Below are 57,671 nucleotides of genomic sequence, written 5' to 3'. Positions count from 1 at the left end.
CATAATCGATGGCCGGGCTCGGAGCTGGTATGGCGCAGCCGCCTGTATCGGTATCGGCATGCTGTCGAAATATACCATTGCGCTTCTCGACCCTGCGGCGCTGGCCGTGATGATCGTCGATCCGGATGCCCGTCGATGGTTCACACGGCCGCATCCCTATCTCGCCGCCTGCCTTGCACTTCTGATCTTCTCACCCGTGATCTACTGGAACATCCAGAATGGACTTGCATCTTTCGCTTTCCAGAGCACGGATCGGCTTGCAGGCGAAATCACGTTCAATCTGCCTGTCCTCCTGATCAACGCATCAGGCCTTTTGACGCCGATCGGCCTGACGGCCGCGCTCGCAATCCTGGTGTATCGACTTCGGGAGATCGGTGACGCGGACGAAAGGCGTCGAAACGCCTGCTTTACGGTCGGCTTCCTGGCAGTGCCGTTCGGAATTTTCGTCATCGCCAGCTTTCTCGGCGATACAAAGCTCAACTGGACGGGGCCGGTCTGGCTGATGGCGATACCCTCCATGGCTGCAGCGATCGTGGCTCTGGCCGGGCAGCCGACCCGCTTCGCCCGTACAATACGCCATGTCACCATCGCAACCATCGCCATCTGCCTTCTGTTGTTCGGACTTGCGTTGAACCTGATGGCTTTCGGCCCGGTGCTTCAGGGAAACCTCAGCCTGCCGAAACAGCCCGTAGCCTGGAGTGAGTTCGGCCGTCAGGTCGCATCCATCCGCGATGCGGTCGAACGCGAGACGGGTAGAAAACCAATCCTCGTAGCAATGGACAAATACAATATGGCCAGCGAACTTGCTTTCTACGCCAGGGAGAATGAGCAAGCCGCCGGCTCGGTCGGACGCGGCGTCATCGGTCAACCCAGCCTCATGTACGGCCGTTGGTACAGGCCCGAGGATTTTCAAGGACGCGACGCGATCCTGCTGTCCTTCGATACCGACGCCCTGAATGCTCCCGCTGTTGCACGGCATTTTGATGCGTTGGGTGATCTGCAGCAGAGGGTCGTGCTGAAGGACGGGCAGTGGATGGGACTTTTTCGGTACCGTATCGGTTACGGCCTGAAGGAAATTTCAGCGGAATGATATGCGATTCACACCGAAAGACTTCGAATAGACCCGAGTGACCTTGCCCCCAAGTTTTATCCAGTTTTGAGTTCGCTCCAGCGGTTTTGGGTTTCTGTATTTGGGTCGGTCGCGGCGGGTTGCGGTTGATGTCGACGAGAAATGTGATCTGGAAGCGATCGAACGCATCATCGCTGATGAGCCGAAATCATAAGGTACGCGGCCCCGGCCGCATTGTTGTCGCGGATGTGCGGATCTTGCGTTTGAGCGGACGGACAGGCATCCAAGGACGGCATATATCTGCCTCCCGAGCTTTCACGGTAAAGCCGTCATCAGCCAGTCGGATAAAATCTGAACCTCTTCACGAGGATTAGATTTGCCGTGGCGCACTAAGAAATGGGCCAATCTGATTGGAAGCCGATACTCAAAGGGCGCGATTAGAATTCCCTGCTCGAGGTAATGGTCCGCGAAGCGCTTAAGCACCATCACGGAACCGGCCCGAGCGATCGCCGATTGCAGTGCAATAAACGAGGAGTCCACCTTGAACCAGTCACCTGTTGTTTGAAGGTTCAATCCGTGCTGTTCGGACAATTGAACCCAGTCGGATTCAGACCCCATTATGCTTATAATCCTTCCCGCAGCCAATGCTTGAATGGTCAGCGGCTGCGGGAAGGATGCAGCATAGTCCGGGTGGCAAACCGGTATTGCGTATTCATGTCCGAGATGCTGCACGGCGCCATCGTCCCAGTCACCTGTACCATAACGAATATCGATATCGGCCGGATCGTCGTCAAACTTGTCCGCCCATACAAAGGACGTCAACTGGACCGAAATGTCGGGATGCAACGCATAGAATTCAGCAATACGCGGCGCAATGACAAGCCCTGCAAACGAGATGGAAGCGCGGACGCGCACTGTTCGCATCTTTGAATTTCGAAACAAGCTGTTCGTGGCCGACATCATGTCTGCAAACGATCGCCGGATGGGCTGGGCATATGCTTTGCCAGTGTCCGTCAGGGTCACACCCCGCGGAAGCCTCACGAACAATTCTGTGCCGAGCTTGCGCTCCAAAAGTCGTATTTGCTGGCTAACTGCTGCGGGGGTCATCCCCAACTCTTCTGCTGCTGCCGAAAAGCTGGCATGTCTAGCCGCCGCTTCGAAGCTGTGGAGCCATGTGACATGGGGCAGCCTACTCATACTATACCTACAATCAAAATTATGCCTATGCTTAAGAAAGCATTGTTTGCGTTGTAAGTACAGGCCTGCGATAGACCTCCCCATAACCGCGAATGTCGATACGTCAGTTGGGAGGCTGATCCGGCGATGAATGAGGTTCGATTTGATTACATAATCATAGGCGCTGGATCCGCGGGCTGCGTCTTGGCGAACAAGCTGAGTGAAAACCCTCGTCACAAGGTGTTGCTGATCGAGGCTGGAGGCAGCGACGCACGATTCTGGATCAAGGTCCCGTTGGGATATGCGAAGACCTTTGCCGATCGAGCCGTGAACTGGGGTTATACAACCGAACCCGACCCCGGCCTCAATGGGCGGAAGGCATATTGGCCACGTGGACGGGTGATCGGGGGGTCAAGCTCAATCAATGCGATGGCATATTTGAGGGGCTTGCCTCATGACTTTGACGATTGGGAGCGCGCAGGTGCGACTGGATGGAACTGGGACGTCGTCCGCAAATCCTATGAAGCGCTAGAATGCCAGGTCGAGGGTGCCATCGAAAAGGGAAGCGGGCCTCTGGTGGTGAGCGACGTCAGTGCGGGTATGCACCCTTTTGTGCTGAACTTCCTGGATGCCGCACGTGAAATGGGGTGGCCGGTCGCCCGCAACTTGAACGGTGAGGATGCCGAAGGGCTCATGCGCATGCGCAGCACCGTTCGCAACGGTCGACGCTGGTCGGCCGCGGACGCATTCCTTCGGCCTGCAATGAAGCGATCAAATCTGCGCGTCATCTCGCGGGCATTCGTCGACAGGCTCATCGTTGAAAATGAGCGCGCGGCCGGCGTCCAGTTCCGATCAGGCGGCGCCCAACATCTCGTGAGGGCGAACAAGGAAGTAATCTTGTCCGCGGGCGCCATTAATTCTCCCCAAATACTGCAACTGTCAGGCATTGGCCCGGTGGCACTGCTGGAGGCGCATGGCATTGAGGTCTTGAATGAACTGCCTGAAGTCGGCAAGGGCTTGCAAGATCATTTGGCGGTTTCACAATACTATCGCGCGAATGAGCCTACATTGAACAACACCTTGGGCACCGGCCTTGGCAGGATATTGGCCGGGCTCCGCTACATCCTGACGCGCAACGGACCGCTGAGTATACCTGTCAATCAGATTAGCGGATACGTCCGTTCATCGCCGGTATCGGAAGTTCCCGATGTGCAGGTGTACTGCAATCCGATGTCTTACATCACACACACTTCAGGCGCGGTGGCCGTGGATCCTGCTCCGGGGTTTCTCCTGTGCGTCCAACCCAGCCGTCCAACGAGCCGGGGTCAGGTGACAATTGCGTCGGCCAATCCCGCAGACCCGCCGCTGATCCAGCCAAATTCGCTAGCTACTTCTGAGGATTGCGAAACGGTGATCAACGCCAGCCGCCTTCTTAAGAAATTGGCGCAGACAAAAGCTATCCGCGCAGTGACCGAGGCGCCACTTCAGCCAGACATCGCCACCATGGACGATGCTGCGCTACTGGAGAACTTTCGTAGCCGCGCGGGCACAGTTTTCCATCCAAGTTGCACTTGCCGGATGGGTCATGATGCGAGCGATTCCGTTTTAGACGCACGCTTGCGTGTTCATGGGATGAAGGGGCTTCGCGTTGTCGATGCGTCGGCCTTTCCCAATGTCACGTCCGGCAACACCAACGGTCCAACCATCATGCTGGCCGCGCGAGCTGCCGAGCTGATTTTACAAGATGCGTGATCGCAAAGGGCCCAGTTCATGAAGCTTGATCGGATAGAGACTTTCGTTGTCGCCAACCCGCCGCCGCGACACGGCGGCCGGTATTTTATATTCGTCCGCCTGACCACCGCTTGCGGTATCAGCGGCGTGGGCGAAGTTTACAACGCCACCTTCGGTCCGGACCTTTGCGCGGCGATGGCCGTCGACATGTTCACCCGCCAGTTCGAAGGCAACGATCCACATCATATCGAACGGATGTGGCGCAGATGCTATGGCGCCGGCTTCACGATGCGCCCTGACGTGACCGTGATGGGCGTCCTGAGTGGCCTCGAAATGGCTTGCTGGGATATCATAGGCAAGGCGGCCGACCAGCCTGTCTACCAATTGCTTGGCGGCAAGGTTCACGAGCGGCTGCGCAGCTACACCTATCTTTATCCTCCGCATGGTGACGTTTATCCTGATCCGAGCCTTCCCAACGTCTATAACGATCCGGATATAGCCGCCGAAGTCGCCGCTTCCGCCGTTGAAGAGGGCTTCACGGCCGTGAAGTTCGATCCGGCCGGCCCTTATACGATCTATGACGGTCATCAGCCGCGCATGGAAGATTTGTGGCGGTCTGAAGCGTTCTGCAAACGTATCCGGCAAGCCGTGGGAAACGGGGCCGACCTTCTGTTCGGCACCCATGGTCAGTTCACCGTTTCCGGCGCCAAACGCCTGGCGCGGCGACTGGAAGCTTACGACCCGCTCTGGTTCGAGGAGCCCATCCCGCCGGAAAATCCCGCCGACATGGCCGAGGTGGCACGCTTCACTTCGATCCCTGTCGCAGCAGGAGAGCGATTAACGACGAAGCACGAATTTGCCCGTCTGCTTGAGGCGGGTGCGGCCTCGATCCTGCAAATGAATCTCGGCCGTGTCGGCGGCATGCTGGAAGCCAAAAAGATCGCCGGGATGGCGGAGACGCGAGCGGCGCAGATCGCTCCGCACCTCTACTGCGGGCCGGTTGTGGCGGCCGCCAACATCCAGATCGCGACATGCAGCCCGAATTTTCTGATCCTTGAATCGATCGGCCGCTTCGATGGTCCTTTCATGCGGTTTCTAAACGAGCCGATCGTTTGGGAAAACGGCTTCGTTATACCGCCCACGGCTCCGGGTCTCGGCGTAACCCTGAACGACCAGGCGATCGCCCAAAGCCCCTATATGGGGCCTGAACTGCACCTCAACCTGGTCACCGAACCGGTCGTGCCCTGACCTGCATCCAAACGGAATGAGAGACTTATGAAGAAGCTGGACAAATTCTATATTGGTGGCGCCTGGGTCGCGCCCGTATCAGGCACACCGCTTGCCATCACAAACCCCGCCAACTGCGAAGTTGTTGGTGAGGTAATTCTAGGCGACAGCCGGGATGTCGACGCGGCAGTGGCGGCGGCAAAGCTTGCGTTCGACACGTTTTCGAAGACAAGCAAAGAAGAACGGATTGCTCTGCTGGAGCGGCTGAAAGCGGTACTTTCCTCTCGGCTGGAGGAAATGGCACAGGCGATAAGCACGGAAATGGGCGCACCGATTAGCATGGCGCGAGAACAGCAGGCTTTTTGCGGCGTCGAACATATCGAGGCGTTTATCGCCGCGCTCCAAGGCCAGTCCGAGCGCGAGATATTGGCCAATGGCGACACACTGCTTCTTGAACCAATCGGGGTTTGCGGGCTGATTACTCCATGGAACTGGCCGATCAGCCAAATAGCGCTGAAAGTCGTGCCCGCCTTTGCCACGGGAGCGACATGCGTGCTCAAGCCGTCAGAATATGCGCCCCTGTCAGCGGCGCTGTTTGCCGAGATCGTGCACGAGGCAGGCTATCCGGCGGGCGTGTTCAATCTCGTCTTCGGCGATGGGCAGGAGGTGGGCAGTGCAATGTCGCGCCATCGTGATATCGCGATGATGTCATTCACGGGATCCACACGCGCCGGCATCTCAGTTTCAAAGGATGCCGCGGATACGGTCAAGCGAGTAACGCTGGAACTGGGCGGCAAATCCCCGAACTTGGTCTTTGCCGACGCCGATTTGGAAACGCGTGTTGCTGCATCTGTCGCCCATTGTTTTTATAATACTGGACAGTCGTGCAACGCACCCACTCGGATGCTGGTTGAAAGAAGCGTCTACGATCGCGTTCTCGAAATCGCAAAGAAGGTTGCAGAGACGCAAATGGTCGACGATCCCGCCAAGCCCGGCGATCATATTGGTCCCTTGTTCAGCCAAATTCAGTTCGACCGTGTGCAGACCATGATCAAGATGGGTATCGATGAAGGTGCGCGCCTTTTGGCGGGGGGGACTGGCAAGCCCGAAGGGCTGGAGAAGGGATGCTTTGTCAAACCAACAGTCTTTGCCGACGTGACCAACGAGATGCGGATTGCGCGCGAAGAAATCTTCGGTCCGGTTCTAGTGATCATTCCCTTCGATACCGAAGCTGAGGCTATCGCCATTGCAAATGACAGCGATTTTGGCCTAGCCGCTTATCTGCAAACCGGGGACCTAGCTCGGGCTGAGCGCGTTGCTGACGCCCTTCGCGCGGGCACCGTGGCGATAAATGGGCAGGCCACGAACTACGGCTCTCCCTTTGGCGGCTACAAACAATCGGGCAATGGCCGCGAGGGTGGGATCTTCGGGCTCGAGGACTACCAGGAACTGAAGGTTCGTAGCTCCATCCGCGTTTAAGCCTACACCCGCTCTGGCGGGTGACCTGGTCTTTCACCCCACCTCACTAACCGCACGGTTTCACAGCTTCACACTCTCGGGAGGAGTTAAGGCGATGGCTAGATTCAGTCCGGCCACAGGCATCAGCAATGCGCAACCGCACCAGTCTGGCCTCCAGCGCTACTTTCAATTTTTCATCCTGCTGCTTGCGGCGGGCTCGATCTATCCGCTGATTTATCTTCGCCAGAACTTCGAAACCACAATTCTCGAAACCTTCCACATCTCCAGCTCTGAACTTGGTACCTATTATTCGATGCTCGGGACGATGTTTCTGCTCACCTATCTGCCGAGCGGTTGGCTGGCGGACAGCGTCTCGCCGCGCCTGCTCTTGACCTTCTCGATGATCTTCACCGGGATTCTAGGTCTTTGGTATGCCAGCATTCCGGATAGATCGGCCTTGTATTGGATATTTCTTGGCTGGGGCATCTCATCCGGTCTGACCTTCTGGGCGGCGCTCCTGAAGGGCGTCAAGATGCTGGCTCGGCCCCATGAGCAGGGACGATTCTTTGGCGGCCTGGAAGGGATGCGTGGCCTTGTGGAAGCTATCCTGGCTACCGCCGCGGTTGCGCTGTTTAGCTACTACGTTGATGGTAAAGGCCTCGCTGCAGCGGAGACCCTGCCATCGGTCATCATACTTTATGTCTACAACAGCTTTGCAGTTGGGGTCTTGTGTTTCCTATTCCTACGTTTGAGAGATGACACCCCCGTCAAGACCGCTGCAAGCGAGAACAATCTACTGGCTGATCTCAGGTTCCTCCTCGCAGTGCCCGAGCTTTGGCTCATCGCCATTATCATTCTTTGTGGTTATCAGTTGTTTTGGGCGACCTATTCCTTCTCCGCTTTCCTGCAGGAAAAATACACGATGACGGCAAGCGCCGCCGCGTTTATCACCGTAGCGAAGTTGTGGATGCGTCCAATCGGTGGTCTGGGGGCTGGTTTTCTGGGCGACAAGATAGGCCGGGAAAATGTACTGGCGATTACGATGACATTGAGCATTCTCGGGCTGCTGGCGCTCATGTTTCTGCCATCGGCGGCCGGCAGTTCCGTCTTGCTGTTTGTCGTATTGCTGATCGGGGTGATGACCTACGCCACTCGAGACTTGTATTGGTCGATCCTGGAAAGTCGCCATATCCCCACCCGAGTGACAGGCCTCGCCATCGGCGTGATTTCCCTGATCGCATATACACCTGACATTTATCTCCCTAAATTGAATGGGTACCTTGCTGATCACCATACGGGACTCGCAGTTTATCAGATGTACTTTGGCTTCATCGCCGCGTCCGGTACCCTTGGCCTGGTTGCCATAGGTCTTCTGAAGTCACGGACGAAAACGAGAGTGGCGGCGCAAATACCGACCACGGCGGCCGCGGAATAGCATGGCTGCGGGCTGAGAAAAATCAGGCTCTGCTGCGTGGTGGTTTCTCCTCCGCTTCCAAATTCACCCTTTGGTTTAACAAGGATCAAACGCTAATGATCTACGGCTATATCGGGCTAGGAAATCTCGGAGGGCACCTCGTTGCCAGCCTCCTCAAGGCCGGCTTCAAGGTAGTTGTGCATGATCGTCACAAACATCTTTCAGATCGCCTCGTTGCAGATGGGGCCACTTGGGCAGATTCTCCGGAAGACATGGCGCGGCAGTGCGATGCAGTGATCACCTGCCTGCCCTCACCATCTGTTTCCGAGCTGGTTCTTACCCAGTTGCTTTCCGGCCTGAGACCCGGATCGACCTGGATTGAGATGTCGACGATCAGCCGTGATGAAATTCTCCGTCTCGCTGCCGTGGCGGCGAAGCATGGCGTGCGGACGATGGAACTACCGGTTACGGGTGGCGTGCATCTTGCCGCGCATGGAACGATCACAATGCTTGCCGGCGGCGACAAGGAGCTCTTTGATATCCATTTGCCGGCGCTCGAAGCCATGGGCAACAAGATTTTTCACATGGGTACGCTTGGCAATGCTGCGATCATCAAGGTGATCACCAACATGCTGGCCTTCATCCACCTCAAGGCATGCAGCGAAGCGCTAATGCTTGCCCGGCGCGGCGGCCTCGATCTCGGTCAAGCCTGGCACGCCATAAAGGCTTCCTCCGGCAACTCCTTCGTCCACGAGACGGAGGGCGCGCTCATCCTGAACGGATCGTACGATGTCGCCTTCAACATTGACTTGGCACTGAAGGATCTCGGATTTGCCATGGCGTTCGGCCGTGAATTCGGCGTCCCGCTCGACCTTGCGGGGGTCACCCAGCAAACCTACGTTGCCGCAAAGGCGGCTTACGGCGGCAACGCTGAATCGCCGATGATCGCCAAGCTTCTGGAAGACCTGCTCAAGACCGACCTGCGCGCACCGGGCTTTCCGGCTCGGCTGGAGTGATGAGCGCAGCATTGCAACGGGATCCGAGGATATGCTGGAGACGTTCAATGCGGATTTGTCTGAGTTTAAACCAGATGAGTGCGATGCGTTGGTTGCGGGGGCCTGATTGCACTGAGACTTGTAGCTATTCGCACTGGAGCTTGGCGAATGTAGCGTAGTTCCATTATGGAACTTCAAAATGCAAAATCAGCTCGATGAGGTCGCCTGTTATGCTGCAGGGCCTGCATCGGTGATTGCGGTACAACCGACATTCATCAAACCGAGATCATTGCACCTGTGAGATAGATGAAGTGAACCGCACCGGGGCTGCCGGAGGCTCCAACTTGTGAAAGAGTTTAGCCGATATTTCAGTCATAAACCCGTCCATCGGTTTTGCTATGCGTTGACCCTGCGATCATCTGGTGTAGGCGAGTTGTTTTGTTCGCAGGGAGAATGTCCATTTCACGAGTTGGCTAAACGGCCAAGTTGGCCGCTATCTGCTCTGCGACACTGCGGGCCTGAACGCGGATATCCGGGACGGCGGTAATTTCCCAGAACTGTCCGGCGGTCAGTGCACCCAGGGCGAAAAGGCCCGGCTGGACAACGCCGTTGCGATCCACGATCTGTGCGCTCTGGTCGACACAAATTCCCAGACCGAGTTCATCCGCCCTGATCGAGCCATCTTGCAGCATCTGGCGAAGCAGCGGCGAATGGCGGATGCCCGCGCGCTCCATCCCCGTGCAATTGACCACCCAATCAGCCTCGAGCTGCGCGAGACCGCTTTCGCCGCGCGGCCGGAAGGAGGCGACCAGCTTGCACTTCGCCGCCTCAATATCCTTGATGTAGCCCTTGTACACGCGGAGCGCTCCGCTTTTTCCTAAGGCGTCGAGGCGCGATGCGACCAACGGTGCAAGACGGTGACGGTGGATGTTCCACCAAGGCAAGGCATGGCGAAGAAAGCGGCTTTTCTGCGCGGGCGACAATTCCTGCCAGAGCCTTTGCGTCAAAGGGCGCAAGCCATCCATGACGCCACGCCAGTCCGCTCCAGCACGCACCTGCTGTCGCAGAGAAGCAAGAAGAGCGCTCATATCCCGCGAGGCGGGCAGTGTCGGTGCGATAGGCTCGACTTTTGAATCGGCGTGGGCGTGCGACAAGAGTCCACGGCGAGACAGGACGCGGATCGGGCCGCGGTGACCGTGCGCCCGCAGCGCAAGGACCTGGTCGACCATGGTCAGGCCTGACCCGAGGATACAGACGGTCTGAGAGGGTTTCACATGCGACAACCAACCCAATCGCCATGGATTGGTGACGATACGCTCGCGCATCGGCCCTTCAATATGAGTCACGTCAACCGATACATCCGCGTTCCCGATGCCGAGGCACAGGACAACGTTGGTTGCTTCGAGGAGCGAACCATTATCGAGTCGGAAGGCATTTTTTGCCGCACTGCACTGCTCGCATGCAACGGCCTTCGCCTTGATGAAATGCAGCACAGGCCGGTCGCGCTCGCGCAGAAGAGCCGCAAGCCTGTCGCGAAGGTAGCGACCGAAATCATCGCGGCTCGCAAAGCCATCAGGCGGCACGCCTTTTCCGCGCGTGCGCAGCCAATCGGCAAAATCATCGGGACGGTCCGCGAAAATACTCATACGCTGGGCCGGCACGTTCAGACGATGGATATGAAGTTCGGTTCGATAGGCTGTTCCACGGCCAAACCCCGGGTCATCGCCGACGACGGCGATCGATGACGAGGCCGGGAGCAGCCGTAACAGGTTGGCCGTTTCGGCAATCGCCGAAAATCCCGATCCAACGACGGCGACGTCATAAACCATATGCCCTCTCTGCCTTGGTTGAACATCTTAGATAGGGCATACCGGACAAAGGACAGTTGTCGGCAGGAGATTTATGAGAGGCACTTGTTCCACCCGTCGATCCCGCGGGAAATTGCGGGGTCAGCCGTGGGCACCGGCACAGATACCGTGACCGCCATGACCAGGTCGCGTTTCATTCTCATCCCCCGCTCGCGGCCTTCGTTCGCTGCAACGAGCGATGAAGAAGTTGAAGCAGATTCTTTCGAACCGCACCGAAGGCTTCGCTATGCCGATCGGGACGTTCGGGAAGATCGACGTCGATCACGTCGAGAATACGCCCCGGCGAAGGCTGCATGACAACGATCCGCCGCGCCAGGAACAGCGCTTCGTCGATATCGTGGGTCACGATGATCATTGTCGGCCTCGACGTATCCCAGATATTGAGCAGATGCTCCTGCAGGTCGGCACGGGTAAAAGCATCCAGCGCCGAAAAAGGTTCGTCCAGCAGAAGCACTTCAGGATTGGTCGCCAGCGCACGCGCTATTGCCACCCGTTGCGCCTGCCCGCCCGAAAGCTCTTTTGGCCAGCGATGGCCATATCCTGAAAGCGCGACGCGCTCGAGCCCGTCTGAGACGATCGCATCCCGCTTTTGGCGGTCCAGATCGGCAAGGCCGAACCCGATATTGTCGGCAACCGTCAGCCACGGCAGAAGCCGAGGTTCCTGAAAGATCAGGTTGACCAGCGGATGCGGCTTGTCGATCGTTTCGTCATCGATGACGACCGACCCTTGGGTCGGCGTTTCCAGCCCGCTCACCAGCCGTAGCAAGGTGCTCTTGCCGCATCCCGAACCGCCGATGACGGCAGTGATCTCGCCGCGTGGCAATGACAGTGAAAAGCGGTCGAGGGCGTGCTGCCCGTTCGGGTAAATCTTGGTGAGGTTCCTGATGTCCAGCATCTCAGGCCTCGCGCCGGAAATTGTCCTGCCAGCGCAGGAACGGCGTGGTAACGGCGACGAGCAAGCTATCGGTCAACTTCCCGACGATGGCAAAAACGAGAATCGCCGCCATCACCTGATCCGGCTTGCCCAGTTGCTGGCCATCGACGAGCAGATAGCCCAATCCTTCCGACGCTCCCATGAACTCTGCAGCGACGACGAACATCCAGCCGAGACCGAGGCCGGCGCGCAGGGAGATGATGAATGTCGGCAGGACTGCTGGCAGAAGAATGCGGCGCACCAGATCGAAGCCTGAAAGCCGGAAGATGCGCCCGACTTCAACGATCTTCCGGTCGACGGACAGAAGGGCACCAACGACGCCGAGATAGACAGGGAAGAACACCCCGACGGCAATCAGCACCACTTTCGACGTTTCGAAGATCCCAAACCAGAGAATGAAAAGCGGAACCCAGGCAATGGACGGGATTGCGCGCAGCGCCTGCAATGTGGGGTCGACCAGTCGGCGTATCGTTGCTAAGTAGCCGACGATGGCGCCGATCACCGTGGCGGCAAGGGCGCCGAACACGAAGCCCAGGGCAACGCGCACCGTCGTCGCCCAGATGTGGAGGGCAAGCTCGCCCGAGGCGGCAAGCCCGGACAGCGTCGCAAGAACGCGCGATGGCGGAGGAAGCAGGCGACTGTTGAACAGCCCGGCGTAAGCGGCGGCTTCCCAGATCAGAAGAAGCCCCAACGGAAAAACCATCGAAAGCGCGATCCCGGCCATGGGCCAGGATCGCTTCGCCTTGACAGGATGGCTTGGCAGCAGCGCAAGCCTCTCTTCCACCACCTCGGTCATGGTTTTCCCTTATTGCGTAACCGCAAAGCGCGTGTCGATCAGCTCCGAAACGGTCTTTTCGACATCGGCGTCGGCCGGCAAGACGCCTGCCTGCTGCAGCGCGAGACCAGCTGCAAGGATCGTTTCCTTCTGCTTGTCGCCGATTGCCGGCTGGCTGAGGTCCGTGCGTTCCAACTGCTTTTCGATCACCGGCTCCGGAAGCTTCGCCGCCTCGACCAGTGCCGCCTTCAAGGCCGCCGGGTCCTTGATCGCTTCGGCCCGCGCGGCCTCGTAGGTCTTGATCACGCGGTTGACGATATCGGGATGTTCGTTGGCGAAGGTCTCGGTGGTGTTCAGCACACCCCAGGTGTTGTTTTCGGGCTTGCGGTGAAAGAGCTTTGCACCGCCTTCGAGTTCAGCAGAGGCCATCAGGGGATCGAGGCCCGCCCAGGCATCAACGTCGCCGCGCAGCAGCGCAAGCTTGCCGTCGGCATGCTGCAACAAGACGAGGCTCACATCCTTGTCGGTCAGCCCGGCATCCGCCAAAGCGCGGGTGAGGAAGATATGCGGATCGGTGCCGCGGGTGACGGCGATCTTCTTGCCCTTCAGGTCTTCGACCTTGGTGATCCCGGTATCCGCCCGCGTCACGAGTGCGGTCCATTCAGGGCGCGAATAGACATAGATGGATTTGACCGGGTTGCCGTTGACGCGCGCGATCAACGCAGCCGCCCCGGCAGTCGAACCAAAATCGATGGATTCAGCATTCAGGAATTCAAGCGCCTTGTTGGAGCCGGCCGACTGCACCCAGGTGACCTTGATGCCGTCCTTCTCGAATTCCTTTTCGAGCAGACCTTCCTTTTTCAGAAGCACGCTGACCGGGTTATAGGTTGCCCAGTCGATGCGGATTTCGGAAAGCTCGGCGGCCTGAACGTTCAGACCGAAACCGATCGATGCGGCAAGCGCCACGACCAAACTGCGAACGGCTCTCATCTTTGTCTCCCTCAATAGAAATTGTTGCAAACAACGTAGCGAGCGCCGGTCGAATTGCTGAGCAATAATCTACTATTTTTGTTGAAATAGTGGAAATTACGTTGCCGCTGTCCGGGCAAATCGCTTGAGTACGCCGCGGCCTGTAGCCTCCGTCGCTCTTTTGAAGATCAGGAAAAGAAACGGTTGTTCGGCCGCTGCAGCCCGAGATGATCCCGCAAGGTCGTGCCGTCATATTCCGTGCGGAACAGGCCGCGGCGCTGCAGCTCCGGCACCAGTTTCTCGACCACGTCATCGAGACCTTGGGGAAGATAGGGAAAGACGACGTTAAAGCCGTCCGAGCCTTCCTCGCTCAGCCATGCCGACATTTCCTCGGCGACCGTCTCTGCCGTGCCGACGAAGGCAAGCCCGGCATAACCGCCGTAGCGCTGCGCCAGCTGGCGCACCGTCAGACCCTCTTCTTCTGCAAGCTTCACAACCTGTGCGCGGCCGGATTTGCTGGCGTTGGTCTCCGGGATAGGCGGCAGCGGCGCATCGGGATCGAAGCCGGAAGCATCATGGCCAAGCGCGATGGAAAGCGATGCGATCGCGCTGTCGTAGTGTACGAGACTGTCGAGCTCCAGGCGCTTGCGTCGAGCATCCTCAACGGTATCGCCAATGACGATAAACGCAGCCGGCAGGATTTTGAGATCATCCCGCCCGCGGCCGGCAACTGCGAGCCGACCCTTTATATCGGCATAAAGCGCCTTGCCGGCGACGAGATCCCGCGGCGCGCAGAAGACGACTTCCGCGGTTTCCGCAGCAAGCTGGCGGCCCGGCTCGGATTGTCCGGCCTGCACGATCACCGGCCAGCCCTGCGGCGGTCGGGCGATATTAAGCGGCCCGCGGACTTTAAGCTCCGGCCCCTGATGGTCTAGCACATGCAACTTGTCCGGATCGAAGAAGATGCCGCTTTCGGCATCTCGGATGAAGGCGTCGTCGGCAAAGCTGTCCCAGAGGCCGGTGACGACATCGAAGAACTCCCGCGCCCGCACGTAACGCTCGCCATGCTCCACCATGTCGTCAAGGCCGAAATTCAGCGCGGCATCGGGATTGGCCGTCGTGACGATGTTCCAGCCCGCACGTCCGCCGCTGATGTGATCGAGCGAGGCGAACCGACGGGCGACATGATAGGGCTCGTCGAACGTCGTCGATGCCGTAGCGACAAGCCCGATGCGCTCCGTCACCGAAGCAAGTGCGGACAGCAGCGTGAACGGCTCGAAGGAGGTCACGGTATGGCTGCGGCGCAGGGCCTCGATCGGCATGTTGAGCACGGCCAGATGATCGGCCATGAAGAAAGCGTCGAACTTCGCCGCCTCAAGCTTCTGCGCGAAGGATTTGATGTGATGGAAATTGAAGTTGGCGTCAGGATAAGCGCCGGGATAGCGCCAGGCGCCGGTATGCAGGCTCACGGGCCGCATGAAGGCGCCGAGATGCAGTTTTCGGGTATCGCTCATATCATGTATTCCGGTTCGCTCAGCACCTGGTCCATCGTCACGCCGGGCAGCACCTTGTGCGGGCGTCCGACTGGACGTGCGGGTATGCCGACGACCGAAGTATAGGGCTCGACCGGCGTGACGACCACACTGCCGGCACCGACTTTCGCACCTATTCCGACCTCGATATTACCAAGGATCTTGGCACCGGCACCGATCAGCGCGCCACGCCTGATCTTTGGATGCCGGTCTCCCGTTTCCTTGCCCGTGCCGCCGAGGGTGACATTCTGCAGGATAGAGACATCATCCTCGACCACCGCCGTCTCGCCGATCACGAGGCCGCTGCCGTGATCGAGCATGATGCCCCGGCCCATCACCGCGGCCGGATGGATATCGATCGAAAACACTTCCGAGATGCGGCTCTGGATATGGCGGGCGAGATGCGGACGGCCGTGGTTCCAGAGCCAGTTTGCGACGCGATAGCCCTGCAGGGCGTAAAAACCTTTGAAATAGAGAAACGGTGTCAGAACTTCGGTGTTGCTGGGGTCGCGATCCTTCACGGCTTCAAGATCAGCCGCAGCAGCGCCCAGCAGGCCCGGCCTGTCGGTGTAGGCGCCGTAGATCAACGCCAGCAACTCGTCGCGGTCGATATCGTGATCGGAGAGTTTGATCGCCAGCCGGTGCGACAGGGCATGGCCGAAGCTGACATGCATTAGCACCGCGGAGTTCATCGAGCGGGCAACGGCGTGATCGCGATGCATGGCGGCATCCGCCTCGTCCCGCAACGTCTCCCAGAGAAGCGCTACCTCGCGACGGGCGGCATCTTCAACGGGAAGGAAGACGACATTATTTTCCTGTGCCGACATGGTGCGGTCTCCAGACCAGAAAAGGGGTTGCCGCCTCCCCGGCGGAGAGGCGGGCGATGGCCATCAGGCCTTCCCCGGTTTTTCCAAAAGATGCAGCAGATCCGGATGATGCTTGGCCGCAACATCCGGGTGGGAACGCAAACGGCTCTTCAGGTGGTTGATGCCGACTTCGCGGAAGATCGGGTTGAGCGGATCGACAGTCACGCCACGCTCGCCGCGCTTTAGTTCCTCGGGCAGCGGAATGACCGGGACCGTCGCGTCGTAGCGGGCACCGAGGAAGAAGGCGACGGAGAAGCGCTCCGTCCCACTCGGCGGCGTCACGACGTCGTGCACATCCGCCTTGACGAAGCCGTTGGTGGCCAGTTCCAGCAGCTCGCCGCTGTTGATGACGAAGGTACCGGGAACCGGCGGCGCCTCGATCCAGTCGCCCTCTTCCGTGCGGATGCGAAGGCCCGGCGTCGTATCCTGAAGGAGCACGGTAACAAAGCCGCCGTCCTTATGGGCGCCCACGCCCTGATCGCTGCCGGCGGCATCGCGGCCGGGATAGCGGATGATCTTCAGAAGCTGGGAGGGTGACGGCTCATAGATGTCGGCAAAGGCGTTTTCCGGCTGGCCGAGAGACAGGGCGATTGCCTTCAGCACGTCGATGCCGATGCGGGTGACTTCGGCCTGATAGCGCAGCAGCAGGGGCTTGAGTTCCGGTAAGGCCTCCGGCCACTGGTTCGGGCCATAAAGCCTGTTCCACGGTGTATCGGCTCCGGCCTCCACCCGCTCGCCCTCGGTGTTGATATCGAGCTGTTCGCGCCAGTCCTGCTCGCCGCGTGTGCGCTCGTATCCGGCGCGGTTGTAGCCGCGGAAATGCGGCGATCTCACCATTTCGATCGAGAGCTTGTCTTCCTCCGGCAGCGCAAAGAAGCGCTTGGAAATGGCGATCACGTCGTCGATCAGGCTCTGCGGCACGCCATGGCCGGTCAGGTAGAAGAAGCCGTGATCGTGCAAGACGCGCGTCAGTTCCCTGACGAAGGCCTCGCGCTCATCGGGATTGCCATAGAACCGCGAAAAATCGATCGTCGGCAGGTGCGTCGGCTTGGTGGGAATGGTCATGTTCATACTCCTCGTAAAGCAAAATCAGGTTCTGTCGCGGCTGCGCGCGACGCGATGATTGACGGTGCGCGCCGCCCAATCGCCGGCCATCTGGATCGACTGAACGATAACGACGAGAACGATGACGACGGCGACCATCACCTCCGGCATGAAGCGCTGATAACCGAAGCGGATCCCGAGATCGCCAAGCCCACCGCCGCCGACCGTTCCGGCCATGGCGGAATAACCGACGAGGCTGACGAGCGTGACCGTTTGCCCCGCCAGAATGCCGGGCAGCGCCTCGGGCAACAGCACCTTCCAGATGATCTGCAGCGGCGTGGCGCCCATGGCCTGCGCGGCCTCGATCAAGCTCTGATCGACCTCGCGCATGGCCGCCTCGGTCAGCCGGGCGTAGAGGGGCGTGATCGCGATCGTCAGCGGCACGATGGCTGCCGCCGTGCCGACCGTCGTGCCCGCCAGCAGTCGGGTCAACGGAATGATCGCCACCATCAGGATGATGAACGGTGTGGAACGGATCAGGTTGACGATGGTGCCGATGACGCGGTTGAGCGCCGGGCGTTCGAGGAACTGCCCCTTTCCGGTGACGACCAGCAGCACGCCAAGCGGCAGCCCAACGAGCGTGGACAAGAGGGCTGCGACACCGACCATCGTCGCCGTCTGCAGGATGGAATCAAGAAGCAGCGCGACGAGTGCCGGCGGCAGAAGATCGGACAGCATGGCCGATGACCTCTCCATGGAGACCGAGGGATGACAGATGGGCGAGAACGGCAGGCAGGCGGTCGCCGACCTCCGGCAGCAGCAACGTCAGAATGCCGAGCGGACGCTCGTCAATGTAATCGATGCGTCCGTGCAGGATCGAAGCCCGGATGCCGAACTTGACAGCGAGATCGGCAATGACAGGCTCTTCCGCGGCATCGCCCGTAAAGATGATGCGGATGACCGGCGCCGTTTCGCCGGAAGGCTCCGGCTGAAGCCGCGCGGCAACCTGCGGCGGCAGTTCGTGCGCCACGATGGAAGACAGGAAGGAACGGGCAACCGGCGATTTCGGGAAGGCGAATACATCGAAGGTAGGGCCGCTTTCGACCACCCGGCCATGCTCCAGTACCGTGACGTGGCTGGCGATAGCGCGCACCACGTCCATTTCATGCGTGATGAGGATGATGGTCAGGCCGAGGCGGCGGTTGATGTCCTTCAGAAGCGACAGGATTTGTTCGGTCGTTTCGGGATCGAGCGCAGACGTCGCCTCATCCGAGAGAAGCACCTTCGGATCAAGGGCCAGCGCGCGGGCAATGCCGACGCGCTGCTTTTGCCCGCCGGAAAGCTCGACCGGATAGGCATCGGCCTTGTTCGAGAGGCCGACGAGATCGAGCAGCACGGGAATGCGCTTGCGGATTTCTTCCTTCGGCACGCCGGCGATTTCCAGCGGCAGGGCGATATTGCCCGCCGCCGTGCGTGACGACATGAGGCTGAAATGCTGAAAGATCATGCCGATATCGCGCCGGGCGCTGCGCAATGTTGCTCCCGGCGACAGCGTGGTGATATCGTGGCCGGAGACTTCGATCCGGCCGGAGGTTGGTACAACAAGCCGGTTCAGGCAGCGGACCAGCGTGCTCTTTCCCGCACCGGAGCGACCGATGATGCCGTGAATGTCGCCCTCGCTAACGGAAAGCGACACTTTGTCGAGAACGGGTCCGGCCTTCTCGTCGTAAACCATGGTCAGGTCTTCGACACGAACCACCTGCCTCCTGGCGGCAACGGGTGCCGACGGTACAGATGGCTGCGTCTCATGATCCGCCCGAAGCGCGGGGGAAAGAGCAAGGCTCGTCATGTTTACCAGACCGGGATCACGTTGCCGCCAAATTTGGCCTCGATGAACGACTTCACCTCAGGCGACTGATAGGCTTCGACCAGCGTCTTGACCCAGGGGGCATCCTTGTTCTTTTCGGCGACGCCGATCAGGCAATGATAATCCGACAGCTGGTCTTCGATCAGGATGCTGTCACGGGTCGGCACAAGACCGGCGCTGAGCGCGAAGTGCGAGGTGATGACGGAGAAATCCACATCTTCCAGCGAACGGGGAAGCTGCGCGGTTTCAAGCGGCACGATTTTGATCTTCTTCGGGTTCTCGACGATATCGAGTTCCGTTGCATTGAAGGAAACGCCCGGCGTGAGCTTCAGAAGACCGCCCTTTTCAAGCAGTTTCAGTGCGCGGCCGAGATTGCTGGGGTCGTTCGGAATGGTGACCTGCGCGCCTTCGGGAAGCTCGGCCAACGTCTTGTATTTCTTGGAATAGCCAGCCATTGGCAGAAGCACGGTCTTGCCCACGGACACCACGTTCAGCCCGCGGTCACGGTTCTGCTGGTCCAGATAGGGCGTGTGCTGGAAGCCGTTGGCATCGAGGTGGCCGTCATTGGTAGCCGGGTCGATCAGCGCGCCATCGGAGAACTCGATGACTTCGATATCGAGGCCCTTAGCCTTGGCGATCGGCACGATGGCTTCGGCAATCTGTGCATGCGGGCCGGCGGTGACGCCGAAGCGGATCTTTTCAGCGGAAGCAGAAGCGGCTGTTCCCAAAAACAGGGCCAATGCCGGCAGGATAAGCAAGGAACGACGTTTCATCTGTTGGTTTCCCCTTTTATGACTTGGATGGAATGGAAAGAATTCGGGCTTACGAGGCGGCCTTCCAGCCGCGCTCGTCGCGCCAGACCACGAGCCGCAGGACGGCCTCAGTCAGCGTCTCGATGCGCTTGGCAAAGCAGAAGCGGATATGACTGGTGACATCCCGCTTGCCGTAGAAGGACGAGATCGGCACGGGCGTCACGCCCGCCTCCAGCGTCAACCGGCGCGAGAAGGCAAGGTCGTCTTCATCCGGCGCAAAATCGCTGCGATCGGCGACGGCGAAATAGGTGGCCTGGGCGGGATCAACAGCGAAGCCGGCCGCGCGCAGCCCGGACACCAGCAGGTCACGGCGCTCCGCAAGCCCCTTCTTCAATCCGTCGAAATAGCTGTCCGGTAGGGCCAGACCGACCGCGACGGCGGCCTGCAAGGCGGGTGGCGTGGTGAAGGTGATGAACTGATGCGCGCGGGCAATGGGCCGCAACAGATCGACCGCCGCCGTGACGTAACCGACCTTCCAGCCGGTGACGGAGAAGGTCTTGCCCGCCGAGCCGATGCGTACCACGCGATCTCGCAGTTCCGGCAAGAAGAAGGGCGAGCGATGTTGCGCACCATCGAATACCAGATGTTCGTAAACTTCGTCTGACACGATGATCAGGCCGTGCTTCAGCACCACGTCACGCAAGGCCGCCAGCTCTTCGTCGTCGAATACCTTGCCGATCGGGTTCATCGGCGTGTTGAGCACGATGATTTTCGTACGCGGCGTGATCGCTGCCTCAAGTCTGTCGGCCGTCAGGCGCCAATGGGGCGGCTCCAGCCGCACGGGAACCGGCACCGCGCCGGCTCGGCGGATCAGGAGGTTGTAGGCATCGTAGACAGGCTCCAGAACGATCGCTTCGTCGCCCGTATCGAGCAGGCCGAGAAAAGCGTCCGTCAGCGCCTCGGTCGCGCCGGAGGTGACTAGAACCTCCCGCTCCCAGTTGACCGTTTCGCCGAAAAACCGCTGTGTATTGTCCGCGACCGCCTTACGCAGCGCCGGAATCCCCATCATTGGCGGATATTGATGCGGGCCTTCGCGAAGGGCCACGACCGCGGCCTCGATCAGCTCTTCCGGCTCCAGCGCCTCGGGAAAGCCCTGTCCGAGATTGATCGATCCCGTCTCGGCTGAAAGCCGCGACATTTCCTCAAAGATGGAGGTGCCCGCCGCACCAAAGACAGAATTGACCATAACGTCTCAAAACCACTGAATGATTTTCTATGGCCTTGAAGGTATTATCGGGTATTTCTATAGGCAAAGAAATTTATTCCACGAGATGCCGCTCCGCGGAAAAAGGGCCGCTTCTTCCTGACTGTTGTGACAACCGTGGTTTTTCCCGCTGCACTCCGGTTCGCTGCCAATGATATGGGGATTTCGCTTGCGATTTGAATATTTCTTGTTTGTCGGCCGGGTTACGGCAGACACAACCTGCCTCGCCCCGACAAAGACAAATCCATCGACGGTTTTCGCGTCGGGAAAATTATACCAGTAGCAATCATTCAAAGTCGGGTTCTATTCGAAACGAGTGCCTTGGCCGAAAAGGCGATTGCGGAGGTTCGTTCGTTACGACTGTTGATGCCGGGGATGGCGAGGATCGTCGTGTGGTTTCAGCAGGAAGCGGCGGGCGATATCCCAGTAGCCGTTATAGACAAGTCCGCCATTGATCGCGACCAGCGCATCCCTGTGCCGGCGATAGAGGCCGGGGATGCGGTACCAGGGCAGCGCCGGCCGCTGATGATGCAGCACATGAAGGTTGTTGTAGAGGAACAGCAGGCTGAAGAGCGGGCTGTTTTCGACGATGGCCGTGCGTTCGTCGTGATGATCGGCATAGCGGTGCTCGGCGTAGGAGCGCAGCCGGCTAAGCGCCGCCCCGACATAGACGAAGCCGAAGAGGTAGAGCCAGAGCGGCATGTCACAGATCCAGAGTACCCAGACAAGTACGGCGGCGACGCCAAGCGTGTGCCGCGCCCATAGGGCCGCGCGCTGCCGATCGCCTTTGAAGACGAGCGCCGCTTCCTCGGCGAGGAAATTGACGATCATTACCAGCGGCCCGAGCGTCAGCCGACCGAAGAGCGTCGTGTTCCAGGCGGCGAGCAGGCGGCCGAAACGGCCCATCCGCTCCCAGGCGGCCTGGGTGAAGTAGGAGGATTCCGGGTCTTCGATCGGGTCCGTCAGGTGCTCGTCGCGGTGATGGGTGAGATGGCCTTCGCGGTAGATGGCATAGGGTAGCCATAGCGACAGCGGCGGCCATCCGATTGCGTCGTTGATGGCGCGGCTTCGGGTCGGGTGGCCGTGGATGACCTCATGCTGCAGCGAGCCGTGCCAGGCGATTAACCAGCCGCCGAGGGCAATCACCGCCAAAAGCGGCAGCGACTGCCAGAACCAGGTGACGGCGAAAAAGCCGCCATAGATGACGAGTGCGAGCGCCACCGTCTGCCATTCCACACGGGCGATGGTTGAAAGCGCAGAATGCGAAGGCAAGGTTGACATATGGCGGGTCCGGCCAAGAAAAGCGATTGATTTCAAGCCCAAATATAAAGGTGAGCCACTGCTAGGCGCGCCGCATGGCTTTGCAGAGAGCCGTTGAAAAAAGGAAAACTGATTGCGTGCAAACCTCCAAACTGAAAATATTTATTCTATGTAATTGATAGATAATTGGCTTTAATCGTCCCATCGAATTGAAGCCCCGCCATCGGCCGGGTGCTTAACCGGAGGGACAATCCATGACATTCAACCCAACGCGCCGGCAGGTTCTGCTCGGCGGCGCTTCCATCGCCACCGTCGTGGCGCTCGGCGGCATTCACCCGGCCTTCGCCGCTGAAGACCGCTCAAAGATTACGGTCCGCGTCGAAAAAGACCTTTCCAACCTCGATCCGGCGAACCGTTCCGGCCCGATCGATCTCAACGTCCTCTGGTCGGTGCAGCAGGGCCTGATCTCGTTCAAGCCGGGCTCGACCGAATGGGAGCTTGATGCGGCGGAAGAGCTGGAGCAGGTGAGCGACACGGAAATCCGCTTCAAGCTGCGCGCGGGCCTCGCCTTTACGGATGGTTATGGCGAGCTGACGGCGGAAGACGTGAAATTCTCCTTCGAGCGCTTCATCAAGCCGGACAGCGAAGGAAAGCCCGTTACCTATGCCAAGGACTGGTCGGCGCTCGATCATGTCGAGGTGACCGGTCCGCTCGAAGGCCGCATCATCCTCAAGAACCCGGCACCGGCGCTCTATACGATCGCACTCGCCGACGGTTCGGGCCGCATTCTCTCGAAGAAGGCCTTCGAGGCGCTGGGAGAAAAGGCAATCGCCACCAAGCTGATCGGCAGCGGTCCCTACACTCTCAAGGAATGGACCCCGCGCGAGCAGTTCGTTCTTGAGATCAACCCGGACTACAAGGGTCCGATCAAGCCGCATTTCCTTAAGATCGTCGGCAAGCCGATCGGCGAGCAGAAGACGTCCGAGATCGCCTTCCAGTCCGGCGAGATCGACTTCACCGCCATCGACCCGGAAAACGGCAAGGCACTCGCGGCGCTGCCGGATGCCAGCGTCACGGAAATTCCCGCCATCGATTATGTCTGGTTCGGCCCGAACATCGAGAAGGCGCCGTTCGACGATATCCGCGTGCGCCAGGCGCTGCGTTATGCCGTCGATATCGACGCGATCCTGCAGGGCGCGTATTCCGGCCTCTATCCGCGCGCCAACGCGCTGCTAGCCCCGAGCCTGCTTGGCTACTGGAAGGATGCGCCGGTCTATGCCCGCGATCTGGAGAAAGCGCAGGCCCTGCTTGCCGAAGCCGGCCATGCCGATGGCTTCAAGACCAAGCTGACGATCGAGGCCAATGCCCGCTACGAGGCGATCGCCCAGATCATCCAGGCGAACCTTGCAGAAGTCGGCATCGAGGTCGAGATCGAGGCGCTGGAATCGGCCGCCTATTGGGCGCTCGGCGAAAACGACGCCAGCAAGGATCTCGAACTGTCGTTGATCAAGTACAACGGCAAGTTCGATCCCGGCTTCCAGACGCAATGGTTCACCTCGGCGCAGGTCGGCCAGTGGAACTGGCAGCGCTGGAAAAACGCCGATTTCGACGCCCTGCACGAAAAGGGCGGCATCACCGTCGATCCGGCTGAGCGCGAGAAGATCTATATCGAGGCGCAGAAGCTGCTCGACGAGTCCGCCGCCTTCATCTGGATTACGCATAACTTCAACGCCTTCGCCTCGCGCAAGTGGCTGAAGCCCGGCGTGCTGCCGAACGGCAACAACTGGCTCTACACGGCGTTCACGGAAGCGACGGCCTGATCCCGTGATTGCCTTTGACACTCGGGATGCGCTGCGATGAGGAGCGCATCCTTCCAGATCCATCTAGCCTCCAAGCTGGCGACGGCGCTTCTCGCCGTTGCCGGTTCCGTCGTGCTTCTTCTGGCGCTGACACGGTTTATCCCCGGCGATCCCGCGACCGTCATCCTCGGCTCGCGTGCGACGCCCGAAGCTGTTGCAGCACTCAACGCCCGCATCGGCCTCGACAAGCCGCTGATCGAACAGGCCTTTGCCTTCTTCGGCCGGCTGTTTTCCGGCGATCTCGGCGAAGACGTGTTCAACGGCCGGCCCGTTCTCAGCCTTGTTCTCGGTGCACTGCCGAACACGGCGGCGCTTGCGATCTCCGCCATGCTCACAGCCATCGTGCTCGGCGTGCCGCTGGCGCTCGTCTCGGCCCGCTGGCCGGGCGGCAAAATCGACCGGCTGGTTGCCTTCCTGAGCGTCGGCTTCATTTCGACGCCGAGTTTCGTCGTTTCGGTTTTCCTGCTGATGGTGTTTTCTGTGACGCTGCGCTGGTTTCCGGTGCTGGGCGCAGGCGAAAGCGGCGACCTCGGAGATCAACTCTGGCATCTGGTGCTGCCGACGGCAGCACTTGCTGCGGGCTGGGTCGGCTATATCGCCCGCCTGTTGCGCTCTTCGCTGCTGGAAGTGCTGAGCGAAAGCCATATCCGCACGTTGCGCGCCTATGGAGTCAGCGAAGCGAAAATCCTGATGAAGTATGCCCTGAAGCCGGCCGTGCTGCCGACCGTTGCCGTGCTTGGCATGGGGTTTGGCGAACTTCTCGGTGGCGCGGTTTTCGCCGAAGTGATCTTCAACCGTCCCGGCCTCGGCTCGTTGATCTATGACGCGATCCGCACGCGCAACTATCCGGTCGTGCAGGGCGGCGTCTTCGTCATCGTGCTGCTTTATGTGCTGACCAATCTGATCGCCGATCTCTCCCAGAGCCTGATCGATCCGCGCGAGCGCGCCCGCCTCGTTTCCGGCCGGGGGGCAGTGACATGACGGCACTTGTCGATCTCTCCCGCCGCCCCGGCGGCACGTTTGCGCTTTTCGCGGTGGCGCTTCTCTGTCTTGTCGCCATCGCGGCACCCCTGATCGCCCCTTATGGGCCGAACGCGATCGCCCCTGCCAACCGCCTCATGGACCCATCCTTGCAGCACTGGCTGGGCACCGACCATCTCGGCCGCGATATACTGAGCCGCCTGATTTTTGGCGCACGGGTGGCACTGGGCATCTCGCTCTCCGTTATCGCCATTTCGCTGACGGCCGGTGTTATTCTCGGCATCGCATCGGCGCTTTCGCCGCGTGCCGTCGATCTCGCCATCGTCGGCATCTTCGACGTCGTCACCTCGTTTCCGAGCATCATTCTGGCGCTGGCTCTTGTCGCCGTGTTCGGCCCCGGTCTTGGCAATGTCGTGCTGCTCGTCAGCATCGTTTTCATCCCGCACTTCGGCCGCGTTGCCCGTGCCCAGACGATCGCCATCCGCAACAGCCCGTTCATCGAAGCCGAAAAGGTGCTGGGCGCGCAAAGCTGGAGGGTGATCCTGCATCATGTGACGCCCAACATCATCGGCCCGATCTTCGTGCTCGCCTGCATGGATATCCCGGTCGTCATCACCATCGAGGCGGGCCTGAGCTTCCTCGGGCTCGGCGTGCGCCCGCCGCTCGCCAGTTGGGGCAACCTGCTCAATGACGGCTACACCTATCTCGACCAGTCCCCCTGGCTTGCCACCTTTTCCGGCCTGTCGCTGATCCTCGCCACCCTTGGCTTCGCTTTGCTTGGAGAAGCGCTGCGCGACACCATTGACCCGAAGCTGAGGAGGACCCTGTGACAGCTGCCCTCCTCACCATTGAAAACCTCAACGTCTCCTATCGTGGCCGCGGGCACTCCGCCCATATTCTCGATGGCGTCGATCTCGAGATCGGTCACGGCCAGTCGGTCGGCCTCGTCGGCGAAAGCGGCAGCGGCAAATCGACCGTCGCCTTCGCCCTGCTCGGGCTGCTCGCCGACAATGCCGAGGTTTCCGCTGATCATGCCGCATTCGATGGACGGACCCAGGATTTTGCCAAGCGCGAGACGGCGAGCCTGCGCGGCACCGATATCGCCATGATCTTTCAGGACCCGATGACGGCGCTGAACCCGATGTTCAGCATCGGCACGCAGCTTGTCGATATCCAGCGTCGCCGCTTTCCGAAGGAGAGCCGAAAGGCGCTCTGGGCGCGGGCGCAAGCGGTGCTCGCCGATGTCGGCGTGCAGGATGCAGCAGCCCGCATGCACCGCTATCCGCACGAGTTTTCCGGCGGGATGCGCCAGCGCGTTGTGATCGCCATGGCGCTGCTGGTCGAGCCGAAACTGCTGATTGCCGACGAGCCGACGACGGCGCTCGATGCCACGATCGAGGCGCAGGTGGTCGAGGTGCTGCACCGCCTGCGGCAGCGCACCTCCGCTTCGATGCTTGTCGTCAGCCACAGCATGGGGCTGATCGCCGAACTCTGCGACAGCGTGGTGGTGATGTATGCCGGGACGGTGGTGGAAAGCGGCAAAGTGGCCGATGTGCTGCACCGCCCGCGCCATCCCTATACCCGTGCGCTGCTCGCCTGCGAAATCGATCCCTTCGCCGCCTTCGATCCCTCCCAGGATCTTGCAACCATCCCCGGCACCGTGCCCGATCCCTCCCGCCGCCCTCAGGGCTGCATCTTCGCCGGCCGCTGTCCAGCCCGGCACGACCGCTGCAGCGAGAAGCCGCCGCAGCAGCAGGCCGGCGATGGTCGCACCTACGCTTGCTGGCTGGAGGCTGCCTGATGACCGCCCTCACCTTGAAGGACGCCGTTATCCGCTATGACAGGCTGACCGCCGTGGATGGTGTTTCGCTGGAGCTGCGACGCGGCGAGACTCTGGGTCTTGTCGGCGAAAGCGGCTGCGGCAAATCCTCCATCGCCCGCGCCATCGTCGGACTGCAGCCCCTCGCGGATGGTACGTTAACGATCGAAGGCGAGACGCTGCAGGAGGTTTCAAGTCAGCGCAAGCAGGCCTTGCAGCGAAAAATCCAGCTGCTATTCCAGGACCCCGCCGCCTCGCTTTCCCCGCGCATGACGGTGCGCTCGCTCCTGGCCGAGCCGCTGAAAATCCGCGGAACCTATACGCCGGAACGCTGGGCACGGATTCTGGAGCTGGCTGTCAGCATCGGGCTCGGCGAACAGCTTCTCTCCCGCTGTCCGCACCAGCTGAGCGGCGGACAGGCGCGGCGCGTGGCGCTGGTTCGGGCGCTTGCGGCCGAACCCTCGATCATCGTTGCGGACGAGCCGACAGCCGGACTCGATATCTCCGTGCAGGGCGATCTGCTCAATCTGCTGCGGGCGCTGCGGGATCGTCTTGGTCTGAGCTATCTGCTGATTTCCCATAATCTCAACGTGGTCGGCCGGGTCACGGACCGGGTGGCGGTGATGTATCTCGGCCAGATCGTCGAAAGCGGGCCGACCGCGGCACTGTTTCGCGCCCCGGCTCATCCCTATACGCAAGCATTGCTCTCGGCCAATCTGACACTCGATGCCAGCCGCCGCGGTGAGCGCATCGTACTGTCCGGGGAGCTGCCCAGCCCCAGTAATCCGCCGAGCGGCTGCCGTTTTCACAAGCGCTGTCCGTTCGCCCAGCCGAAATGTTCGATCGACGTTCCTGCTCTACAGGCGGGACCGGGAGAGCGCAGCGTCGCCTGTCATTTCCCGCTGTCGACCGCGTCCGTCGTCACGCCTCAGGCGATTGCGGGGTAACCATGGCGAGCCGCTTCCCGATCCAGTTCCGCCAGCATCTCGTAATCGGCATCGCCGAGCAGGCTTATGCCGCGCAGCGAGAGTGTGTCGCAAACATCAGCCAGAACAGGATCGGAGATAGTCTCGTCCAGTGCCCGGCGCAGGATGACCAGATCTTTGGCCGGAGTGTCTGCCGACGTGATGAAGGGCAGGCCCGGCCCCTTGACCGTCTCAGCGAAGATGCGCACGCCCGCGACCCGCTCGGGATCGAAGCGCAGCGTATTACCGAAGGTAACGCAATCGATCGCGGCGACATCCGCCTCGCCGCTTGCAACCGCATCGATGCTCGCCCGATGGCCGCCGGTCTCGATGACCGACGAGAAGAAGTGCCCCTCGACCGCATGCGGCGCGATGAAATGGCGAAAGAGATTGTAGCCGGAATTGCTGCCGGGCTCGTTGATCGCCGCACGGCTGCCCCTCAGTTCCTCGACCGAGGCGACCGGCGAATTGGCATTGACGATGATGAAGCTGCATTTCAGCGGCCCGTCGCAACCCGGCAATCCATAAACCGGCGATGCCACCAGCTGCACCTTGTCGCGCAGATGCCGGACATAAGGGTAGCCGCAGGTCTGGCCGATCAGCAGATCCGGTCGAAGCCAGGCTTCGTCGTAGCTGATATCGCCATCCAGCGCCGCCGGCGCATCGAGCCCATAGCCGCGCAGACGCTTCCCCAGAGCCTCCCAGAAAAGCTGCGTCGCCCGCTCAATCGGCGGCGGGCTGACATACATGGCGAGGCTGGCAAGCGACATCGGGGGAACTCCGCAAAAACAACGCGAAAACCTATGCAATGCATAGATTTAAATCGCAACGAGATTTCGTTGAAAGGATACCTGCCATGAACCAGCCTTCACAGGAAAGCCACTCAGCCTCTTCGGGAACCACGGAAATCCGCTGCGATGTTCTCGTCATCGGCGGCGGGCCGGCTGGCTGCTGGGCAGCGCTCGAAGCGGCAGGCGCCGGGGCAAAGGTGGTTCTTGTCGACAAGGGCTATTGCGGCAGTTCAGGCGCGACAGCCTCTGCCGGCACCCAGATCTGGTACGTGCCGCCCGATACTGACGAACGCGAAGCCGCTATGGCCAGCCGCGAGGCAATGGGTGGCTATCTTTCCGAACGGTCGTGGATGGTGCCGGTCCTCGACAAGACCTATGAGAGCGTCAATCGGCTGGCGGATTGGGGCTATCCTTTCCCTGTCGATGACAAGGGCGCGCAGCAGCGCATCTCCGTTCAGGGCCCAGAATATATGCGGCTGATGCGCCGCAAGGTGAAGAATGCCGGCATTACTATCCTCGATCATCATCCCGCCACGCAGTTGTTGACCGATGGCCGTGCCGTCGTCGGCGCAACTGGACTGCGTCGGCAGCAAGGCGGGCAATGGACGGTGCTGGCGGGCGCTGTCGTTTTGGCGACGGGCGGCTGCGCCTTCATGAGCAAGGCGCTGGGTTGCGACGTGCTGACGGGCGACGGCTACCTGATGGGCGCGGAAGCCGGTGCCGAACTTTCCGGCATGGAATTTTCCTCGGCTTACGCCATCTCCCCGGCCTTCGCCTCGATCACCAAGACAGCCCTCTATCGCTTCGCGCAGTTTTACCGCCGGGACCACAGCCTGATCGAAGGAGCAGGCTCCGCCCGCGGCCGCTCGATCATCGCCCGCGTGCTCCTGACCGAACCCGTCTATGCCCGGCTCGATCTCGCTGAAACGGAGGAGGTAAAGGCGATCCTGCGCCGGGCCCAGCCGAATTTCTTCGTGCCCTTCGATCGTCGCGGCCTCGATCCGTTCATCGAATTCTTCGAGGTGAAGCTGCGGCTTGAAGGCACCGTGCGCGGCACGGGTGGTCTCAGGCTCACCGGCCTCGACTGCGCCACCACCGTTCCGGGCCTCTATGCGGCGGGCGACAGCGCCACGCGCGAACCGATCTGCGGCGGCTTCACCGGCGGCGGCAGCCACAATGCCGCCTGGGCGATTTCGACTGGCGCATTTGCCGGGGCGTCGGCCGCAGCTTTTGCCCACAGCAGCGCAACGGGATCAGGCGTTTCAGCGTCACGCCCGCCTTTTACCCATACTGAGAACGCAGTTGATCCGCAGGCCATCATCAAAGCCGTGCAAGACGAGGTTTTCCCGCTCGATGTCAATTACTTCCGCACCCACGCCGCCCTTTCGGACGCTCTCGACCGACTGGACCGTCTTTGGGACAGCATATCCTCGGCGACGATCGCCGATGAAAGCCAGGCGCTCCAGCTGCGCCAAGCCCAGGCGATGACGGCCACCGCCCGTTTCATGTACCGCGCCGCCCTTTCGCGCACAGAAACCCGTGGCATGCACCGCCGCGAGGACTTTCCGAAACAGGACCCCGCCCAGCATCACCGGCTCATCGTAAGCGGCCTCTACACGATCACGGTTCGGCGGGAAACGATCGATCCGGGCGTCTACAGGGAGGCCGCCGAATAATGATCGAGGTTCTCGATACCGACACCTGCACCGACTGCAATCTCTGCGTCCAGGTCTGCCCCACCAATGTCTTCGAAGCCATGCCGGAAGGCCCGCCGCTGATCATGCGTCAAACTTCCTGCCAGACCTGTTTCATGTGCGAGGTCTATTGCCCGGTCGATGCGCTCTATGTCGATCCGGATGCCGAGGCCGTGCACGGGCTGACGGTCGAGAGCGTTCGCGAAGGCAAGCTGTTCGGCAGCTATCGCAAGGCCATCGGCTGGCACAAGGAAACCCGCCATCGCCGCCATATCGACGATCATTTCCGCATCCCGCAATAATTTCGTAGATGTGCGCGTGAGCTACGGCATGACCGGTCGGATCGACTATACCATATCCGCAGGCACTGGAGGATTTCGAAGATGACACATCATAGACCCATAGTCGGCATCATCGGCGGTGGATTTACGGGTGCCACCGTCGCCCTGCATCTTGCAGCCATGGAGGCTGCCGCAGACATCCTCGTTTTCGAACCGCGTACTCATCTTGGCGCCGGCCTTGCCTACGACACGAGCGAACCGGTTCATCGCGTTAATGTGCCCGCGGGAAAAATGAGCGCCTACCCGGATGATCCGGAAAGCTTTTTGCGATGGCTGGAGGAGACCGATGCGCTTTCGCAAGACGCGGAGGCATTTTCTGCCGATGGCGTTTCTTTTCCGAGGCGAGAGGTGTTCGGGCGATATGTCGGCGCGCAGCTTGCGCCCTTCGTCTCGTCCGGCCGAATCGACCATCGACGCACCAGGGTTGTCGGCGTCCAACGTGAACACGACCGCTGGCACCTGAGCTGCGAGGACGGAAGGACCGTGGCGGTCGATATTCTCGTTCTGGCCGTCAGCCATCCGTCTCCCTCTCTGCCCCGTGTCCTGAGGGCGCTTGCCGGCGAGCCGAAGCTGGTGGCGGATGCGACCCGCCCGAATGCGCTCGACCCGATCGACCGTCAGGATCGTGTTTTGGTGGTCGGCAACGGATTGACCGCCGCCGATGTGATTGCGGCGCTTCGCAAGCGCGGCCACGAAGGGTCGATTACCGCCATTTCACGCCGCGGGCTGCGTTCGCGTGGGCATCCGAAAGCCGCGCAGGAGCCATTTGGCGATTTCCTGACTGTTCCGGCCCTGCGCGCATCGGAGCTTCTGCGCCGGGTTCGCAGCGAAATCCGAGGCGCAAGCCGCGCAGGTCTGAGCTGGCATGCGGTGCTCGATGCCGTGCGGGCGCAGGGACAATCGATCTGGGCCATTCTTCCGATTGCCGAGCGCCGCAGGATCGTTCGCCACCTTCGCCCCTTCTGGGACGCGCACCGCTTCCGGATTGCCCCCCAGGTTGAGCAGGCGCTGGACGAAGCCATCGCCGAGGGGAGCCTTTCCATCCTGGCCGCGTCTGTGCTTTCTACCGAAAAAGCCGGCACGGGTTTTCGCGTCGTTCTGCGCAAGCGGTTTGAAACCCGCGCTTTACCGCTCGATGTCCATGCCATCGTCGTGACCACCGGCCCCGGTCACGGCGACATCCTGCAATCCCAAGCCTTGCTATCGCAGCTCGCGGCGGAGGGCTGGCTTTCTCTTTGCCCCACCGGCCTTGGCATTCTCAACGAGCCGGATGCGCGTGCGATAACCGCAAAGGGTGAACCGCTTGAGAACCTTCTGATTGCCGGACCGCTTGCACGCGGCACGGTTGGCGAACTCATGGGACTGCCGCAGGTGACCGAACACGCGGTTATGGTGGCGAGACGGGTCGCAGACAGTCTGGCCCGCCTCGAACCGGCCCGCATCAGGATGCCGAAGCCAGCTTGACATTGCCTCCATGGCCGCCGCCGCCGAACACCTGACGTTCGCCGAAGGACGAGCGAATCTGGTTGCGCGGGCCGGGAAGGCCGATCTCCGGGAACAGCAGTTCCGAAACCCGGTATGCTTCCTCAAGATGCGGGTAGCCGGAGGCAATCACCGTATCGATGCCGATCTCCTGATATTCGCGCAGACGCGCCGCCACCGTCTTCGGCGAGCCGACCAGCGCCGTGCCGGCCCCGGTGCGCACGAGGCCGATGCCGGCCCAGAGGTTCGGAGAGACTTCCAGCTTGTCGCGGCGGCCGTTATGGAGCGCCACCATGCGGGCCTGACCCACGGAATCCGAAGCCTTGTTGAGAACCTCCTGCGCGGCGGCAATCGCCTCGTCCGAGAGTTTCGAGATGAGGCGGTCGGCGGCCTCCCAGGCTTCGTCGTCGGTTTCACGAACAATGAAGTGCAGACGGATGCCGAAGGACACCTCGCGGCCGGCGGCAGCCGCTGACTTTTTCACGCGCTCGACCTTTTCCGCAACCTGTGCCGGCGGCTCGCCCCAGGTCAGATATTTGTCGATGAGGCCACCACAGAAATCGATCGCCGCATCTGAGGAACCACCGAAATAGAGCGGCGGGCGCGGCTCCTGCACCGGCGGCAGGCCAAGACGGGCATTGATCGCCTTGATGAACTTGCCATCCAGCGTCGACTTGCCGGTTTCAAGCAGTTCGTTGAACACCTTGAAGAACTCGTCGGCGTGGTCGTATCGTTCATCATGGCCGAGGAAGATGCCATCGCCGGCAAGCTCCTGTGCGCTTCCGCCGACGACGATGTTGAGCAGCAGGCGGCCATTCGAAACACGATCAAGCGTCGAGGCAAGGCGGGCGTAATAAGAGGGCGACGCCGTTCCGGGGCGGACGGCAACGAGGAATTTCAACTGCTGGGTGCGAGCGGCGAGATCGGCTGCCAGAACGAAGGATTCTTCGCAGGCGACACCGGTCGGGATCAGCACGCCGGAATAGCCGAGACGATCGACGGCTGTCGCGATTTCGCGGAAATAGCCGGGATCGACTGGCCGGGCGAGATCATCCGATCCGAGATAGGAACCATCCCCCGAAGACGGGATGAACCAGAGGAAATCGAGCGGCTTTTCGGTGACGGACATGAAAAAATCCCTTTGAAAGATGTGGCAGGCTGGACGGCACAAACAGATCGACGCGGATTGCGCGACGGACCTTTTCCCCCACGCACGCCCTCTCAACCTTCGGCCGGACGTCGCTTCGAACTCAGAATAGAATTTTCTATAATTTCAGTAAGGAATTTTTTTCCAAGCTGCCGCGCCCGCGTGGATTTTCTATCATCGTTTTCTTCTCCACGAAGTTTCGCGCGCATACAGCCGGCGCCAACTGCGATAAAGCTGACCTTTTCAAGGGTCGAGCCGGAGCCTTCCATGATTGGTGGCGAGGCGTTTGCGTGAAATCACTGATGGTCGTGGGATGCGCTTCGGTCTGCGGAGACTACCCGGTTCCTGTTGATCGGAGCATCCCGCTTTCTTTGTTCCGTATGTGCTTCGGAAGAACCGTTTCCCAGCACTTTTCCCTCATAAACTCCAAGGCAGCCGCCCACCTTCACGCGGCGCGTTTTCGCCCGTGGCTTGAACCGTTCATCATCCCTTTTGCCTGACGGCGACGGCGGGATCGGCCGGGGCACATCGGGTGCCTGGTTGAGTAGTAGTAAATGACACGCGATGTGCCCCGTCTCGGCTGTTTTTACCTGCAACTCCGCTTCCTCTGCGCGGATTACCGGCACCTTTGACAGGGTGGCGCTGACGGAGCGATCCGCCGCGGCACGAAAGGCATATCTTGCGAGATGCCAGTCGCCGGTCCGCATGTGTGCCGCACAGGCACGCCCCGCTCTCTTTCAAGCGAGAGGGAAAGCATTTTCTGCAGGCCCACTTGGCCGCGCCTGCGTTTCAAACACAGACCAAGGGCACCGGCCCCGCCTCGCCGGCAACGCTTTCCGGTGTATCCGATGGTGGGACAAACGAATGATGCCACGGGTGAGAGGGGCGGGGATTGGCGGGGAGGTTTGGTTTAGGGAATTGGAAACCCCGTCCGGTTCGGCACCAGGCAATCTCCTGGCATTCACGTCCACATATTCATTATATCTATAGATTTTTATCATGCGGTCTTTGGCGGTGACGAACAATCCAATCAAGCATGAGGGAATAATTTTCTTATCCGCCAAGCGTTGACGAAAAACGCATCCTTGCCGATAGGCCTTGCGCCTTGGCACATAGCGATCACTCCAATTGCGGTTGACGCCCATGCCCCTTCTTGAAGCACATGCCCTTTTCCGGTCTTTCGGATCGACCCGGGCGCTTGCCGATTTCAGTTTTTCGATCGAACCCGGCGAGATCGTTGCGTTGATGGGCGCCAATGGCGCGGGCAAATCGACCTTCGTCAAGATCATCTCCGGCGTGCTTGCCGCCGACAGCGGCAGGGTCACCTTCAAGGACCGGAATTTTGCACCCGCGACACCGGCTGAGGCAAGTGCTGCCGGCGTCGTGACCGTGCATCAATCGACTGATCTCGTCGGCATCCCTGGCCTCACGGTTGGCGATGCGCTGCTGCTCAACCGGTTCGTCGATCGCAACCAGCCGTTTTTCGTATCGCGCGGCCGGATTCGGCGCGAGGCGCAGGCGATGTTGCGGGAGGCGGGCTTCGATCTGCCCGTCGATCGCGATTTTGCCGACCTTTCCGCAGCCGAGCGGCAGCTCGTGGCGATTGCCCGCGGGCTTGCCAACAAGGCGGAACTGCTGATCCTTGACGAGCCGACCGCCAGCCTTTCGGCAACCGAATCCCGCAGGCTTTACGCAACGCTGCTCGACCTCAAGAAACGCGGCATCGCCATTCTCTATATTTCCCACCGCACGGCCGATCTCGAAGCGCTGGCCGATCGTGTGGCCGTGCTGCGCGGCGGGCGGCTTGTCGAAAGCTTTGCCCGGCCGGTGAACTTCGACCGCGCTATCGAGACGATGATCGGCCGGCCGCTTGCCTCGGCGCGGCCGGATGCACGCACTGCCACGGGCGAGCCTGTGTTCGAACTTTCCGGCGCGCAGCTTCTGCCCGGCAGCGATCCGTTCGACCTGGCGGTGCATCGGGGTGAAGTGGTGGCGATTACCGGCGTTCTCGGCGCGGGCAAAAGCCGGCTGCTTTCGGCGATCTTCGGCAATGGCAGCCTAGCGGACGGCGAGATGCGGTTGGATGGAAAGCCCTATGCGCCTTTGAGCCCACGGGCGGCAGTGGATGCGGGTGTCGCCATGGCAGGCGAGGACCGGCATCGCTCGTCGCTGATGCCGGCGGGATGGCCGGGGGAAGCAATCACTGCCACCATCAGCCTGCCGCACCTTCACCGCTGGTATCCGACCGGGCTGATCACGCCGCGCCGCGAGCGCGAAAAGGCGGAAGCCGCGATCAGGCGGCTGGGCATTCGTGCCTCTGGGCCGAATGCGTCCGTCTGGACGCTTTCCGGCGGCAATCAGCAGAAGGTGGTGCTGGCGCGCTGGGAGGCAGAACCGGGCAAGCTTCTGCTGCTCGACGAACCCTTTCAGGGAGTCGATGTCGGCGCCCGGCACGACATCATAACCGCCATTCGCAGCCGCGACGACCGCGCCACGCTGATTGCAACGTCAGACCCGGAAGAGGCCTACGAGGTCGCGGACCGGGTGCTGACCATGGATCACCACAGCCTTCTCCAGAGCCGCCGTGACGGCGACGCCCTTCCAGTGCGCAGCAGGGAACACGCCCGATGACAGCCCAAGACAACACGCCTGCCGCCGAGACAACGGCAAGGACCAGCGACGGTATCCGCGACATCCTGCGCTCCGGCGCGGTGTTCATTCTGCTCGCCGCGCTGATGATCGGCTTCACCCTTGCGCAGCCGGCCTTCATCAGCATCAACAACCTGATGAGCATTCTGCAGGCGGTTTCCGTCGTCGCGATCCTTGGTGCGGGCGTGACCGTGACCCTCGCTGTCGGCGGCTTCGATCTCTCCATCGGGGCGGTGGCCGCGTCGAGCGTGATGGCGGCGAGCTATTTCATGATCGTCTGGGGTCTGGGTGCCGCCGCAACCGTCGTGCTGGTGCTGGCGCTGGGTGCGGCGATCGGGCTGCTCAATGCGTTGCTCATCGTGCGGTTGAAGGTGCCGGATCTGCTCGCGACGCTCGCCATGATGTTTCTGCTCACCGGGCTGCAACTGATCCCGACTGCCGGGCGCTCGATCTCGCCGGGGCTGATCCTGCCGGATGGCTCGACGGCGACTGGGAAATACGATCCGCTGTTTCTCACCATCGGCCGTTCCAGCCTGGGCGGCATCGTGCCCTTGCCGGTGATCCTGATGGCGATCGTCGCGATCGCGCTTTATGTGCTGACGGAGCGGACGCGCATCGGCCGGCTGCTGTTTGCGACCGGCGGCAATGAGCTCGCGACCCGGCTGGCCGGCGGGCCGACCGACCGGCTGAAGACGCTGGCCTATGTGATATCCGGAACCCTTGCCTCGCTTGGCGGTATCGTGGTTGCGGCGCGCGTGGGGCGTGGCGACGTTTCCTCAGGCGGGTCGTTGCTGATGGACGCCGTCGCCGCATCGCTCATCGGCTTTGCCGTGCTCGGCCTGCGCCGCCCGAATGTCTTCGGCACGCTGGTCGGCGCGGTTTTTGTCGGCGTGCTCCTGAACGGGCTCACCATGCTGAACGCCCCTTATTACACCCAGGATTTCGTCAAGGGCGCGGTGCTGGTTGGAGCCTTGGCGCTGACTTATGGCATTGCGCGCAAAGCCTGACGCGGCGGCCACTCCTCAAACCAATTGCGAAATGCAATCAGTTCACCTACTCTACCTCCGACCCGCGCGAAGGGTGGCTCGGAGGAGATGGAGATGGCCAAACTCGTATTCGGAATGAACCAGTCGCTGGATGGTTATATCGACCACATGGCGTTTCCGCCGAGTGCCGGGCTTTTCCGCCACTTCATTCGAGAAGCCGAGCAGCAGACCGGCAGCCTTTACGGTCGGCGCATGTACGAGATCATGCGCTACTGGGATGAGGAGCATGCCGAATGGGGCGCAGACGAACGGGCTTTTGCGGATGCATGGCGCAGGCAGACGAAATGGGTCGTCTCCTCTTCAACGCCCTCTCTCGGGCCAAATGCACATCTTGTGCAGGGCGATCTCGAAAGCGCGATCCGGATGCTGAAAGCCGATCATGACGGGGAAATCGAAGTGGCCGGACCGAACCTCGCGAAAAGCCTCACCGAGCTGGAGCTGATCAACGAATATTGCATCTATCTGCATCCTGTCGTGCTGGGGCACGGCACACCCTACTTCGCCGCCGCCCGGCCGCCACTGCGGCTTGTCGCGCATGATCGAATGGCAGGAGATGTGATCAGGCTGACTTACGTTCCGGGGTGAGTTTGCGGGAGAGTTTCAGACGCGATCGTCCCCTCTCCCCGCATGCAGGGAGAGGGAGAGGGCTAGGGCAATACCGTAAGCACAGATGCCGCGGCATGTCCCCTCATCCGCCCTTCGGGCACCTTCTCCCCGCAAGCGGGGAGAAGGACAGACCTCTCACCCATTGACCGACTTTAGCGGCGGCACCTGTTCCGCCTCGCGACGCTTCACGGCTTCGATATCGCGGTAGCCATCGGCCGGGTGGGTCGAAGGCAGATACGGCCCTTCGCCGAACAGCTTTTCACGCAATGTGCCCGGCTTGTAGGCCGTGGGGTAGGCGCCGCGCTTTTGCAGTTCCGGCACGATATGGGCGACGACATCCTCGAAGCTGTCCGGCGTCACGGCATAGGCGAGGTTGAAGCCATCGACATCGGTATCTTCCACCCATTCCTGCAGGATATCGGCGATGCGCTCGCGAGAGCCGACGAAGACCGGGCCCATGCCGCCGATGCCACCAAACTGGGCCAGCTCGTCGATGGTCCAAGATTTGTCGCCACCGGCAATGTGCTCGACGAAGGAGTGGATGGCGTTGGTCTCGATGCGCTCCACCACATCCGTCGGCGCATACTGGCCGAAATCGATGCCGCTCCAGCCGGACATGAAGGTCAGCGAACCGTCATAGGAAACGTAACGCTTGTATTCCTCGAATTTCGCCTGCGCCTTTTCTTCCGTTTCGTCGGTGATGATGGTGATCAGCGTGTAGATATAGACCTTCTTCGGATCGCGCCCGGCGGCGGCAATGCGTTCTCGAATATCGGCGACATAGCCCTTCAGCACCGATTTCGTGGGCGCGGCCACGAAGATGCACTCGGCATGGCCGGCGGCGAAGGTCTTGCCCGGGCCGGAGGCGCCTGCCTGATAGAGAACCGGCGTGCGCTGTGGCGATGGTTCGCTCAGGTGATAGCCAGGCACATCGAAATACTTGCCCTTGTGGGCGATCTCGTGAACCTTGGAGGGATCGGTGAAGATGCGGTTTTCGCGGTCGCGCAACACCGCACCCTCTTCCCATGAGCCTTCGAAGAGCTTGTAGAGCACCTCGACATATTCGTTGGCGACCTCGTAGCGATTGTCATGCCGGCGCAGGCCGCCCTGCCCGACATTCTTCGCACCGCTCTCCAGATAGGAGGTGACGATGTTCCAGCCGACGCGACCCTTGGTGTGATGATCCGCCGTCGCCAGCCGGCGGGCGAAGGTGTAGGGATGCTCGAAAGAGGTGGACGCGGTGATGCCGATGCCGAGATGTTCGGTCGCCAGCGCGATCGGGGCGGCAAGCTGCAGCGGATCGTTGACGGGGATCTGGGCTGCCTGATGGATCGCGTGGTAGTTCGAGCCCTTGTAGACATCGTAATAACCAATGACATCGGCGATGAAAATGCCATCGAAAATGCCGTGCTCTAGCGTGCGGGCGAGATCCTGCCAGTAATCCAGATCCTTGTACTTCCACGACTTGTCGCGCGGATGCGCCCAGAGGCCGGGCGACTGATGGCCGACGCAGTTCATGTCGAAGGCATTGAAACGGATTTGGCGGGCCATGAGTCTCTCCGGCATTCCTGATGAGGCGCTGAAACGCACCGTTTGGAAAGAGCATATCCGGCTGCAGCAGCCGATACAGAAATTCTATGTTTTTAATAGATTAAATTGTGGAAGAGTTTTCCGTTTTGATCTGTCGGCCTCAAGGTTGCCAAGAGGATTACCGCCTTATGGGGATCCAGTCGATCCCAAGGCAAATGGGAAAGACTTCTCACCCAGCTTTGCCTGAAGAGCGAAACGGAACTGCCGATACAATCCGACCGTCTTCGTTGGTGATCTCGAACACCTCGTCATCTGACGCGTCGCCGTTTATGGCCTTATCGACGAGTATCTCGCGAGCTGCGAGCAGCGCCTGGGACCGCGCTTCTTCCACCGAGAGCAAATCCACGCCATATTCGTCTAGCTCCACGGAGGAGCCTCTACGTACATGAAAGAAATATTTTGGCATGGCTCCGATAACCTCCGAGCCGATAATCACAGCGCGTTGGTTTTGTTCCAGAGAGCACACCCGCTCTACCGACGCATCTATGCCGTCAGCACCTCTTCCGGCAGCAAAATATTCCCATTCCGCCCCCACAAATTAGAAGTTCGTATTTATCAATATAATCTATAGATTTTAATCTAGTCCTCACCGAAATATCGAGGTCCCGTCCTCGATCGGCATTTGAGGGAGCGTAATACATGCGACAGGCGATCAAGACATTCATGGCCGCGACGGTGGCCACTTTCACCCTTTTCAGTGTCGCGCATGCCGATGGCATTGCAGGCGCCCCTGCCCCGTTCGACAAGGGCGGCGTCAAGGTGGCGCTGATCTCCTATATTTCGGCGGGCGACTTCTTCCAGGCTTATCAGGCGGGTGCCGAAGCGCAGGCCAAGGCGCTCGGTATCGACCTGCGCGTGTTCCCCGGCCGGCAGAATGCCGCTGAGCAACGCGACCAGATCCAGCAGGCGATCAATCTCGGCGTGCAGGGGATCGTCATCGATCATGGCCAGCCGGAACCCCTGACGGATGTCGCCCAGCAGGCGCTGGATGCCGGCATCAAGGTCGTGGCCTTCGACGTCAATCTCAACAACCCGGCCATTCCGCAGGTCGAGCAGAGCGATCATGAGCTTTCCCGCCTCGCGCTGGAGCAGGTGGTCAAGGACAATGGCACGTCGTTCAATGCCGGCTATGTCTATGTTGCCGGCTTTGCGCCGCTCGATCGCCGCAACGAAGTCTGGGAAAAGTTCAAGGCCGAGAACAAGGGCGTCGTCGAAAAGGCGCGCTTCGGCGCGGTCAACGACACGACTGCGACGAGCACCGCCGACCAGGCCAAGGCCGTGCTGACTGCAAACCCGGATATCAGCGTCGTGTTCGCGCCCTATGACGAATTTGCCCGTGGCGTGAAGCTTGCGGCGGCCGATCTCGGCATCTCCGACAAGCTGAAAATCTATTCGGCCGACGTTTCCACCGCCGATATCCAGGAAATCACCGAGGAAGGCAGCCCGTGGGTGGCGACTGTCGCGACCAATCCGGCTGTCGTCGGCGCTGTCTCGATCCGTGCCGCGGCTTTGAAGATCGCCGGTCAGGACGTGCCGGCTCAGGTGCTCGTCAAGCCGGCGCTCCTGACCCAGGCGGCGCTCCGCGAAGCCAGCGTCAAGACGATCGAAGAACTGGCGGCAAAGGTTCCGGCCTTCAGTGACAGTGATGCGGTGACCGCCGACTGGATCCCGGCAAAACTGTTCTGAGCGGCTTGATAGCCCAGCCTCCCGGAGTGCTGGCACAAGCACGCTTTTCCTTCCATGCTCGGGCCCGCCCGAGCATCCTTCACCCTCCGAGGGGTGACGCGCTGACGGGTCCTCGGCTCAATGCCGAGAACGACGCATTTACTGGAGGGTAAACCTCCGAACAGCAACGAAGGGCAAGGCCCTTTTTCCGTATGAACATCAGGAGTCTGCGATGACCGCCTTGCATCTGCTCAAGGAGCGCGACCAACAGGCAAACAAGCCACAGAGCAAGCGGCAGGAGCTGTTTGCCAAGGCCGAAGCGATTTCCGCCGATCTCGCCCGCCGCGGCGCTGAACTCGATATCGAAGGAAGGCCGCCGCTCGACGAGATCACGACGTTGAAAGCGGCGGGCTTGCTGAACGCGCTTCACCCCACCGACGTCGGCGGCGGCGGGCTCAACTGGATCGATGGGCTCAAGCTCGTGCGCATTCTGGCGCGGGGCGAAAGCTCGATCGGCCAGTTGCTCGGCTATCACTATGTCAACAGCCAGTATCCTTACTGGGCGGTAGAGAACCAGCAGAGAGCCCATGATCTGGGTGTCGAGACGGTCGAGAAATCACTGTACTGGGGGGCCGCCGTCAATCCACGCGATCCGGGCCTGACGCTGACGAAGAGCGGTGAACACTACCTTCTCAATGGCAAGAAGACCTTCTCCACCGGCGCGCATGTTTCCGACCGCATCAACGCCAATGCCGCTTTTAGCGACCAGATCGCCAATCTGGTGCTGCCGACCGATCGCGCCGGCTATGTGGCCAATGACGACTGGGACAATATCGGCCAGCGGCTGTCCGACAGCGGCAGCGTCGAGTTCAAGGATTATGCCGTTTACGAGAGCGATTTCCTGTTCCCGCTGGTGGAGAAAGATGCGGCACCCGCGGTGCAGGCGACCTTCAACACGCCGCTGATCCAGCTGGTCTTCGTCAATTTTTACCTCGGCACGGCGGAGGGCGCGCTCGCGGCGGCAACCGATTATGTGCGCACCACGACCCGGCCCTGGCTGACCTCCGGCGTCGAAGCCGCACGGGAAGATCCGTATATTCTGGAGCGCATCGGTGAGTTCCGTGCGACGCTAAAGGCGTCCGCGGCGCTTGCGGATGTTGCGGCCGAAGCGGTTCAGTCAGCCTTGTCCCGCGGGCGCAATGTCAGCGAGCGGGAACGTGGCGAAGCTGCGATCGAAGCCTATACCGCAAAGGTCAACGCCACCCATGTCTCGCTCGATATCACGTCGCGTGTATTCGAACTGATGGGGGCGCGAGCAACCGCATCCCACTACCGCTTCGATCGCTACTGGCGGAACGTGCGGACCCATACGCTGCATGATCCGGTGTTTTACAAGGCGCGTGAAGTCGGGGATTTCGAGCTCAACGGGCGGGTGCCGGAGCCGAGCCTTTACAGCTGAGCTGGCTGGTCCCTCTCCCCGTAGAACGGGGAGAGGGGATTATCGAGCGCTGGGCTCCACCAAACCACCAATCCGCGGCTCATTACCGCGGATTTTTATTGCGCATAAAAAGGGCCGCGATCCCGGGAGAGATTCCGGCCGAGTTGCACCATTCAGAGGAGAAATCAGAGAGCGCCGCTCTTGGGCGGGATGACACCGTTCAGATGATAGTTGCCGACGACGTGGTATTTCCAGCGAACCGGATCGTGCAGCGTATGGGTTCGCGCGTTGCGCCAGTGGCGCTCCAGGTTGAAGCCCCGTTTGGTGGAAGCCGTGCCCGCGAGTTCGAAGAGGATATTGGTCGCATCGATCGCGACTTCCGTCGTCAGCACCTTGGTGGCGGCGACCGCGAGGGTTGCCGCCACCGCGTTTTCCTCGTTCAGTGTGATCTGGGCCTGATCGACCTTGCGTCCGGCGCGCTCCAGCGTCGCCTCCGCCGCCTCGATGCGGATCGCAATTTCACCGATGCGCGAAATGGTGAGCGGATCGTCGGCGGCACGCTCGACGCCGCTGTCCGTCCAGGGTCGGGCACGCTCCCGAACGAAGCCGATGGTTTCCTTTAACGCGGCCCGCGCGATGCCGAGATCGACGCCGGCATGGATGATCTGGCCGACAGAACCTATCGTCGTCGGCCGCTCGAACCCCTTGTGATGGCGCACGACAGCATCGGCCGTCACATAAACGTCGTTGAGGATCGTCGTGCCGCTGCCGGTGGTGCGCTGGCCGAAGCCATCCCAGTCATCGACGATCTCGATGCCTTCGGCTCCCTTCGGCACGAAAGACATCGTCAGCAGGTCGTCTTCATCCAGTGCAAAGACGACGACCCAATGGGCAAAGAGAACACCGGTCGAATAGAACTTGCGGCCGTTGATACGGTAGCCGACACCGTCTGTCGTGATGCGGGTGTTGTAATGGCCGACGGTTTTCGTGCCGGTTTCCGAAAGCGCATTGCCGAACTGGTCGCCGGCCAGCGCGCGGCCGAAATAGAATCGCCTCTGGTCCTCGCTGCCATCATGGCGCAGCGCTTCGAGAATGTAGAAATGGTTTTGCGGGATCTGACCGATCGAGCTGTCGGCTTCCGAGAGGATGGCCGTTACTTCAGCGAGCACCACATTGGAAACGTCGATGCCGCCATATTCGGCCGGCACGGTGATACCCAGCAGGCCGGAGGCGGCGAGTTTCTCGAGCTCCTCGTAAGGCAGCGCCCGTTCGAGATCCCGGCGGCTGGCGCCGCTCGAAAATTCGTCGGCCAATTCCCTTGCGACCGACAAAGCTTCTTCCTCGCTGGCGATGCGATGGGCGGAGAGGCGATGTTCCGAGATTTTGGTGACACTACTCATGAGATGTCCTTTCTAGGGGGAAGCTCAGGCCCGCGACGCGGCCTTGCGATTGGCGAAACCGATGGCAAGGACGGAGAAAATGAGGAGACCCGTGGCGACCTGCTGCCAGTAGAAATTAAGCCCCGACAACAGCAGCCCGTTGGCGACGATGCTGAGAAGCAGAACGCCGAGCACCGTGCCGGGAATGTTGGGGCGGCCATGGGGATCGAGCGTCGTGCCGATGAAGGTGGCGCCGATCGCGTTCAGCAGGAAGGCATTGCCGGAGGACGGGATGTAGACCGTCACCGTCGAGGTGACGATCAGCCCGGCAACGGCGGCGATCACCGATACCAGCACATAGGTCGCGGCGGTGTAGCGCGACAGGGCAAGGCCGGAATAGCGCACGACGCTTGCCTGAATACCCGTTGCCAGCACCACCCGACCGAAGCGGGTGTGCGAGAGAATGAGATAAGCGCCTGCGATCAACACGAAGGCGACGACGAGCGGAACCGGAATACCGGCGATGACCCCATGCCCGAGGAAACGAAACGCTTCCGGCACGCCTGACGGCGGCAGGTAGACGGGATTGCCGCCATTGGTGAGCAATTGCTGGGCGCTGCGGCCGACGAAGAGCGTGCCGAGCGTGGCAAGAAACGGCGAAATGCCAATGCCGGAAATCAGAATGGCGTTGAACACGCCGACCAGACTACCGCCGGCGAGAGCGCCAAGGATCGCAAGCGGGATAGGCTGGCCGGCAAGCACCAGCGACACGAAGGCAAAGCTTGCGAAATCGATGGCCGTGCCGACGGAAAGATCGATGCCGCCAGCCGCGACCGCAAAGGTCATGGCGATCGCGACGATGGCAAGCAGGGCGAAATTGTTGACGAGCACGCTCAAAAGATTTGCGCCGCTCAGGAAGGCCGGTGCGATGGCGGAAAAGACCGCGAAGACAGCCACGAAGGCAGCCACCAGAGCGTAACGCGCAAGGCCGCGGACGTTGAAGGAAGAAGGCTTTGGGGAGGATTGCGCCATCACTGGTTTCCCTTGCGTTTCAGAAGCGTGGTGGCCGAGACGACCAGCAGGATCAGCAGTCCCTGAACGCCGCTGACCAGCGTGCTGGAAATGTTGAGAAGCTGGAAACCATTGATCAGGAAAGAGACAAACAGGGTGGCGAGCAGCGTGCCGCCGATGGTCGGTACCAGGCGGCGGGAGAACACGGTGCCCAGCAGCGCGGTCACCACCACCGGCAAGAGCATGTCGCCCGCCCCGGTCGTGCTGCCGCTCAGATACGAGACGGAGAGGATACCGGAGAGACCGCCGCAGAGACCGCTTGCCAGGAACGCGCCGGAGACGAAGAGCTTGACGCGAAGCCCCGCGGCGCGGGCTGCCTCCGGAAACTCACCGACGGCATAGAGGCGCAAACCAACCGGCGTATATTGCACCACCGCGGCGACCAGAGCCGTGAAGACCAGCAGCAGATAGGCAAGCACCGGAATGCCGAACGGCCCGCTTGCCGACAAGGTGGAGAGGAATTCGGTTGAGGCCGGGACCACCGTGTTCTGGGTCAGCACCAGCTCCAGACCGGCGACCACATTCATGACCGCAAGTGTCGCCAGCAGCGGCACGATGCCGGCCAGCGTGATCGCCGCAGCATTGACCGCGCCGATCAGAAGCCCTGTGCCGAGTGCCCCGATGATGGCCACGGCATCCCCCTGCCCCGCCTGCACCAGCGAGGCATAGACGGCGGCACTGAGACCCATGTTGGCGGCGAGCGACAGATCGATGCCGCCGGTCACCACATTCGAGCCGCCGGCGATGATAACGATCGTCAGGCCGATCGCCAGTACCCCGGCGATGGCCGATTGGCCAAGCACATTGCCGATATTGCCGACGGTGAAGAAGAAGGGCGCAGCGATGGAGAAATAGACAAGCACGCCGATGAAGACCGCCAACGAGCCTTGGCGCAAGGCAAACACCGCGAGCTTGCGTCCAAGCGCGCGCGCCGGAACGCTGGTTACGTCAGTATCCTTCCCGGCTGAAGCGGGAAGCGAAGGCGAAAGATAGGCAGCATCAACCGACATGTCGAAGGGTCTCGTTAGCGCCCGTCAGTTCGGCGAGAACCTGACCGGGTGATGTTTCGGCAGAGATAAATTCGCGCGTAATCCGGCCGCGGAAGAAGACGAGCACGCGGTCGGTGATGCCGAGCAGCTCATCGATATCGGACGACAGCACGATGATGCCGGCGCCGCGCTCGGCAAGCTCGCCGATCAGCGTGTAGATCTCGACCTTGGCGGCGATATCCACGCCGACGGAGGGTTCGTCCAGCAGGTAGATTTCCGACTGGCGGCTCAGCCATTTGGCGATCGCCACCTTCTGCTGGTTGCCGCCCGACAAGGTGCGCACCAGCGCATCGGCGCTGTCTGTCTTGATCTGCAGCCGCTCGATCAGTTCGCTCGCCTTGCGCTTTTCGGCACCCTTGTCGAGCAGGCCGGCGCGCGAGAAGCGATCAAGGCTCGCAAGCGTCGTGTTTTCGGTCACGGAGAGATCAAGCGCCACCCCATCGCGCCGCCGGTCCTCGGGCACCAGGGCCAGACGCTTCGCCGTCGCGGCAGCGGGGCTCGCGGAAAACACCGTGTCACCCTCGATGACCACCGCGCCGGAGGTCGCGGTTTCGAGGCCGAACAGGGTGCGCAAAAGCTCCTTTGCACCGGAACCAACGAGACCCGTCAGCCCCAGGACCTCGCCGCGATGCAGGGTCAGCGAGACATCGGCATAGCGGTTGGCAAGGCCCAGACCCTGGAGTTCCAGAAACGGACTGCCGTGGGCGACTTTCGGCTTTGGATAAAGCTCGGCGATATCGCGGTTGACCATCAGCGCGCCGATCTCCCTGACCGAAGTTTCCCCGACGGCAAGGGTCGCGACATCGCGGCCGTTGCGCAGCACCGTGACCGTGTCGCAGAGATCGACGATCTCGCTCAGGTAATGGGATATGTAGAGGATGGTGATGCCCTCGTCGCGCAGGCGGCGAATGAGCGCGAACAGCAGCTCCGCCTCGCGGCGCACGAGCGCTGCCGTCGGCTCGTCGAACACCAGAACCTTCGGGTTGTCGAGCAGCGCGCGGGTGATCTGGACGATCTGTTTTTCAGCGGCCGTCAGCTCGCCGATCAAGGCCGAATTGGGCAGGCGAAGACCGAAGTACCGGTCGAGGATTTCGGCCGATTTCTGCCGCATCAGCTTTCGATCGAGGAAAGGCGTACCGGCGATGCGCGGCTCACGACCGAGAAACAGCGCCTCGCCGACCGTGAAGGTTGGCACCAGCAGCCGGTCCTGATGGATGAAATGGATGCCGAGATGCCCGACCTGCTGCGGCGAGAGGCCGGCATAGGCGACGCCATCAATTTCGATTGCGCCCTCGTCGGCTTCATGCAACCCGGCGAGCAGCTTGATCAGCGTCGATTTGCCGGCACCATTCTGGCCGACGAGGCCATGAACCGTGCCGCGCCGGACCGCCAGCGAGGCGTCAGACAGCGCCTGCGCACCGCCGAACCTTTTGATGATCCCGCTCAGGCGGATGATATCGTCCGTCTCTTGCCACTTCACCGACGTCGTCATCGCGATCTATCCCCTTGCGCCGACTGACAGGAAAACCGCGGCCTTCCGGCCGCGGCAGGACCATCGGGACGGATCAGCCCAGCCCGAGCTTCTTGGAGATTTCGCCGACGTTTTCCTTGTTGGCGAGCAACGCCGGAACATAGGTTTCGCGCGGCAGGGTGCCGCCAGCGAGGAGCTTGGCAACGTTGCGGATGGCGGTGCGGCCGAGTTCGGCCGGCTGCTGGGCGACATCGGCGGCGGCCGGCGAGTTCGGATCGGCGACCAGTTGCAGGACTTCCGGACTGCCATCGACGCCGTAGGTCTTGATCTCGGTGCGGCCGGCCGCGGTCAACGCCTGGGTGGCGCCGAGCTGCGGAATATCCCAGGCCGACCAGATGGCCTTGATGGAACCCTTTTCCGGATATTTGTTGAGGATCGCCGTGATCTGGGTGAAGGCATCCTGAACCGTGTTCGGGATGACGTCGCGCAGTTCCGGCTGGATGATCTGCACCTTGGGAAAATACTTGATGACATTGACCAGCTGGTCATAGCGGATGGCGCAGGGGGTCACGCCATAGAAGCCGTTGAACACCACGATGTTGCCTTCACCGCCGATATCGGAGACGAGCTGCAGCGCCAGATCCTTGCCGATCGCCCAGTTGTCGGAGGTGGAGTTGTTGATCGAGTTGGTCGTGCCGACGTCGATGGTCAGCACCGGAATGCCGGCATCACGCGCCTTTTTCAGCCAGGGATCGATAACGCTGACGGTGCCGAGCAGCTGAACGATCGCATCCGGCTTCTGCGCAATGAGCGTCTGAAGCTGCGAGACGAGCTTGCCGTCGTTGCGGCCGGCATCGACCGGGATCGGCTCACCACCTAGACGCTTCACTTCCTCGATCTGGGCATTGTAGGCCTGCAGGTCAAAGAAGTGATCGGTGCCGGCCGTGCTGATGCCGATACGCTTGCCCTTGAGCGAAAGCTCTTGCTCGGCAAACGCCGGACGGTTCGCCAGAAGCCCAACCCCAGCGACCGCCCCGGCAGCAGCGGTCAGCTTCAAAAGATTGCGGCGGTTCACGCCACCCAGAAATTCATTGCTCATGTCAGCCTCCAAATTATCTATAATATCTATATATTATTAGATCAAAATTCAGAGACAGGCAGAATTTTCCAATTCGAAACGGGCACACGAAAAATCTGGTTTGTATACTGGGGTGGGTTCGACCGGCGGCGGCGGAGAAGATCGCACGCTTTCCAAAGGAGTTATGCGCAAATCGAATTTCAGCGCAATGATATGCGGTTCATACCGAAGGACTTTGAATAGCCGCGAGTTTCTTAGACACCGCCGGGTTAGATTTTCTGCTGCTGTTCAAACTCTACGGTCGAAAGCATCGCGTTCCTGGGCTTGCCGTTTGTCGTGCCGAACTTCTTCTTCTGTTCGCAGAGCGAACGCTGGCTGCCCCCAGCCGCGGAGAGACCTCCCTACCGGATAACCCCGCTCAGTGATCTGGCGCACAGCGTCACGCTTAAATTCTTCGGTGAAATTCGATTTGCTCATGATGCTCTTCTTGCCTCAAAATTAGGAAAGAAGGCGTCTACAAATCTCGGGGCCATTCAGACATAGTTTCTCCTACGGCCCTCCAGGTGGGCAGGTCCGGTTAAATTGTTCGATGAGTATTGGATGGCGACCGAGGGTCGGACTACGCAGCGTCAGGGACCAACAGGCTCAACGCGGCCTGCATCACCTCAAGATAGTCGGAGGGATAAAATCCAAGCGAGACGCCATATTGATCGACGGCCCTACCGTGCTCAGCCTGATATTGGCCGAGTGGCATCGCGATGATATCGAGCGACTCGATCTCGTCATTTGTAGCCGCGCATTTTCTGACATAGTCGGCCGCAATTTTCGAAAGTGCAAAGCCGCATTCATCCTGCGTTTCGCTGCGCGCTCGATCGACCTGCCCAAGGCAGACCTGAGTGTCATACGTGACAAGCAGCAAGGTAAATTTTTCGCGGTCGACGATAATCCGGCAGGCATGCCGCATATAAGCCAGAGCCTGATAACTATCTTCAAAGCGTAGTTCGGGATGATCCGCAAGCTCACAAAGGTCTATCGTTGGAGATAATCTACCGTTCACGAGAGCGTCAATAAGAAGAACAGTTTTGGGATCTCGCTCCATGCGGTCATTGATGGAGAGGTTCAGGGGATGACGGGACATATTGTATTTCCGGGAGTAGCGATACTTAAAAGGGTTCGGCCAATTTCTCCGCACGTCAATCGCCAAGATGAAGATTCCAGTATCAAAAGAATTAAGTTATTGATATTGTTTAGATATTGTTAAGACCTCGGTCGACCGTGGTTTCTGGTGCAGGAAACTTCGGCCAATCCGGCATCTGATTTCCTGGAGGCACGAACCGCAGATTTCGGGAGCAACATCCGGTGTAGTTCAAGGGGCGACCGCACACACACAGCATTCGACCTGAACCGCCCCGGGTTTGCCGGAGACCCCAACTCGTGAGAAGTAGGGTCTATGACAAGCAAGACAACGAATAAATTCTCTCCTGAAGTCCGCGCTCGCGCCGTTCGAATGGTGACGGATCATGAAGCCGAGCATCCTTCCCGCTGGGCTGCGATTTCTTCGATTGCCGCCAAGATCGGCTGCTCGGCGCATACGCTGAATGAATGGGTCAGGAAGTCCGAAGTCGACAGCGGCAAGCGTGCTGGCCTGCCGAGCGATGTGGCGGAGAAGATGAAGGCTCTGGAACGGGAGAACCGCGAGCTTCGTCAGGCCAACGAGATTCTGCGCAAGGCGAGTGCTTATTTTGCGATGGCGGAGCTCGACCGCCCACTGAAGCGATGATTTCCTTCATCGACGAACACCGCCCGGTGCTCGGGGTCGAGCCGATCTGCAGACTGCTGCGGATTGCCCCGTCCACCTATTATGAGGTCATCGCCAAGCGCACGGACGTGGATCGCCTGTCGGCCCGCACCCGTCGCGACATGGCCTTGAAGATCGAGATACGCCGGGTGTTCAGCGAGAACTTCCAGGTCTATGGCGTTCGGAAAGTCTGGCGGCAGTTGCAGCGAGAAGGCTTTGATATCGCTCGCTGCACCGTCGCAAGGCTCATGAGAATGATGGGGCTTCAAGGCATCATTCGCGGCAAGCCCGTCAGAACCACGGTGTCGGACAAAGCAGCTCCATGCCCGCTCGACCGCGTGAACCGGCACTTCTTCGCGCCCGCGCCGAACATGCTGTGGCTTTCCGATTTCACGTATGTGGCCACTTGGCAGGGCTTCGTTTACGTCGCTTTCGTGATCGATGCCTTCGCCCGCCGCATAGTCGGCTGGCGGGCGAGCCGGACCGCTCATGCGGGTTTCGTCCTCGAACGGTCGCTCCTCTCAAATTTTGTCGACCAGTATCAGAACAAAGCCCGGCTCTTTGGCATTGCCGAGAACCGGGCTGCGATCCCGCACACGCTGGGCCTTGCAGCCGACGCGATCCTCGACCTCGTCCCCATCTCGGCCCGCGACCTTCAGGCCGCATCACGGATGGTCAACAAAGTTGCGTTGTCGGTTGATGAAGCAGAACGGATTCTGGCTCATCCATTGAATCTGGTCTGGCCAACACTGCGCCCAGGCCGGAGCGCCCGGGATGTCATCCAGCGCCTTGAGAGCGCTGCCTGCCAAAAACCGATTGCCAGATCCGAGCCCGAGACCTCGATGCTTGGCCAGATGTTCGGGTACGGCCCAGCCAAAACCTGGGGTATCGAGCTGGCACGGGATCTCCGCTCATGGTCGGCAGGCGAACTGCCTTGGGCGGAAGTCGATCGCGGCATCGTCCTTTCCGGGCCGCCGGGGGTCGGCAAAACAGTTTTCGCGAAGGCCCTTGCAAAAGAGTGCGGCGCAAACCTGATCGCGGCATCCCTTGGACGATGGCAAGCCTGTGGCCATCTCGGCGATCTGCTCAAAGCCATGCGCCGAGATTTCGCGCGCGCGAGTAAGCAAGCGCCAGCGATCCTCTTTATTGACGAATTGGACAGCTTCGGTGACCGTGACACGTTTACGCACGACCATCGGGACTACTCCGTCCAAGTCATCAACGCCTTCCTTGAATGCCTGGACGGCGTCGACGGACGAGAAGGCGTTGTCGTCGTCGGCGCGACCAATAATATTGCACGCATCGATCCCGCGATCGTCCGGTCCGGACGGCTCGACAAGCATGTCGAGATCCCGCTTCCTAGTGCGCCGGATCGGATCGCGATCCTTCATCAACAACTGAACCAGGCAATTTCAGTCGGCGATCTCTCAAGATTGGCTACATGCACTGAGGGGATGTCGGGGGCGGATCTTGCGAAGGCCGTGCGCGATGCCAAGCGCGTGGCACGCCGCGCAGGACGAGAGATTCTGGTCGGCGATGTCGCGGCCGCCCTACCCGAGGTCATCAGGCTCGATGCCGCGCATTTGCGCGGCAACGCGATCCACGAGATCGGGCACACAATCGTCGGCCTTCGGCTCAGCCACGGCAAATATCTCGGCACGGATCTGGCCTATCAAATCTCCAGCGGAACGGCAGTGTCGACTGGGGGACGAGCTTGTTTCGAGATCGCCTCCGTACGGCGGCGAGACAATCAATTTTACTTCGATCAGATCGCGGTCTGTCTTGGCGGTATCGCGGCGGAGAGGTTGGTGCTTGGGACGACAAGTGATGGCGCAGGTGGCGATGATCGCTCGGACCTCGCCATGGCGACGCGAATGGCGACTCTTGCCGAGACCCAGTTCGGCATGGGCGGGACACTCCGCTTCAGCAAGGCGATCAGTGACGACAGCCTGGAACATTTGCGACGGAACGATCCGCAGCTTTGCGCGCGCATCGATCACATGCTGAAGACAGAGATGGAACGAGCCACTTCTATTCTCAGGGATGACCGGCACTTGATTGTCCGGCTCACAGAGGAATTGATCGCCACCGGCAAACTGACCCCAGAGCGGGTTTCAGCGATCGAAGCTGAACTTCGGAATCGGCGAAATCTGACCGCGGTCCGCGCGACGATGCCTGGATCGAAGCGCAAAGCCTGACGGCTTCGACAGCCCGGACGCGAATGTCCGGGATGTCAACATTGCCTAGCTGACTTTGACCCCAGCCCCTGTAAGACGCAGCACATTGATGCGTCTTACCATCGGATCACATCCGTTCGAACGTAAGATGTCCTGCATTACCGCATAAGCAAAGCAGGACACCTTTTCTTACGTTAAAATGCTTTGCACACTCTCGATTCAAAACCCGACAGTTCCGATTCAAGGCTGCCGCTCGGCGATTCAAACTCACTCGACCGCGATTCTCGGTCAAACGCTGTAGGCGTTGCCACTGATTCCTGTTTCGATATCACCGATTCAAACGACAACGCCGTTTAGAGGCAGGGCCAGCTCTCCGTGTGCCGATAACCTGTACGGCAGCCTTCGTTACCTTCCCCTCGGACCTTTGAATCCGATCGTCCTGGCACCAATCATTCATGCCGGTTCTGGATCGCGAGAATCTATCGGCGGATTTTCCACTTGACAGGTCTAGGGAATGGCCACAGCCTATTTATAGTTTCAACACAGATCTCCAAACATGAACAATCACTTAGCTTCAACAGCGCCCGCGTGTGCGCACTCGATCCCGCATGTCTATACCGCAGAGACGGTCAACGCCTATCTGGCCGAGAAGTCGGTACGTTATCGCGCTCGTCCGGTGTATAGCGGGCCTGCCATCAGCGTGACCGTTACGCTTACGGACCTCATTATCGATCCACCCTTCGATATCGCTTGCGGTAGTAAACCGGGCGGCCTTGATCGCCAGATGCTGACCGGCTTGCGAAGGTACCTTGGCGGACTGGGTTGCGACGCGATCCGGCTCGACGGCCGGGCACTGCCCATCGAAGGCACCGACCAATTCGTCATCGATTTCGTCCGCATCTGCCTGCTCAAAGACAGCAAGCCTGTGCGTCAGAAACTCATCATTCCGGAATTTCCAGATGGGGACGACACGGTCTACGTTCGTCACCATCTGGATATCAGCAAAGCCGGAGCCGCGGCCGCGCTTGGTCTGGCCGACGAGTTGTCGCGGGCGTTCGCGTACAGATTCGACAGACCCTATTCAGGTGTGAGCGCCAATATGGATGCGGTTTTATGGGTAGCCGACGATATCGGAAGCGCCCCGTCATTTATCGTGCCGCTCACGCAATCTGCTCGTGAGCGTGCGGGCGACCGACCATCCACGGGAAGCATTTCCGGGTTCTCAGAAGCGCCGCATGCGGCAGCATCAACCGGTGTGCTGAATGCAGATGGTCCCGGATTGGCACGACCGTCAGCCTTGGGCTGTATTCATCCATCGAGGTCGAGCGCCACTGTCCTGTCGGAATGCCGACAGGTCCTTACAGCCGAAGACATGATGCCCTGGCTTGACAGAGAGGTGACCTATGTCGGCTACCCCATCTTCGAAGGTCCTGATTGCTCCGTCGTCCTGACGCAAAATGATCCCGAGATGGAAGGCGATCTGGAGGAGGAAGATGCAGCAGCATTGCGCAATCTTTGCGACCATAGCGCCGAGGGGCTCCGGACCTTCTTTGATCGCGTCACAAGGAGGCTGCCCGCTAACTGCGTCCGCCTGGATGGCCGGATGGTTGCCGAGCAGCAAGGTGGCCCATCCCGCCCGCGCATTTGTCGTGTCGCCGTCTTCAATGCCGGGAAGCCGGTCGCGGAGTTCCCTTACGACGAGGAGATTTTCGACACGGACGAGACGTTCGATCGTCAACTCTTCACGTGGATATCCACGGAAACAGCCGAGCAATCGCTTCACACTTTGAGAAAGCTCGCTTGTTCGGCGATGCATGCAGACCGAACCGGGCCTGCGCCAGTTCCGGTCACTGGAGTCTTGTGGCTGCCCGTCAATGACGACAGATATCGACCAAGTTTCCACATGCCCGTCGAACTTGATCTCCTGCCGCGGAGCGAAGCCCTGAATTTCCTTGATGAGCTATTTTCCAAGCAAGTGGATGATCTCTACGAGTTGGACGACATGGAGATCAGCTCGTGGAGATGATGTGTGACACATTACAGGTTCCCTGCCCCCTTGATCTGCTCTCATTCGAACGCGCCCTGCCGTTCATTGATGACGACAGAACAGTCTTTGTCAGTCAGCCCGCCTTCGCGGGCCGCGATGTGACAATCCTCGTTACGTCGTCTGGCATAGAAGTGGACAGCAGAACTGATCATGTGCTGGAAACAGCCTATGTCTCCAGGATGTGCATGTCACTCAACGAAGCTAGGAAGGCTTGCAGAGAAGATTTTCGGGACGATCGGAGGCAACACCATTCGGTTCGACGGCACACTTGTCCGACTGAACCCGGAACGATCTGGATTTATCGACATCTACCGGATCGTGGTATTCGACGGCGACACACACCTCCTGGAGCTGCCGTATCAGGAAACGATCTTCGTGGAGGACGGAGCGCGAGTGCCGCGCTTCGTCATGCCGATTTCAGCCATCACCGCGCGGCATGCGCTCAACCTTGCCCAGGACGCCACGTCTTCTCTGATCAGGGCGAACATCACGGATGACCAAGAACCCGTTCGCTTCAAGGGCCTGATCTGGATACCGCTTCACCGTGAACGATATCGACCGAGCTTCTTTGTTCCCTATGAGGCGGACAGGTGTTCGGAGGAGGATGCCTGCAACTGGATGCGGCAAGTCCACCGACGCGATTTCCGCGGTCTTTGCTATGTCGACTGCCTGAGAGGCATCGAATGGACATGATGGCTCGCGTTTCCCTTTTTCTGGGCTGGGTCGGCGTAGTCGATCATGATTTCGGATGGAGTCACCGCCCCAACCGATTTCCGATACGTTCCATTCCGGCTGTTCTTCGCGCGATTCAAATCCTGCAAATATCGATTCCGCGCACGATATTTCCGATTCTGCGGCGAACGACGTTTGCGGGAGGCAGCAATGGCTAAGCCCAAAGCAACCAGACTTCGTGAGCAAAGGGCGCGTCAGCAGGAATATCGGAATCGCCAGAAGCAACTTCGCCGACCCGGGCGTGACGACATCGCCCGGATCGCGTTGCAGTGGCTGATCGTGGGAACTGCGAAGTTGGCCGAACGGGAGGGCAATGCCGCCCGTATGAACGTAGTGGAGGATGCAATCCTGGAGAAGCTGGCGGAGCAGGGATTTGATCCGGCGGCCTCGGATCAGGTACTGGGCGATCTCATCGACAAATATACTGAGGCCGGATGGGGTTTCCGGCGCAAGCCTCATCTTCTTTGCGGCGATCAACCTCTATATTGAACTGCCAGCCCCGCAATTGATGCCGGTCCCGCACTTTGGGATCGACATGCCCATAACGCCGTTTTCAATCCTACTACCCGCCTCCCCCCATTACTTCATCAAACGGCGTTTACGCTTGAATCGGCATAGCGACCAGTCTCCATCGGAAAGACTGTGGGCGGTTTGCTTGTATCATCCCCCTCTTGTCACTAGGTACCCGGCAGGAATTCGGGGATACCATGACCAAAAAAGTCGCTTTCTACGCACGCTATTCGACCGACCTTCAAAACGAAGTCTCAATCGAGACACAGATCGAGGTCGGTTTGACAATGATCGCGGACCGCGGATGGGAACTTGTTTCGACTTACGAGGACCGGGCTATCAGCGGCACAAGCTACAAGCTGAGGCCCGGTATTCAGGCGCTGCTTCGCCGGGTTGCGCAGGGCGATATCGATGTCGTTCTTTGCATCACCGTGGATCGCCTGTCACGCGACACGGAGCACAGCGCCGCCATCCTCAAGAAGCTCAACTTTCATAGCGTCGAGCTATGGACGGCGCACGCGAATGCCCGCGTAACCGACATGGAAATGGGTCTGCGCGCTGTCCTTAGCCATGAATTGATCGAGCAGATCCGATACCGCACGCGCGAAGGGATGAAGACCGCTGTCCGCAAAGGCAAGGTCCCAGGCGGGCTTTCCTACGGCTACAGGCTCCTGCAGTCCTACGACGAAAGGGGTGACCGTATCCCAGGCAAACGCGAGATCGACGAGGCCGAAGCGGAAATCATCCGCTGGATTTTTCAGGAATATGCGCTCGGCAAATCACCAAAGGAACTCGCAGTCGAACTCAACAACCGGCAGCCTCCTGTGCCGGGCCCACGCGGCATGCTTTGGCGCGACACCGCAATCCGAGGTCATGTCAGCCGAGGAAGCGGCATCCTGAACAACGAAGCCTACATCGGTCGCATCGTCTGGAACAGGCGCGAGTACCGCAAAAATCCCGACACCGAGAAGCGCGTAGCGCGCTTCAACAAAGAGGAGCAATGGGTCGTCAAGGACGTGCCTGAACTGCGTATCGTGACCGACGAACTATGGGCTGCCGTCAAGCGCCGCCAGAAAATTGTCGAGAAGACGTTCGCGCATACCTCGACTAACGATTTGAACCGGACGCACCGGCCACGTTACTTGCTGAGCGGCATCCTGGAATGCGGCCATTGCCTCGGTCCATACGCGATCATGGCAAAAGATCGCTACGGCTGCACGAACCGCCAAAAGAAACTGCCTATCCCCCATCTGGGTCACATCGTCTGCACCAGCAGCAAGACCATCGGCCGACAGGAACTGGAAGAGCGCGTCCTTGCGGCCATCCCCGACAATCTCCTTGGTGCCGACAATGTCGAGCGTATCAATAGCAGCCTTGCCGCAGCCGCCGAACGCAAACAGAAGATTTCGTCTGCCGAACCGGCCCGCCTCAAGGCCGAGATCGATGCGAACGTCACGAAGCAAAGAGTGCTGGGGGAACAACTGGCTCAGCGCATGCTGGCGGGCCAGATGCCTCTTCCAATTCTGGATCAGATGCTCGAAGATCTGGAGAAGCAGCGCCTGACACTATCCGAGCAACTGGCCGCGGTTCCCGAAGCGAGCCAACCTCAGCCGGTTCATGCAGGCTTGACACGCTTGCTCCTGACGCCAGCTATCGCCGAGCTGAAGGCAGGCCTCTCCAACCCGCAGGCCAAGGACATCAGCCCGTGGATCGATTTCATGAGGCGACTGTTCGTCAAGGTCGTCATCGCGCCGTCACAGGATAGCAAGTCTGCCGATCTGACGGTTCACGGCCATCTCGCGGCAATCATTGCTGCCCAGGAAGCCTGGCGGGAAGCATCGAAGGAGTTACAGGCAAAACACGCTGCCGAGTTTGTCGCCAAGCGGAAGGCAGGACAGTTGAAAACGCTGGACCAGAAGGTCGCCTACCTGAACCGCTGTCAGTCGATCCTTGCAGAGAAGGAGGTCGAGTGGATGGGGTTACAAGTCTCAGTGGTTGCGGGGGCAGGATTTGAACCTGCGGCCTTCAGGTTATGAGCCTGACGAGCTACCGGGCTGCTCCACCCCGCGTTACCTGAGTTTTGGC

48 protein-coding genes, 1 tRNA gene, 3 pseudogenes and 1 other annotated feature (1 of these 53 running past the window's edge) are annotated in these 57,671 nt (G+C 60.3%); of the genes and pseudogenes, 26 read left to right on the top strand and 26 right to left on the bottom strand.

The annotated features are described in order from the left end of the window. On the top strand, positions 1-1,090 hold the 3' end of the coding sequence (locus tag BLX89_RS03665) for a glycosyltransferase family 39 protein (protein ID WP_158025934.1). Its footprint begins 1,568 nt before the window's first position; 1,090 of the gene's 2,658 nt are visible here — the last part of the coding sequence; the start codon falls outside the window, past its left edge; the stop codon is at positions 1,088-1,090. Positions 1,091-1,384: 294 nt separating this feature from the next. On the opposite strand, the gene BLX89_RS03655 is transcribed toward BLX89_RS03665, so the two are convergent. Beyond that, complete coding sequence (locus BLX89_RS03655) at positions 1,385-2,266, bottom strand: LysR family transcriptional regulator (RefSeq protein ID WP_075289310.1); 882 nt, start codon at positions 2,264-2,266, stop codon at positions 1,385-1,387. A 126-nt stretch (positions 2,267-2,392) separates the two neighbouring features. Here BLX89_RS03655 and BLX89_RS03650 point away from each other — a divergent pair, with 126 nt between their 5' ends. The 5 genes from BLX89_RS03650 (at position 2,393) to BLX89_RS03630 (ending at position 9,091) form a co-directional block, all read left to right on the top strand. Next, entirely contained in the window at positions 2,393-3,997 is a 1,605-nt protein-coding gene (locus BLX89_RS03650) for a GMC family oxidoreductase (RefSeq protein ID WP_075289309.1), read from the top strand. A gap of 18 nt (positions 3,998-4,015) precedes the next feature. After that, a complete protein-coding gene (locus BLX89_RS03645; RefSeq protein WP_075289308.1) occupies positions 4,016-5,224 on the top strand; it encodes a mandelate racemase/muconate lactonizing enzyme family protein in 1,209 nt (402 codons plus the stop codon). A gap of 27 nt (positions 5,225-5,251) precedes the next feature. After that, positions 5,252-6,682: an aldehyde dehydrogenase family protein gene (locus BLX89_RS03640; protein WP_075289307.1), complete on the top strand. Its 1,431-nt coding sequence runs from the start codon at positions 5,252-5,254 to the stop codon at positions 6,680-6,682. 94 nt (positions 6,683-6,776) lie between these two features. Further along, positions 6,777-8,096 (top strand): MFS transporter, encoded by a 1,320-nt coding sequence (locus tag BLX89_RS03635; protein WP_075289306.1) that lies wholly within the window; start codon positions 6,777-6,779, stop codon positions 8,094-8,096. A 95-nt stretch (positions 8,097-8,191) separates the two neighbouring features. Continuing rightward, positions 8,192-9,091 (top strand): NAD(P)-dependent oxidoreductase, encoded by a 900-nt coding sequence (locus BLX89_RS03630; protein ID WP_075289305.1) that lies wholly within the window; start codon positions 8,192-8,194, stop codon positions 9,089-9,091. 452 nt (positions 9,092-9,543) lie between these two features. Here BLX89_RS03630 and BLX89_RS03625 read toward each other — a convergent pair whose 3' ends face one another. The 12 genes from BLX89_RS03625 to BLX89_RS03570 form a co-directional block, all read right to left on the bottom strand. Then, on the bottom strand, positions 9,544-10,899 hold the full coding sequence (locus BLX89_RS03625) for an FAD/NAD(P)-binding protein (RefSeq protein WP_075289304.1): 1,356 nt from the start codon (positions 10,897-10,899) through the stop codon (positions 9,544-9,546). 178 nt (positions 10,900-11,077) lie between these two features. After that, on the bottom strand, positions 11,078-11,833 hold the full coding sequence (locus tag BLX89_RS03620; protein WP_075289303.1) for an ABC transporter ATP-binding protein: 756 nt from the start codon (positions 11,831-11,833) through the stop codon (positions 11,078-11,080). Between the two features lies 1 nt (position 11,834). Next, the gene (locus BLX89_RS03615) at positions 11,835-12,668 is read right to left on the bottom strand and encodes an ABC transporter permease (protein ID WP_083637316.1); all 834 of its coding nucleotides are present in this window, start codon (positions 12,666-12,668) and stop codon (positions 11,835-11,837) included. Between the two features lie 9 nt (positions 12,669-12,677). Next, a complete protein-coding gene (locus tag BLX89_RS03610; protein WP_075289302.1) occupies positions 12,678-13,637 on the bottom strand; it encodes an aliphatic sulfonate ABC transporter substrate-binding protein in 960 nt (319 codons plus the stop codon). A 167-nt stretch (positions 13,638-13,804) separates the two neighbouring features. After that, positions 13,805-15,130, bottom strand: coding sequence for an LLM class flavin-dependent oxidoreductase (locus tag BLX89_RS03605; RefSeq protein ID WP_075289301.1), 1,326 nt, complete (start codon positions 15,128-15,130; stop codon positions 13,805-13,807). Then, the gene (cysE, locus tag BLX89_RS03600; RefSeq protein ID WP_075289300.1) at positions 15,127-15,975 is read right to left on the bottom strand and encodes a serine O-acetyltransferase; all 849 of its coding nucleotides are present in this window, start codon (positions 15,973-15,975) and stop codon (positions 15,127-15,129) included. Before cysE ends, BLX89_RS03605 begins: the two co-directional genes overlap by 4 nt. A 63-nt stretch (positions 15,976-16,038) precedes the next feature. Continuing rightward, positions 16,039-17,079, bottom strand: coding sequence for an isopenicillin N synthase family dioxygenase (locus BLX89_RS03595; protein ID WP_075289809.1), 1,041 nt, complete (start codon positions 17,077-17,079; stop codon positions 16,039-16,041). A 24-nt stretch (positions 17,080-17,103) separates the two neighbouring features. Next, positions 17,104-17,796 (bottom strand): methionine ABC transporter permease, encoded by a 693-nt coding sequence (locus BLX89_RS03590; protein ID WP_075289299.1) that lies wholly within the window; start codon positions 17,794-17,796, stop codon positions 17,104-17,106. Further along, positions 17,750-18,907, bottom strand: coding sequence for a methionine ABC transporter ATP-binding protein (locus tag BLX89_RS03585; protein ID WP_083637315.1), 1,158 nt, complete (start codon positions 18,905-18,907; stop codon positions 17,750-17,752). Before BLX89_RS03585 ends, BLX89_RS03590 begins: the two co-directional genes overlap by 47 nt. Positions 18,908-18,909: 2 nt before the next feature. Beyond that, positions 18,910-19,698: a MetQ/NlpA family ABC transporter substrate-binding protein gene (locus BLX89_RS03580; protein WP_075289298.1), complete on the bottom strand. Its 789-nt coding sequence runs from the start codon at positions 19,696-19,698 to the stop codon at positions 18,910-18,912. Positions 19,699-19,747: 49 nt separating this feature from the next. Continuing rightward, positions 19,748-20,923, bottom strand: coding sequence for an aminotransferase (locus tag BLX89_RS03575; RefSeq protein WP_075289297.1), 1,176 nt, complete (start codon positions 20,921-20,923; stop codon positions 19,748-19,750). Between the two features lie 372 nt (positions 20,924-21,295). Continuing rightward, the gene (locus tag BLX89_RS03570; protein ID WP_075289296.1) at positions 21,296-22,222 is read right to left on the bottom strand and encodes a fatty acid desaturase; all 927 of its coding nucleotides are present in this window, start codon (positions 22,220-22,222) and stop codon (positions 21,296-21,298) included. A gap of 233 nt (positions 22,223-22,455) precedes the next feature. Here BLX89_RS03570 and BLX89_RS03565 point away from each other — a divergent pair, with 233 nt between their 5' ends. From BLX89_RS03565 to BLX89_RS03545, 5 genes are read left to right on the top strand one after another with little or no spacing between them, the layout of a single operon-like run. After that, positions 22,456-24,021 carry an ABC transporter substrate-binding protein gene (locus tag BLX89_RS03565; protein ID WP_075289295.1) on the top strand — a complete coding sequence of 522 codons (1,566 nt, stop codon included), beginning with the start codon at positions 22,456-22,458 and terminating at the stop codon, positions 24,019-24,021. 36 nt (positions 24,022-24,057) lie between these two features. Then, positions 24,058-25,041 carry an ABC transporter permease gene (locus BLX89_RS03560; RefSeq protein WP_075289294.1) on the top strand — a complete coding sequence of 328 codons (984 nt, stop codon included), beginning with the start codon at positions 24,058-24,060 and terminating at the stop codon, positions 25,039-25,041. Next, a complete protein-coding gene (locus BLX89_RS03555) occupies positions 25,038-25,871 on the top strand; it encodes an ABC transporter permease (RefSeq protein WP_075289293.1) in 834 nt (277 codons plus the stop codon). The genes BLX89_RS03560 and BLX89_RS03555 overlap by 4 nt, the downstream gene beginning before the upstream one ends. After that, entirely contained in the window at positions 25,868-26,842 is a 975-nt protein-coding gene (locus tag BLX89_RS03550) for an ABC transporter ATP-binding protein (RefSeq protein ID WP_075289292.1), read from the top strand. The genes BLX89_RS03555 and BLX89_RS03550 overlap by 4 nt, the downstream gene beginning before the upstream one ends. Further along, entirely contained in the window at positions 26,842-27,807 is a 966-nt protein-coding gene (locus tag BLX89_RS03545) for an oligopeptide/dipeptide ABC transporter ATP-binding protein (protein WP_075289291.1), read from the top strand. The genes BLX89_RS03550 and BLX89_RS03545 overlap by 1 nt, the downstream gene beginning before the upstream one ends. Here the strand turns inward: BLX89_RS03545 and BLX89_RS03540 are convergent. After that, entirely contained in the window at positions 27,789-28,595 is an 807-nt protein-coding gene (locus BLX89_RS03540; RefSeq protein WP_075289290.1) for a phosphate/phosphite/phosphonate ABC transporter substrate-binding protein, read from the bottom strand. The two genes, BLX89_RS03545 and BLX89_RS03540, sit on opposite strands and share 19 nt — an antisense overlap. An 86-nt stretch (positions 28,596-28,681) precedes the next feature. Here BLX89_RS03540 and BLX89_RS03535 point away from each other — a divergent pair, with 86 nt between their 5' ends. The 3 genes from BLX89_RS03535 (at position 28,682) to BLX89_RS03525 (ending at position 32,115) form a co-directional block, all read left to right on the top strand. Then, complete coding sequence (locus BLX89_RS03535; protein WP_075289289.1) at positions 28,682-30,292, top strand: FAD-dependent oxidoreductase; 1,611 nt, start codon at positions 28,682-28,684, stop codon at positions 30,290-30,292. Further along, positions 30,292-30,612, top strand: coding sequence for a 4Fe-4S binding protein (locus BLX89_RS03530; RefSeq protein ID WP_075289288.1), 321 nt, complete (start codon positions 30,292-30,294; stop codon positions 30,610-30,612). The genes BLX89_RS03535 and BLX89_RS03530 overlap by 1 nt, the downstream gene beginning before the upstream one ends. 81 nt (positions 30,613-30,693) lie before the next feature. Then, the gene (locus BLX89_RS03525; protein ID WP_075289287.1) at positions 30,694-32,115 is read left to right on the top strand and encodes an FAD/NAD(P)-binding protein; all 1,422 of its coding nucleotides are present in this window, start codon (positions 30,694-30,696) and stop codon (positions 32,113-32,115) included. Here BLX89_RS03525 and ssuD read toward each other — a convergent pair. Then, entirely contained in the window at positions 32,093-33,262 is a 1,170-nt protein-coding gene (ssuD, locus tag BLX89_RS03520) for an FMNH2-dependent alkanesulfonate monooxygenase (protein ID WP_075289286.1), read from the bottom strand. The genes BLX89_RS03525 and ssuD overlap by 23 nt on opposite strands. A gap of 1,161 nt (positions 33,263-34,423) precedes the next feature. Here ssuD and BLX89_RS03515 point away from each other — a divergent pair. From BLX89_RS03515 to BLX89_RS03505, 3 genes are all read left to right on the top strand, one after another. Beyond that, a complete protein-coding gene (locus BLX89_RS03515; protein ID WP_075289285.1) occupies positions 34,424-35,911 on the top strand; it encodes a sugar ABC transporter ATP-binding protein in 1,488 nt (495 codons plus the stop codon). Beyond that, positions 35,908-36,936 carry an ABC transporter permease gene (locus BLX89_RS03510; RefSeq protein ID WP_075289284.1) on the top strand — a complete coding sequence of 343 codons (1,029 nt, stop codon included), beginning with the start codon at positions 35,908-35,910 and terminating at the stop codon, positions 36,934-36,936. The genes BLX89_RS03515 and BLX89_RS03510 overlap by 4 nt, the downstream gene beginning before the upstream one ends. A gap of 93 nt (positions 36,937-37,029) precedes the next feature. Continuing rightward, on the top strand, positions 37,030-37,560 hold the full coding sequence (locus BLX89_RS03505; RefSeq protein WP_075289283.1) for a dihydrofolate reductase family protein: 531 nt from the start codon (positions 37,030-37,032) through the stop codon (positions 37,558-37,560). 156 nt (positions 37,561-37,716) lie between these two features. On the opposite strand, the gene BLX89_RS03500 is transcribed toward BLX89_RS03505, so the two are convergent. Then, positions 37,717-39,132, bottom strand: a complete 1,416-nt coding sequence (locus BLX89_RS03500) for an LLM class flavin-dependent oxidoreductase (protein WP_075289282.1) — start codon at positions 39,130-39,132, stop codon at positions 37,717-37,719. Between BLX89_RS03500 and BLX89_RS24090 the strand changes: the two genes are divergently transcribed. Beyond that, positions 39,131-39,358: a hypothetical protein gene (locus tag BLX89_RS24090; RefSeq protein ID WP_143523479.1), complete on the top strand. Its 228-nt coding sequence runs from the start codon at positions 39,131-39,133 to the stop codon at positions 39,356-39,358. The two genes, BLX89_RS03500 and BLX89_RS24090, sit on opposite strands and share 2 nt — an antisense overlap. Here BLX89_RS24090 and BLX89_RS03495 read toward each other — a convergent pair. Next, positions 39,341-39,577, bottom strand: a complete 237-nt coding sequence (locus BLX89_RS03495) for a DUF6894 family protein (protein ID WP_075289807.1) — start codon at positions 39,575-39,577, stop codon at positions 39,341-39,343. The two genes, BLX89_RS24090 and BLX89_RS03495, sit on opposite strands and share 18 nt — an antisense overlap. A 257-nt stretch (positions 39,578-39,834) precedes the next feature. On the opposite strand from BLX89_RS03495, the gene BLX89_RS03490 reads away from it, so the two are divergent. Both BLX89_RS03490 and BLX89_RS03485 read left to right on the top strand, forming a co-directional pair. Further along, positions 39,835-40,857, top strand: a complete 1,023-nt coding sequence (locus BLX89_RS03490; protein ID WP_245292762.1) for a substrate-binding domain-containing protein — start codon at positions 39,835-39,837, stop codon at positions 40,855-40,857. A 211-nt stretch (positions 40,858-41,068) separates the two neighbouring features. Continuing rightward, a complete protein-coding gene (locus BLX89_RS03485; RefSeq protein WP_075289280.1) occupies positions 41,069-42,295 on the top strand; it encodes an acyl-CoA dehydrogenase family protein in 1,227 nt (408 codons plus the stop codon). Positions 42,296-42,459: 164 nt separating this feature from the next. Here BLX89_RS03485 and BLX89_RS03480 read toward each other — a convergent pair whose 3' ends face one another. The 7 genes and pseudogenes from BLX89_RS03480 to BLX89_RS03455 form a co-directional block, all read right to left on the bottom strand. After that, the gene (locus BLX89_RS03480) at positions 42,460-43,674 is read right to left on the bottom strand and encodes an SfnB family sulfur acquisition oxidoreductase (RefSeq protein WP_075289279.1); all 1,215 of its coding nucleotides are present in this window, start codon (positions 43,672-43,674) and stop codon (positions 42,460-42,462) included. Positions 43,675-43,698: 24 nt separating this feature from the next. Next, a complete protein-coding gene (locus BLX89_RS03475) occupies positions 43,699-44,685 on the bottom strand; it encodes an ABC transporter permease (protein ID WP_075289278.1) in 987 nt (328 codons plus the stop codon). After that, the gene (locus tag BLX89_RS03470; RefSeq protein WP_075289277.1) at positions 44,685-45,734 is read right to left on the bottom strand and encodes an ABC transporter permease; all 1,050 of its coding nucleotides are present in this window, start codon (positions 45,732-45,734) and stop codon (positions 44,685-44,687) included. Before BLX89_RS03470 ends, BLX89_RS03475 begins: the two co-directional genes overlap by 1 nt. After that, a complete protein-coding gene (locus BLX89_RS03465; protein ID WP_075289276.1) occupies positions 45,724-47,265 on the bottom strand; it encodes a sugar ABC transporter ATP-binding protein in 1,542 nt (513 codons plus the stop codon). Before BLX89_RS03465 ends, BLX89_RS03470 begins: the two co-directional genes overlap by 11 nt. A 73-nt stretch (positions 47,266-47,338) precedes the next feature. Then, positions 47,339-48,343, bottom strand: coding sequence for a sugar ABC transporter substrate-binding protein (locus BLX89_RS03460; protein ID WP_075289275.1), 1,005 nt, complete (start codon positions 48,341-48,343; stop codon positions 47,339-47,341). 352 nt (positions 48,344-48,695) lie between these two features. Continuing rightward, a pseudogene (locus BLX89_RS25460) lies at positions 48,696-48,802 on the bottom strand (transposase); the annotation flags it as partial. Between the two features lie 139 nt (positions 48,803-48,941). After that, entirely contained in the window at positions 48,942-49,460 is a 519-nt protein-coding gene (locus BLX89_RS03455) for a hypothetical protein (RefSeq protein ID WP_075289274.1), read from the bottom strand. A gap of 312 nt (positions 49,461-49,772) precedes the next feature. Between BLX89_RS03455 and BLX89_RS23825 the strand changes: the two are divergent. The 6 genes and pseudogenes from BLX89_RS23825 to BLX89_RS24920 form a co-directional block, all read left to right on the top strand. After that, positions 49,773-50,629: pseudogene (locus BLX89_RS23825) on the top strand (IS3 family transposase); the annotation flags it as partial. Next, positions 50,057-50,173: a sequence feature (AL1L pseudoknot), on the top strand. It overlaps the preceding pseudogene by 117 nt. A gap of 162 nt (positions 50,630-50,791) precedes the next feature. After that, on the top strand, positions 50,792-52,318 hold the full coding sequence (locus tag BLX89_RS24925; protein WP_342587588.1) for an AAA family ATPase: 1,527 nt from the start codon (positions 50,792-50,794) through the stop codon (positions 52,316-52,318). Positions 52,319-52,853: 535 nt separating this feature from the next. Continuing rightward, the gene (locus BLX89_RS03440) at positions 52,854-54,323 is read left to right on the top strand and encodes a hypothetical protein (RefSeq protein ID WP_143523477.1); all 1,470 of its coding nucleotides are present in this window, start codon (positions 52,854-52,856) and stop codon (positions 54,321-54,323) included. 171 nt (positions 54,324-54,494) lie between these two features. Then, complete coding sequence (locus BLX89_RS03435) at positions 54,495-55,037, top strand: hypothetical protein (protein WP_143523475.1); 543 nt, start codon at positions 54,495-54,497, stop codon at positions 55,035-55,037. Between the two features lie 189 nt (positions 55,038-55,226). After that, positions 55,227-55,565: a hypothetical protein gene (locus BLX89_RS03425; RefSeq protein WP_075289269.1), complete on the top strand. Its 339-nt coding sequence runs from the start codon at positions 55,227-55,229 to the stop codon at positions 55,563-55,565. Positions 55,566-55,783: 218 nt separating this feature from the next. Next, positions 55,784-56,596, top strand: a pseudogene (locus BLX89_RS24920) (recombinase family protein); the annotation flags it as partial. 36 nt (positions 56,597-56,632) lie between these two features. Here the strand turns inward: BLX89_RS24920 and BLX89_RS24915 are convergent. Beyond that, complete coding sequence (locus tag BLX89_RS24915; protein WP_245292750.1) at positions 56,633-57,049, bottom strand: hypothetical protein; 417 nt, start codon at positions 57,047-57,049, stop codon at positions 56,633-56,635. A gap of 529 nt (positions 57,050-57,578) precedes the next feature. Further along, positions 57,579-57,655, bottom strand: a tRNA-Met gene (locus tag BLX89_RS03415). Positions 57,656-57,671: the final 16 nt, after the last annotated feature.

Source organism: Pararhizobium arenae (assembly GCF_001931685.1).
Lineage (GTDB): Bacteria > Pseudomonadota > Alphaproteobacteria > Rhizobiales > Rhizobiaceae > Pararhizobium > Pararhizobium arenae.
This window is presented reverse-complemented; position numbering and strand designations above follow the sequence as displayed.

Coding starts and splice junctions, on each gene's coding strand:
- BLX89_RS03500 (WP_075289282.1), bottom strand. CDS start 39,132: ATGGCCCGCCAAATCCGTTTCAATGCCTTCGACATGAACTGCGTCGGC.
- BLX89_RS03605 (WP_075289301.1), bottom strand. CDS start 15,130: ATGAGCGATACCCGAAAACTGCATCTCGGCGCCTTCATGCGGCCCGTG.
- BLX89_RS03610 (WP_075289302.1), bottom strand. CDS start 13,637: ATGAGAGCCGTTCGCAGTTTGGTCGTGGCGCTTGCCGCATCGATCGGT.
- BLX89_RS03460 (WP_075289275.1), bottom strand. CDS start 48,343: ATGAGCAATGAATTTCTGGGTGGCGTGAACCGCCGCAATCTTTTGAAG.
- BLX89_RS03440 (WP_143523477.1), top strand. CDS start 52,854: ATGAACAATCACTTAGCTTCAACAGCGCCCGCGTGTGCGCACTCGATC.
- BLX89_RS03625 (WP_075289304.1), bottom strand. CDS start 10,899: ATGGTTTATGACGTCGCCGTCGTTGGATCGGGATTTTCGGCGATTGCC.
- BLX89_RS03595 (WP_075289809.1), bottom strand. CDS start 17,079: ATGACCATTCCCACCAAGCCGACGCACCTGCCGACGATCGATTTTTCG.
- BLX89_RS03615 (WP_083637316.1), bottom strand. CDS start 12,668: ATGACCGAGGTGGTGGAAGAGAGGCTTGCGCTGCTGCCAAGCCATCCT.
- BLX89_RS03480 (WP_075289279.1), bottom strand. CDS start 43,674: ATGAGTAGTGTCACCAAAATCTCGGAACATCGCCTCTCCGCCCATCGC.
- BLX89_RS03640 (WP_075289307.1), top strand. CDS start 5,252: ATGAAGAAGCTGGACAAATTCTATATTGGTGGCGCCTGGGTCGCGCCC.
- BLX89_RS03455 (WP_075289274.1), bottom strand. CDS start 49,460: ATGTCCCGTCATCCCCTGAACCTCTCCATCAATGACCGCATGGAGCGA.
- BLX89_RS03635 (WP_075289306.1), top strand. CDS start 6,777: ATGGCTAGATTCAGTCCGGCCACAGGCATCAGCAATGCGCAACCGCAC.
- BLX89_RS03425 (WP_075289269.1), top strand. CDS start 55,227: ATGGCTAAGCCCAAAGCAACCAGACTTCGTGAGCAAAGGGCGCGTCAG.
- BLX89_RS03530 (WP_075289288.1), top strand. CDS start 30,292: ATGATCGAGGTTCTCGATACCGACACCTGCACCGACTGCAATCTCTGC.
- BLX89_RS03545 (WP_075289291.1), top strand. CDS start 26,842: ATGACCGCCCTCACCTTGAAGGACGCCGTTATCCGCTATGACAGGCTG.
- BLX89_RS03570 (WP_075289296.1), bottom strand. CDS start 22,222: ATGTCAACCTTGCCTTCGCATTCTGCGCTTTCAACCATCGCCCGTGTG.
- BLX89_RS03585 (WP_083637315.1), bottom strand. CDS start 18,907: ATGACGAGCCTTGCTCTTTCCCCCGCGCTTCGGGCGGATCATGAGACG.
- BLX89_RS03490 (WP_245292762.1), top strand. CDS start 39,835: ATGGCCGCGACGGTGGCCACTTTCACCCTTTTCAGTGTCGCGCATGCC.
- cysE (WP_075289300.1), bottom strand. CDS start 15,975: ATGTCGGCACAGGAAAATAATGTCGTCTTCCTTCCCGTTGAAGATGCC.
- BLX89_RS03590 (WP_075289299.1), bottom strand. CDS start 17,796: ATGCTGTCCGATCTTCTGCCGCCGGCACTCGTCGCGCTGCTTCTTGAT.
- ssuD (WP_075289286.1), bottom strand. CDS start 33,262: ATGTCCGTCACCGAAAAGCCGCTCGATTTCCTCTGGTTCATCCCGTCT.
- BLX89_RS03470 (WP_075289277.1), bottom strand. CDS start 45,734: ATGTCGGTTGATGCTGCCTATCTTTCGCCTTCGCTTCCCGCTTCAGCC.
- BLX89_RS03655 (WP_075289310.1), bottom strand. CDS start 2,266: ATGAGTAGGCTGCCCCATGTCACATGGCTCCACAGCTTCGAAGCGGCG.
- BLX89_RS24090 (WP_143523479.1), top strand. CDS start 39,131: ATGAGTCTCTCCGGCATTCCTGATGAGGCGCTGAAACGCACCGTTTGG.
- BLX89_RS03475 (WP_075289278.1), bottom strand. CDS start 44,685: ATGGCGCAATCCTCCCCAAAGCCTTCTTCCTTCAACGTCCGCGGCCTT.
- BLX89_RS03645 (WP_075289308.1), top strand. CDS start 4,016: ATGAAGCTTGATCGGATAGAGACTTTCGTTGTCGCCAACCCGCCGCCG.
- BLX89_RS03565 (WP_075289295.1), top strand. CDS start 22,456: ATGACATTCAACCCAACGCGCCGGCAGGTTCTGCTCGGCGGCGCTTCC.
- BLX89_RS03560 (WP_075289294.1), top strand. CDS start 24,058: ATGAGGAGCGCATCCTTCCAGATCCATCTAGCCTCCAAGCTGGCGACG.
- BLX89_RS03650 (WP_075289309.1), top strand. CDS start 2,393: ATGAATGAGGTTCGATTTGATTACATAATCATAGGCGCTGGATCCGCG.
- BLX89_RS03505 (WP_075289283.1), top strand. CDS start 37,030: ATGGCCAAACTCGTATTCGGAATGAACCAGTCGCTGGATGGTTATATC.
- BLX89_RS03435 (WP_143523475.1), top strand. CDS start 54,495: ATGTGCTGGAAACAGCCTATGTCTCCAGGATGTGCATGTCACTCAACG.
- BLX89_RS03620 (WP_075289303.1), bottom strand. CDS start 11,833: ATGCTGGACATCAGGAACCTCACCAAGATTTACCCGAACGGGCAGCAC.
- BLX89_RS03535 (WP_075289289.1), top strand. CDS start 28,682: ATGAACCAGCCTTCACAGGAAAGCCACTCAGCCTCTTCGGGAACCACG.
- BLX89_RS03630 (WP_075289305.1), top strand. CDS start 8,192: ATGATCTACGGCTATATCGGGCTAGGAAATCTCGGAGGGCACCTCGTT.
- BLX89_RS24925 (WP_342587588.1), top strand. CDS start 50,792: ATGGTCAACAAAGTTGCGTTGTCGGTTGATGAAGCAGAACGGATTCTG.
- BLX89_RS03465 (WP_075289276.1), bottom strand. CDS start 47,265: ATGACGACGTCGGTGAAGTGGCAAGAGACGGACGATATCATCCGCCTG.
- BLX89_RS03575 (WP_075289297.1), bottom strand. CDS start 20,923: ATGGTCAATTCTGTCTTTGGTGCGGCGGGCACCTCCATCTTTGAGGAA.
- BLX89_RS03495 (WP_075289807.1), bottom strand. CDS start 39,577: ATGCCAAAATATTTCTTTCATGTACGTAGAGGCTCCTCCGTGGAGCTA.
- BLX89_RS03580 (WP_075289298.1), bottom strand. CDS start 19,698: ATGAAACGTCGTTCCTTGCTTATCCTGCCGGCATTGGCCCTGTTTTTG.
- BLX89_RS03485 (WP_075289280.1), top strand. CDS start 41,069: ATGACCGCCTTGCATCTGCTCAAGGAGCGCGACCAACAGGCAAACAAG.
- BLX89_RS03525 (WP_075289287.1), top strand. CDS start 30,694: ATGACACATCATAGACCCATAGTCGGCATCATCGGCGGTGGATTTACG.
- BLX89_RS03540 (WP_075289290.1), bottom strand. CDS start 28,595: ATGTCGCTTGCCAGCCTCGCCATGTATGTCAGCCCGCCGCCGATTGAG.
- BLX89_RS03555 (WP_075289293.1), top strand. CDS start 25,038: ATGACGGCACTTGTCGATCTCTCCCGCCGCCCCGGCGGCACGTTTGCG.
- BLX89_RS03515 (WP_075289285.1), top strand. CDS start 34,424: ATGCCCCTTCTTGAAGCACATGCCCTTTTCCGGTCTTTCGGATCGACC.
- BLX89_RS03510 (WP_075289284.1), top strand. CDS start 35,908: ATGACAGCCCAAGACAACACGCCTGCCGCCGAGACAACGGCAAGGACC.